This window comes from Bradyrhizobium sp. P5_C12, from assembly GCF_054049735.1.
In genome coordinates, this window is record NZ_JBFULU010000027.1 from 56,747 (window position 1) to 102,543 (window position 45,797).

The 45,797-nt window shown below is 66.0% G+C and carries 43 protein-coding genes; 24 read left to right on the forward strand and 19 right to left on the reverse strand.

What is annotated here, in order from left to right; all coding sequences use genetic code 11:
* Positions 1–86 precede the first annotated feature (86 nt).
* The 5 genes from ACXJMY_RS23235 (at position 87) to ACXJMY_RS23255 (ending at position 9,952) form a co-directional block, all read left to right on the forward strand.
* Positions 87–6,533: an amino acid adenylation domain-containing protein gene (locus tag ACXJMY_RS23235; RefSeq protein ID WP_456621677.1), complete on the forward strand. Its 6,447-nt coding sequence runs from the start codon at positions 87–89 to the stop codon at positions 6,531–6,533.
* Positions 6,534–6,679: 146 nt separating this feature from the next.
* Positions 6,680–6,847, forward strand: a complete 168-nt coding sequence (locus tag ACXJMY_RS23240) for a hypothetical protein (protein ID WP_208084878.1) — start codon at positions 6,680–6,682, stop codon at positions 6,845–6,847.
* Positions 6,848–7,066: 219 nt separating this feature from the next.
* Entirely contained in the window at positions 7,067–7,792 is a 726-nt protein-coding gene (locus ACXJMY_RS23245; protein ID WP_456621678.1) for a 4'-phosphopantetheinyl transferase family protein, read from the forward strand.
* Positions 7,789–8,769, forward strand: coding sequence for an LLM class flavin-dependent oxidoreductase (locus tag ACXJMY_RS23250; RefSeq protein WP_456621679.1), 981 nt, complete (start codon positions 7,789–7,791; stop codon positions 8,767–8,769). The genes ACXJMY_RS23245 and ACXJMY_RS23250 overlap by 4 nt, the downstream gene beginning before the upstream one ends.
* A gap of 343 nt (positions 8,770–9,112) precedes the next feature.
* Complete coding sequence (locus ACXJMY_RS23255; protein ID WP_456621680.1) at positions 9,113–9,952, forward strand: Crp/Fnr family transcriptional regulator; 840 nt, start codon at positions 9,113–9,115, stop codon at positions 9,950–9,952.
* Positions 9,953–10,161: 209 nt separating this feature from the next.
* Here ACXJMY_RS23255 and ACXJMY_RS23260 read toward each other — a convergent pair whose 3' ends face one another.
* From ACXJMY_RS23260 to ACXJMY_RS23270, 3 genes are all read right to left on the reverse strand, one after another.
* Complete coding sequence (locus tag ACXJMY_RS23260; RefSeq protein ID WP_456621681.1) at positions 10,162–11,187, reverse strand: histone deacetylase family protein; 1,026 nt, start codon at positions 11,185–11,187, stop codon at positions 10,162–10,164.
* Positions 11,188–11,322: 135 nt separating this feature from the next.
* Positions 11,323–12,264 carry an SMP-30/gluconolactonase/LRE family protein gene (locus ACXJMY_RS23265; RefSeq protein ID WP_456621682.1) on the reverse strand — a complete coding sequence of 314 codons (942 nt, stop codon included), beginning with the start codon at positions 12,262–12,264 and terminating at the stop codon, positions 11,323–11,325.
* On the reverse strand, positions 12,221–14,296 hold the full coding sequence (locus ACXJMY_RS23270; RefSeq protein ID WP_456621683.1) for a PQQ-dependent sugar dehydrogenase: 2,076 nt from the start codon (positions 14,294–14,296) through the stop codon (positions 12,221–12,223). Before ACXJMY_RS23270 ends, ACXJMY_RS23265 begins: the two co-directional genes overlap by 44 nt.
* 211 nt (positions 14,297–14,507) lie before the next feature.
* On the opposite strand from ACXJMY_RS23270, the gene ACXJMY_RS23275 reads away from it, so the two are divergent.
* A complete protein-coding gene (locus ACXJMY_RS23275; protein WP_456621684.1) occupies positions 14,508–14,741 on the forward strand; it encodes a DUF6894 family protein in 234 nt (77 codons plus the stop codon).
* Positions 14,742–14,751: 10 nt separating this feature from the next.
* Positions 14,752–14,928 (forward strand): hypothetical protein, encoded by a 177-nt coding sequence (locus ACXJMY_RS23280; RefSeq protein WP_456621685.1) that lies wholly within the window; start codon positions 14,752–14,754, stop codon positions 14,926–14,928.
* 185 nt (positions 14,929–15,113) lie between these two features.
* On the opposite strand, the gene ACXJMY_RS23285 is transcribed toward ACXJMY_RS23280, so the two are convergent.
* Positions 15,114–15,887: an enoyl-CoA hydratase-related protein gene (locus tag ACXJMY_RS23285; protein ID WP_456621686.1), complete on the reverse strand. Its 774-nt coding sequence runs from the start codon at positions 15,885–15,887 to the stop codon at positions 15,114–15,116.
* Positions 15,888–15,975: 88 nt separating this feature from the next.
* Here ACXJMY_RS23285 and ACXJMY_RS23290 point away from each other — a divergent pair, with 88 nt between their 5' ends.
* The 4 genes from ACXJMY_RS23290 (at position 15,976) to ACXJMY_RS23305 (ending at position 18,648) form a co-directional block, all read left to right on the forward strand.
* Positions 15,976–17,565: a gamma-glutamyltransferase family protein gene (locus ACXJMY_RS23290; protein ID WP_456621687.1), complete on the forward strand. Its 1,590-nt coding sequence runs from the start codon at positions 15,976–15,978 to the stop codon at positions 17,563–17,565.
* Positions 17,566–17,657: 92 nt separating this feature from the next.
* On the forward strand, positions 17,658–17,876 hold the full coding sequence (locus ACXJMY_RS23295; RefSeq protein ID WP_456621688.1) for a hypothetical protein: 219 nt from the start codon (positions 17,658–17,660) through the stop codon (positions 17,874–17,876).
* A gap of 287 nt (positions 17,877–18,163) precedes the next feature.
* A complete protein-coding gene (locus ACXJMY_RS23300; protein WP_456621689.1) occupies positions 18,164–18,361 on the forward strand; it encodes a hypothetical protein in 198 nt (65 codons plus the stop codon).
* Positions 18,362–18,396: 35 nt separating this feature from the next.
* Positions 18,397–18,648 (forward strand): hypothetical protein, encoded by a 252-nt coding sequence (locus ACXJMY_RS23305; protein ID WP_456621690.1) that lies wholly within the window; start codon positions 18,397–18,399, stop codon positions 18,646–18,648.
* Between the two features lie 29 nt (positions 18,649–18,677).
* Here ACXJMY_RS23305 and ACXJMY_RS23310 read toward each other — a convergent pair whose 3' ends face one another.
* Genes ACXJMY_RS23310 through ACXJMY_RS23325 form a run of 4 tightly spaced genes read right to left on the reverse strand, consistent with a single transcriptional unit; the run spans position 18,678 to position 22,156 of the window.
* The gene (locus tag ACXJMY_RS23310) at positions 18,678–19,970 is read right to left on the reverse strand and encodes an NAD(P)/FAD-dependent oxidoreductase (protein ID WP_456621691.1); all 1,293 of its coding nucleotides are present in this window, start codon (positions 19,968–19,970) and stop codon (positions 18,678–18,680) included.
* A gap of 11 nt (positions 19,971–19,981) precedes the next feature.
* Positions 19,982–20,713, reverse strand: a complete 732-nt coding sequence (locus ACXJMY_RS23315) for an amino acid ABC transporter ATP-binding protein (protein WP_456621692.1) — start codon at positions 20,711–20,713, stop codon at positions 19,982–19,984.
* On the reverse strand, positions 20,710–21,363 hold the full coding sequence (locus ACXJMY_RS23320; RefSeq protein ID WP_456621693.1) for an amino acid ABC transporter permease: 654 nt from the start codon (positions 21,361–21,363) through the stop codon (positions 20,710–20,712). Before ACXJMY_RS23320 ends, ACXJMY_RS23315 begins: the two co-directional genes overlap by 4 nt.
* A gap of 28 nt (positions 21,364–21,391) precedes the next feature.
* On the reverse strand, positions 21,392–22,156 hold the full coding sequence (locus ACXJMY_RS23325) for an ABC transporter substrate-binding protein (protein WP_456621694.1): 765 nt from the start codon (positions 22,154–22,156) through the stop codon (positions 21,392–21,394).
* 183 nt (positions 22,157–22,339) lie between these two features.
* On the opposite strand from ACXJMY_RS23325, the gene ACXJMY_RS23330 reads away from it, so the two are divergent.
* Positions 22,340–23,008, forward strand: coding sequence for a helix-turn-helix domain-containing protein (locus ACXJMY_RS23330; protein WP_456621695.1), 669 nt, complete (start codon positions 22,340–22,342; stop codon positions 23,006–23,008).
* A 153-nt stretch (positions 23,009–23,161) separates the two neighbouring features.
* Here the strand turns inward: ACXJMY_RS23330 and ACXJMY_RS23335 are convergent, their stop codons facing one another.
* Both ACXJMY_RS23335 and ACXJMY_RS23340 read right to left on the reverse strand, forming a co-directional pair.
* Complete coding sequence (locus ACXJMY_RS23335) at positions 23,162–24,427, reverse strand: D-amino acid dehydrogenase (RefSeq protein WP_456621696.1); 1,266 nt, start codon at positions 24,425–24,427, stop codon at positions 23,162–23,164.
* A 70-nt stretch (positions 24,428–24,497) separates the two neighbouring features.
* A complete protein-coding gene (locus tag ACXJMY_RS23340; protein WP_456621697.1) occupies positions 24,498–25,826 on the reverse strand; it encodes an aminotransferase class III-fold pyridoxal phosphate-dependent enzyme in 1,329 nt (442 codons plus the stop codon).
* 148 nt (positions 25,827–25,974) lie between these two features.
* On the opposite strand from ACXJMY_RS23340, the gene ACXJMY_RS23345 reads away from it, so the two are divergent.
* Positions 25,975–26,523 (forward strand): cupin domain-containing protein, encoded by a 549-nt coding sequence (locus ACXJMY_RS23345; RefSeq protein WP_456621698.1) that lies wholly within the window; start codon positions 25,975–25,977, stop codon positions 26,521–26,523.
* Positions 26,524–26,718: 195 nt separating this feature from the next.
* Complete coding sequence (locus tag ACXJMY_RS23350) at positions 26,719–26,871, forward strand: hypothetical protein (RefSeq protein ID WP_456621699.1); 153 nt, start codon at positions 26,719–26,721, stop codon at positions 26,869–26,871.
* A gap of 42 nt (positions 26,872–26,913) precedes the next feature.
* Here the strand turns inward: ACXJMY_RS23350 and ACXJMY_RS23355 are convergent, their stop codons facing one another.
* Genes ACXJMY_RS23355 through ACXJMY_RS23365 form a run of 3 tightly spaced genes read right to left on the reverse strand, consistent with a single transcriptional unit; the run spans position 26,914 to position 30,717 of the window.
* Complete coding sequence (locus tag ACXJMY_RS23355) at positions 26,914–29,175, reverse strand: xanthine dehydrogenase family protein molybdopterin-binding subunit (protein ID WP_456621700.1); 2,262 nt, start codon at positions 29,173–29,175, stop codon at positions 26,914–26,916.
* A complete protein-coding gene (locus tag ACXJMY_RS23360; protein ID WP_456621701.1) occupies positions 29,168–30,223 on the reverse strand; it encodes an FAD binding domain-containing protein in 1,056 nt (351 codons plus the stop codon). Before ACXJMY_RS23360 ends, ACXJMY_RS23355 begins: the two co-directional genes overlap by 8 nt.
* Complete coding sequence (locus ACXJMY_RS23365) at positions 30,220–30,717, reverse strand: (2Fe-2S)-binding protein (protein WP_456621702.1); 498 nt, start codon at positions 30,715–30,717, stop codon at positions 30,220–30,222. Before ACXJMY_RS23365 ends, ACXJMY_RS23360 begins: the two co-directional genes overlap by 4 nt.
* A gap of 241 nt (positions 30,718–30,958) precedes the next feature.
* Here ACXJMY_RS23365 and ACXJMY_RS23370 point away from each other — a divergent pair, with 241 nt between their 5' ends.
* Positions 30,959–31,597, forward strand: coding sequence for a TetR/AcrR family transcriptional regulator (locus ACXJMY_RS23370; RefSeq protein ID WP_456621719.1), 639 nt, complete (start codon positions 30,959–30,961; stop codon positions 31,595–31,597).
* A gap of 67 nt (positions 31,598–31,664) precedes the next feature.
* Positions 31,665–32,072: a DUF4864 domain-containing protein gene (locus ACXJMY_RS23375; RefSeq protein WP_456621703.1), complete on the forward strand. Its 408-nt coding sequence runs from the start codon at positions 31,665–31,667 to the stop codon at positions 32,070–32,072.
* On the opposite strand, the gene ACXJMY_RS23380 is transcribed toward ACXJMY_RS23375, so the two are convergent.
* On the reverse strand, positions 32,069–33,376 hold the full coding sequence (locus tag ACXJMY_RS23380; RefSeq protein WP_456621704.1) for an MFS transporter: 1,308 nt from the start codon (positions 33,374–33,376) through the stop codon (positions 32,069–32,071). The genes ACXJMY_RS23375 and ACXJMY_RS23380 overlap by 4 nt on opposite strands.
* A 145-nt stretch (positions 33,377–33,521) precedes the next feature.
* On the opposite strand from ACXJMY_RS23380, the gene ACXJMY_RS23385 reads away from it, so the two are divergent.
* The 8 genes from ACXJMY_RS23385 to ACXJMY_RS23420 all read left to right on the forward strand — a co-directional run bounded on the left by ACXJMY_RS23385 (position 33,522) and on the right by ACXJMY_RS23420 (position 40,848).
* Positions 33,522–33,944, forward strand: coding sequence for a hypothetical protein (locus ACXJMY_RS23385; protein ID WP_456621705.1), 423 nt, complete (start codon positions 33,522–33,524; stop codon positions 33,942–33,944).
* 75 nt (positions 33,945–34,019) lie between these two features.
* Positions 34,020–34,298 carry a hypothetical protein gene (locus ACXJMY_RS23390; RefSeq protein WP_456621706.1) on the forward strand — a complete coding sequence of 93 codons (279 nt, stop codon included), beginning with the start codon at positions 34,020–34,022 and terminating at the stop codon, positions 34,296–34,298.
* A gap of 9 nt (positions 34,299–34,307) precedes the next feature.
* Positions 34,308–35,729, forward strand: a complete 1,422-nt coding sequence (locus ACXJMY_RS23395) for a TolC family protein (protein ID WP_456621707.1) — start codon at positions 34,308–34,310, stop codon at positions 35,727–35,729.
* Positions 35,730–35,742: 13 nt separating this feature from the next.
* Positions 35,743–37,068, forward strand: a complete 1,326-nt coding sequence (locus ACXJMY_RS23400; RefSeq protein WP_456621708.1) for a copper oxidase — start codon at positions 35,743–35,745, stop codon at positions 37,066–37,068.
* Positions 37,069–37,100: 32 nt separating this feature from the next.
* The gene (locus ACXJMY_RS23405) at positions 37,101–37,556 is read left to right on the forward strand and encodes a cupredoxin domain-containing protein (protein WP_456621709.1); all 456 of its coding nucleotides are present in this window, start codon (positions 37,101–37,103) and stop codon (positions 37,554–37,556) included.
* 16 nt (positions 37,557–37,572) lie between these two features.
* Entirely contained in the window at positions 37,573–37,875 is a 303-nt protein-coding gene (locus tag ACXJMY_RS23410; protein ID WP_456621710.1) for a copper-binding protein, read from the forward strand.
* A gap of 336 nt (positions 37,876–38,211) precedes the next feature.
* The gene (gene flhA / locus ACXJMY_RS23415; protein WP_456621711.1) at positions 38,212–40,353 is read left to right on the forward strand and encodes a flagellar biosynthesis protein FlhA; all 2,142 of its coding nucleotides are present in this window, start codon (positions 38,212–38,214) and stop codon (positions 40,351–40,353) included.
* A gap of 294 nt (positions 40,354–40,647) precedes the next feature.
* The gene (locus tag ACXJMY_RS23420; RefSeq protein ID WP_456621712.1) at positions 40,648–40,848 is read left to right on the forward strand and encodes a hypothetical protein; all 201 of its coding nucleotides are present in this window, start codon (positions 40,648–40,650) and stop codon (positions 40,846–40,848) included.
* Positions 40,849–41,154: 306 nt separating this feature from the next.
* Here the strand turns inward: ACXJMY_RS23420 and ACXJMY_RS23425 are convergent, their stop codons facing one another.
* The 5 genes from ACXJMY_RS23425 to fliJ all read right to left on the reverse strand — a co-directional run.
* Positions 41,155–42,372 (reverse strand): NAD(P)/FAD-dependent oxidoreductase, encoded by a 1,218-nt coding sequence (locus ACXJMY_RS23425; protein WP_456621713.1) that lies wholly within the window; start codon positions 42,370–42,372, stop codon positions 41,155–41,157.
* Between the two features lie 128 nt (positions 42,373–42,500).
* Positions 42,501–43,460 carry an AraC family transcriptional regulator gene (locus tag ACXJMY_RS23430; protein WP_456621714.1) on the reverse strand — a complete coding sequence of 320 codons (960 nt, stop codon included), beginning with the start codon at positions 43,458–43,460 and terminating at the stop codon, positions 42,501–42,503.
* 258 nt (positions 43,461–43,718) lie between these two features.
* Entirely contained in the window at positions 43,719–44,756 is a 1,038-nt protein-coding gene (locus tag ACXJMY_RS23435) for an anti-sigma factor domain-containing protein (protein WP_456621715.1), read from the reverse strand.
* Between the two features lie 22 nt (positions 44,757–44,778).
* On the reverse strand, positions 44,779–45,324 hold the full coding sequence (locus ACXJMY_RS23440) for a sigma-70 family RNA polymerase sigma factor (protein WP_456621716.1): 546 nt from the start codon (positions 45,322–45,324) through the stop codon (positions 44,779–44,781).
* A gap of 178 nt (positions 45,325–45,502) precedes the next feature.
* The coding region (gene fliJ, locus ACXJMY_RS23445) for a flagellar export protein FliJ (protein WP_456621717.1) at positions 45,503–45,797 on the reverse strand (295 nt) is incomplete at its 5' end.

Genomic DNA, 45,797 nt, shown 5'->3' on the forward strand with positions numbered 1-45,797 from the left:
CCACAGATTTTGGGGCCCAAACTTCACCTCGGACTGGACGCGTTCCCTAAGTTCTTGGAAGAATAGCTTAATCAGATCAAAAGGGAATGGACTTGTCGGACGTTATACCCGGAGCGGCGGAGGGATCGGCCAGCACGGCGGCCGAAACCAAAGTCTTTGCCCATGTCGGCGGGCTTCTCGACTTCTACGCGCGAAAGACGCCGGCCGCGCCCGCCCTGCTCGCCCCTAGCCGACCGCCGCTGAACTACGGCGAGCTCGCTGCCAGGACCGGGCATCTGGTCGGCACGCTGCGCGGGCTCGGCATCGGTCCCGCGGATCGCCTCGCCGTCGCGCTGCCGCGCGGCGCCGACAGTGCGCTGGCGCTGATCGCAGTCGCGTCGGCCTGCGCCTGCATTCCCGTCAATCCCGATCTGACGGCGGACGAGTTGCAACGCTATTTCAGCGAATTGAAGCTGACGGCGCTGGTGACCCGGGCCGATACGAACTCAGCGAGCCGCGACGCCGCCAGGGCGCTCGATCTTGCGGTGATCGATTTCGTGCCGGGTCCGCAGAATGATCTCGGCGGCTGCGAATTCGTCGGCCCGACGATCGGTCCGGCGAATGCCAGCGGCGTCTCGCGCGGCGACGACGACGCGTTCATCCTGCTGACATCGGGCACCGCGGCGCGGCCGAAAATGGTCCCGCTGACGCATCGCAATGTGTGCCTGTCCGCCTGCAATGCCGGCCGCGTGCTGTCACTCACGTCCCGCGATCGCCTGCTCAATGTGCTGCCGCTGTTCCACGCCCATGGTCTGATCTCAGGCCTGCTGACCGCGCTCGCCGCGGGCTCGAGCGTGGTCTGCACCAACGGTTTTGACGCGGCGTCCTTCTTCGGCTGGATGCGGGATCTGCAGCCGACCTGGTACACGGCGGTGCCGACCATTCATCGCGCGCTGCTGACGGCGGCGGAAGCGGACCCGGACCGCGCCCGGTCGTCGTCGCTGCGCGTGATCCGCTCGGCCTCGGCCTCGCTCGCGCCTGCGATCCTCGCGGGGCTGGAGGCGACGTTCGGCGTTCCCGTGCTCGAGACCTACGGAATGACGGAGGCGGCCTCGCAGATCGCAGCCAATCCGTTCGAGCTGCGCAAGATCGGATCGGTCGGCCGCGCCGCGGGCCCCGAGATCGCGATCATGGACGAGGCCGGCCGCATGTGCGCGAGCGGTGCGCATGGCGAGATCATGCTGCGCGGGCCGAACATGAGCCGCGGCTACTACAATGACGAGGCGGCGACGCAGGCCGCATTCCGCAGCGGCTGGTTCCGGACCGGCGATCTCGGCTATCTCGACGCCGACGGCTATCTCTTCATCGTCGGCCGCATCAAGGACGTCATCAACCGCGGCGGACAGAAAATCTCGCCGCTGGAGGTGGAAGAGGTGCTGCTGAGCCATCCCGCGGTGCTGGAGGCCGGCGTATTCGCGATCCCGCACCAAAAGCTCGGCGAGAACGTCGCCGCCGTCGTGATGCTGCGGCCGAATTCCGCTGCGACCTCGGACCAGCTGCGCCAGTTCGCGCGAAAACGGCTCGCGGCCTACAAGGTGCCGAGCCTGATCCGCGGCGTGGCGGCGCTGCCGAAGGGCGCCAGCGGCAAGGTCAAGCGCAACGCGCTGGCCGAGCTGATCGCGACGGTCGATGACGGCGGCGAGACCCGATTGCCGCGCACCGCGCTGGAGACCCAGCTCGCGGGACTCTGGGCCAATCTGCTGGAGCTGCCGCAGGTCGGCGTCGACCAGGACGTCTTCGCGCTCGGCGCGGACTCGCTCGCGGTGACACAGATGCGCTCGCGGCTGCGCGAACGCTTCGATGTCGACTTCTCGTTCGAGGACATCTTCGATTGCGCCACGGTGGCGGTGCTTGCGGCCCGGCTCGAGACCGCCGCAACCCGTCGTGAAACGATGCTGCCGGCCTGGCGCCAGGTCGCAACCGCGGAAACAGACTCGCCGCTGTCGTTCCAGCAGCAGCGGATGTACGTGCTCTCGCGGCTCGATCCGACGCGCTACAATTATAATGTCGTCGAAGTCGCGATGCTGAAGGGCCAGCTCGACGCCGCCGCGCTTGAAGCAAGCCTCGCCGCAATCTGCGAACGTCACGACGTGCTGCGCTCGGCCTTCGTGGAGCGCCATGGCGAACCGGTGCAGCGGGTGCTTCGAATCGTAGCGCGATTCGAGCGGATCAAGCTCAAGCCATGCCCGGCGGACAAGCGGGCCGCGGCCGTCCGGCGCAAGGCGCTCGAGCTCGCGCAATATCCGTTCGATCTGGCGCGCGAGCCGCCGCTGAAGGTCACCCTGCTCTCGTTCGCGAGGGACAGCCACGCGCTGGTGGTCAACGTCCATCACCTCGTCACCGACGGCTGGTCGCAACGGCTGTTCTGGGAAGAGCTCGCCGCGCATTATTCCGCCGCGCGCAAGGGAAGCGCGGCGGCGCTGCCGCCACCCGCCTACCAGTATCGCGACTTTGCGCTCTGGCAGCAGAGCTGGGCGCAGACGCCGGCCGCGAAAGAGCAGCTCGATTACTGGCGCGCGCAGCTCGACGGCGTGACCACGCTGCCACTGCGGACCGACCGGGCAAGGCCGGAGATCTGGAGCGGCCGCGGCGCCCGTCACTATTTCGAGTTCTCCAAGGCCTTGTCGACCGACCTGCGATCGCTGAGCCAGGACCAGGGCGTGACGCCCTTCATGACGCTGCTCGCAGTGTTCCAGTGCCTCCTGTTCCGCCACACCGGACATGAGGACGTGGCGACGGGGTCGCTGATCGCGAACCGCAACCAGATCGAAAGCGAGCGCCTGATCGGGCTGTTCGCCAACACCCTGATCCTCCGCAACGATTTTGGCGGCGACCCGAGCTTCGGCGAGTTGTTGCGGCGGGTGCGCCAGGTCACGCTCGATGCCTACCGCAACCAGGACCTGCCAATCGAGGAGGTGCTGCGCGCGTTGCAGGTCGCGCGCAGGAGCGACGGCAATCCGCTGTTCCGGATCATGTTCATCCTCCAGAACGCATCGATCGAGGCCGCGCATTTCCCCGGCCTGTCGTCCCGCCGGTTAGAGGTCGACCCCAAGGTCGCACGCTTCGACATCACGCTCGAGCTGGTCGAGGCCGATGGCCGCTTCACCGGCTTCTTCGAATACGCCACCGATCTGTTCGACGCGGCGACGATCGAGGACATGGCTGCGCAGTTCAAGACCCTGCTCAAGGCCGTCATCGCCAATCCCGAGCAGCGCATCTCGCGCCTGCCGCTCCTGACAACGGCCGAGCGCCGGCAATTRCTGACTGCGGGCCGTGGCGTTCCGGCCGATTTCACCACACGCGGCAACTTGAGCGAACGCTTCGAGCGGCAGGCGAGGCGGACGCCGAACGCGATCGCGGTATCGGACGGACGCGCATCGCTGACCTATCGCGAACTGGCCCGCCGCAGCCAGGCGGCCGCGCGCTGGCTGGCCCGCGAGGGCGTCGGTGCCGAAACGGTGGTCGCCTTGCTTGCGGATCGCGGACCCGACCTGCTCGCCGCAATGATCGCGGTGCAGCGGGTGGGCGCGGCCTTCCTCAATCTCGATCTCGAGCAGCCAACGGCGCGGCTCGCAACCATCCTCGGATCGAGCTGCGCCCGCATGCTGCTGACCGGGCGCGCCCAGTCCGTCATGGTCGAGGCGCTGCTCGAACCGCTGGTCGAGCGCATCCAGGTGGCCGAACTCGAGGACACGATCACGCCAGCGGCGACCAAGCCGGCCCGCGCAGCACGGCGCGCAGCATCGAGTCTCGCTTATCTCATCTATACATCCGGCTCATCCGGCGCGCCGAAGGGCGTCATGATCGAACAGCGCGGGCTGTCGAACCATCTGGCGTCGCTCATTTCCGGGCTCGGCCTTTCGGCCAGGGACGTGATCGCGCAGACCGCGCCGCAGAGCTTCGTGATCTCGGTCTGGCAGTTCCTCGCTGGCCCGATGGTCGGCGCGCGCGTCCATGTCTGCGGCAACGCAATCGTGCAGGACCCGATCCTGCTCGCGCGGGAGATCAATCGCGAGGGCATCACGGTGCTCGAGATCGTCCCCTCGCTGTTGCGCGTGATCCTCGAACGCATGGACGAGGCGCCCATCCAACGCGCCTTTGCCGGGCTGCGCCTCCTGATCTCGACCGGCGAGCCGCTGCCCGTCGAGCTCTGCCGCGCCTGGTTCGCCCGCTGCCCGAAGGTGCCGCTGATCAACGCCTATGGCGCCTCGGAATGTTCCGACGACGTTTCCCTGCATCGGCTGACCAGGGCGCCGGCGGCGGCGACCACCAATGTTCCGGTCGGCGCGGCGCTGCCCAACACCCAGCTCCACGTGCTCGATTCGAGTCTGGAGCCGCAGCCGATCGGCGTGGTCGGCGAGCTCTGCATCGCCGGCGCCGGCGTCGGCCGCGGCTACATCAACGATCCCGCGCAAAGCCGGCAGCGCTTCATCCCCGATCCCTTCACGCGCCAGGCAGGTCACCGGCTGTACCGGACCGGCGATCTCGCCCGCCGCCGCGCCGACGGGACGATCGAATGCCTCGGCCGCGTCGACCACCAGGTCAAGGTCCGAGGCTACCGCATCGAGCTCAAGGAGATCGAGAACGCGCTCGCCGATCACGAGAGCGTGCGTGCCGGCATCGTCGAGCCGCGCCGCGACGCCAATGGCGATATCAGGCTGATCGCCCATATCGTCGCCCGGGCGAATGGCCGGATCAGCGCCAGCGAGCTGCGCGATTTCCTCAAGGGCCGGCTGCCGGCCCATGCCGTCCCGTCCGCGTTCCTGTTCCTGGAGCAGGTTCCGCTCAATGCCCATGGCAAGATCGACCGGTCCGCGCTGCTGGCGCCCCCGCAACAGGAAACCTCCGCGGCGGATGCCGCCGTGCCGGCACGCCGCTTCACTGAAAAGGTCCTGTCCGACATCTGGATCGACCTGCTGAAGGTCGACAGCCTCGGCGTCACCGACAATTTCTTCGATCTCGGCGGCCATTCGCTGCTGGCGGGACAGGCGATGGCGCGCGTCGCTCGCGCGCTCGGCGTATCGCTACCGATCAAGACCATCTTCGAGGCACCGACGATCGAGGAACTCGCCCGGCGGGTCGATGACGCCGTGGCGGCGAAGCCGCACAAGCGCCAGGCAAGCGCGCCCCGGCTCGCCGAAGGCGGTCCGCCCACGCTCTCGACCGCGCAGGACCAGATGCTGCGGATCGAGCAAAACCTGCCGGATCTGCCGCTGTTCAACCTGCCCTTTGCCTTCCGCCTCCAGGGCCCGATCGATGCGGCCGCGCTGGCGCAGGCCATCCAGGACGTCGTCGGCCGGCACGACTCACTGCGGACAGCCTTCGGCTGGAACGGCGAGGAGCCGATCAGCCGCATCGCCGCACCCCGCACGCTCGGCCCGGTGCTCGCCGTCGAGGCCCTCAATGGCCGGCGACCGAGCGACAAGCGCCTCAAGGCGCTCCAGCTCAGGAAGATCAGGCTCCTCGCCGAACAGGAGGCCGCCACCCCGATCGACATCACGCGCGCGCCGCTGCTGCGGGCGCGCCTGCTGCGGCTGGATCGCAGCGACCATGTGCTGCTGCTGACGCTGCATCACGCGATTGCCGACGGCTGGTCGATCGGCGTGATGTTCGAGGAGCTGTCCAACCGCTATGCGGCGCTGACCGGGCATCCGTCAGTGCCGCTGCCGAAACTGCCGCTGGCGTTTTCGGATGTCGCGCGCTGGCAGCGCTGGTGGTGCGGGACAGACGCGGCCCGCCGGCAGGCCGCCGAGTGGACGGAGACCCTGCGCGGCGCCGCCGCCGTCTTCGACGGCGAATCAAGCCCGGGCGCCTCCACCGGGCATCATCCGGTCAACCTGGAGCGCGATCTGATCGCGCGGCTGACGGCATTCGCCGGCCAGCACAACGGCACGCTGTTCATGTGCCTCCTCACCGGCCTGAAGGCGCTGCTGCTGGCGCGGACGGGGCGCACCGACATTTCGGTCGCCACCGCCATGGCCAATCGCAGCCAGCCGGACACCGACCAGATCGTCGGTCCATTCGAGAACACGGTGATCGTCCGTACCCGAATCACGCCGGACCTGTCGTTTGCTGCAGCCTTGGCCCTGGTGCGCCAAAGCGTGCTCGAGGCGCATGCGCGGCAGGAGCTGCCGTTCAACGTCCTCGCCGACCATCTGGAGCAGGCGGGAATCGATCCGGCTTCGCTGCTCCAGGTCTATTTCACGCTGCAAAATCCGCTGCGCCGGCCGCTCGACCTGCCTGACGTCGCGGTGCGATCCGTCGGAAATGTGGCGCGCGAGGGCCAGCCGGTGCTGCCGATCGACCAGACCTGGCTGTCGCTGATGCTCAAGGAGCGCCCGACCGGTATCACCGGTTCGTGCAACTACAAGGGCGAGCGGCTCGACGGCCGCATGGTCGGCGCATGGATGGAGGATCTCGTCGCACTGCTGGCAGCAGCCGTCGCGCAGCCTCATGCGCCGCTCGGCCGATTGCTCGATCGCAGGGCGGCTTGAACGGCCCGTGTTCGCACCGGGCGAATACGGGTTCACTCGCCAGAGCTGTGAATGATCAAGTTGCATCTTGATTATTTGGCGCTGCCGCGCAAGATTATTCCCCGCGTTTTGATTTGGACGATTATTTTCAACCGGGGGAGTTTGTTATGGGTTTCATCAAATTTACCAAGGGCACCTCGCTGAGCGACAAGGACCGCAAGGCGCTCCAGAAGCTGTTGGGCGCCGAGAAGAAAAAGCTGCAATCCGCGCTGAAAGACGTCGACGCCAGCCTTTCGATGCTGGGCGGGGCGAAAAAGGCCAAGAAGAAAAAGTAAGACTCGTCGGCCGGGACGCCGCTCGAATCTTCGGACAACGGTCGCACGCCAGCTCGAGCTGGGGGGCTCGCACAAGCTTGCGTCCGTAAACCGTCTAGCAATCGACAAGAATCGGCCTCGGTGGACGGCTAATAGCGGTCCGCTTGGTTGATTCTTGCTCAGTTGTTTCTTCTGTCAGAGCGGGGTTTTGGCCTCCGCCTGACGTCATGGGCCCAATTGATGGCAGACGACAGAATTGAACTTTTCGTCGGACTGATCGAGACCATCGACGCGCCGGGCGTGGTCGATGCGTGCCGGCGGTTGCTCTCGGTCGACGAACGGGTGCGCGCCGACCGTTTCATGTTCGAGCGGCATCGGCGGCAGTACATTTTCGCGCACGCCTTGTTGCGCCTCGCGCTGTCGCAAGCCGCACCGAATGTCGCACCCAGCGACTGGTCCTTTTCGGCCGGCCGCTACGGGCGGCCCTTTGTCGCAGCGCCTGCGAGCTCGACCCCGCTGCATTTCAGCCTGTCCCACGCCGACGGCTGCGTCGCCTGCGTCGTATCGAGACACGAAGCCGTCGGCGTCGATGTCGAAACCGTGTCGCGGCGGGTGGCCCCGCTGTCCACCGCGCTTCGCTTCTTTGCGCCGGAAGAGGTCGAAACGCTGCGCGGACTGCCCGAGCCGGCCGCGATCGAGCGATTCTTCGACTACTGGACGCTCAAGGAGGCCTATTTGAAGGCCAGGGGCTTTGGGCTCAACCTGCCGCTCGACGCGTTCGCGATGCAGGTGTCGCGTGAGGCGATCGAGATCAGCTTCAAGCCCGATATCGCCGACGATCCCCGGGGCTGGCGATTCCAGCTGTGCTCGCCGTCGCCCTCGCATCGCCTCGCGATCGCCGACGGCTCCCGCGCGGGCCTCCCCATCAGCCGTCATGCCTGGCCGCTCCAGGAAGCGGCTGAATGACGCCGTCGCGGCTTCGCGTCTTTCCCGCCATCTCGCGCAACCGCGATCCCCGGAAGTATGTCGGCGAATTGATGCGGGTCGCGCAATTTGCCGACCGCAACGGCTTTGAGGGCATCCTGCTGTTCGAAGGCAATGATGTCTTCGTCGAGCCCTGGGCCATGGCCCAGCACATCATGGCAGAGACGACGCGAAGCTCGCCCCTGATCGCCGTCAATCCCGTCTACATGCATCCGTTCACGGCGGCGAAGTTCGTCTCGTCTTTCGCGCAGCTCTACGGCCGCAAGGTCTATCTCAACATGATCACGGGGACCGCGGTCAGTGATCTGCAGGGGCTGGGCGACGACCAGTCGCATGCCGACCGCTATGTCCGGCTCGGCGAATTCGTCGCGCTGGTGCGTCAGCTGCTGGCCAGCCCGCGCCCGGTCGATTTCGAAGGCCGGTTCTATCGCGCGAACAATCTCCAACTCCGTCCCCGGCTGCCGGAGGAGCTGATGCCGGAATTCCTGATCGCGGGACAGTCGGAGGCAGCGCAGCGCGTGGCGAAGGACACCGGCTGCATCAAGATGCAGATGCTGCCGCCCGATCTCGACCGCGGCCTCGATGCGCCCGGTATGAATTTTGGCATCTTCGCCCGCGAGAGCCGCGACGCTGCACGGCAGGCGGCGAAGAGCCGCTTCCGCGACAATCCCGACGATCGCGAGCTGCTCGCGCTCACCATGGAGAACACCGACTCCGTCTGGAAGCGGCATCTCTATGACGGCCAGAGCGGCGAGCTCCAGGACAATGGCTACTGGCTGCTGCCGTTCCTGACCTTCCAGGCCGACTGCCCCTATCTCGTCGGCAGCTACGCCGAGATCGGCGCGAAGCTGAAGGACTTTGCCGGGAAGGGCCTGACCACGATCATGCTCGACATGGTCGCCGACGAGGCTGAGATGCAGCACGTCTGCAAGGCGCTGGCTGCGAGCGGGATGTTTTGAAGGTGCGAGAGGCGAAGGCCGCTCCTCTTCTCCCTCTCCCCGTTCTTAGAGGGTTGGGGTGAGGGGCTGCTTCAGCAGAGAAGGTGCCAGTCAGACTCGCGGAGACTCCCCCTCACCCGGAATTTGCTTCGCAAATTCTGACCTCTCCCCGCAAGCGGGGAGAGGCGAAGAAACGCCAAAGGATTTTCTCAGGATCAAGCGATCGAAAGAGAAATCGTTTCGACGCGGACCACACGGCACATGAAGTTTTGCTAAGTGCTTTGGAACGATCGTAAGGAGATGGACATCGGCCCTCCGCCGCTCTTACCTATCGGTGAAACATCGAAAGAGCCGACGAATTGCGATGACCATATTCAAGGAAGCTGCCGCGGTCGGGCCAGCCGCTTTCGCTGACCGGCGTCCCGCTGCCGTTCAATTCGACTGGACCGATCGCGAGAAGGCACGGCTGGCGCGCAACTCGCGTGCGAAGACCGGAAGCTCGGCGCTGTTCATGAGCGAGACGATCGACGGGCTGAATGCCGGGGCGCATTTCCTCGACCGCCTGTCGGCGTCGGAGCAGGCGCGTGTGCATGCGGCCGGCCGCACCATCACCGTGCCGCAAGGCGAGATGGTGTTCAGCCAGGGCGACGGCCACGACGGCATCTTCATCATCCGGCGCGGGCAGGTGCGCGTCTACTATACGGCGCCGTCGGGGCGCGAGATCACGCTCGCCTATTGGACGCCCGGGCATTTCATCGGAGGTCTGGAGATCTCGGGCGGCGGCATTCACATGTGGTCCGGGATCGCCATCGAGGCCTGCGAGATCTCGGCGCTCTCGGGCCCGGCACTCGAGAAGCTGCTGACCGGCATGCCGGCCTTCGCACTGGCGCTGATCGACGGCCTCATCGCCAAGGGCAAGTGCTACTCATCGATGGCACAGATCCTCGGGACCCGGTCGGTGATCGAACGGCTGGCGCAGTTCCTGCTCACTTTGTCGGAGCTTCATGGGACTGCCGACGGCGACACCATCATCATCAACCGCAAGATCACGCATGACCAGATCGCGGCCATGGTCGGCTCGACCCGCCAGTGGGTGACGATGATGCTGAAGCGCTTCCAGAACCGCCGCATCATCGCCATCGACGGCAGCAGCATCCGGATCAGGCGCATCGACCTGTTGGAACAGATCCTGTTCAAGGACTAGGGGCGGGGGAGCGGAGACGAGCGCGGTCCTTCTTCTCCCTCTCCCCGTTCTTACGGGGCCGCGACGAGCTTCGCTCGCGCTGAGAGGGTCGGGGAGAGGGGCCTCTCTCCACACGTGAGATTGCCGCGATACCTGTACCCCCTCACCCGGAATTTGCTCGCGCAAATTCCGACCTCTCCCCGCAAGCGGGGAGAGGTTAAGAACGCGCCTCACCGCGCCTCTTCGAATCCCGCCAGCACCGACGTCAAATTCGCGCCCAGGATATCCGAGAGATAGCCGCCCTCCTGCACGAACACGGTCGGCAGGCCCATCTTCGCGATGGCCTGGCCGATGCGGCGGAAGCCCGGCGTGGTGACGGCCAATCCCTTGAGCGGATCGTGTTCGGATGCATCGAGGCCGAGCGCGATGACGAGGGCACCGGGCGCAAAGGACTCGATCGCCTTGCGCGCGCGATCCAGCGCCTGGATGTAGCCGTCATCGCCGGTGCCGATGGCCAAGGGGATATTGAGATTGGTGCCGAGCCCCTCGCCTTCGCCGCGCTCATGGGCATAGCCCCACACGAAGGGGTAGTACGCAGTCGGATCGGCATGGATCGATATCGTGTAGACATCGGGGCGCGCGTAGAAAATGCCCTGCGTGCCGTTGCCGTGGTGGACATCGACATCGAGGATCACGACGCGCTCGTGCTTGAGCCGCAGATGCGCCGCGGCGATCGCGCTGTTGTTGAGGAAGCAGAAGCCGCCGGCCATGTCGCGATAGGCGTGATGACCGGGCGGGCGGCAGAGCGCGTAGGTCGCATCCTCGCCGTCCATCACCATCTGCGCCGCCGTGACCGCAACGTCGGTCGCAGCACAGGCCGCGGCCCAAGTGCCCGGGCCGATCGGCGCCGCGGTGTCGGCGGTGTGCCAGCCGAGCTTGCCGACGATATGGGTGGGATAGGTCGCGGCATGGCGCACCGGATGGATATTGCCGATCATCTCCGGACCGGAATCGCCGAGCGCGGTCCAGGCCTCCCAGGCTTCGCTGAGGAACGACAGATATTCCGGGCTGTGAATGCGCGCGCGAGGCCCCTGCCCGAACGCCGCCGGCTCGACCAGTTGATGCTTGCCGTCCTTCAACCCCTTGAGCAGGCGATCGGCGCGCTCGGGCTGCTCCGTGGTGCGCTTGACGACACCGCGAACCAGGAAGAATTGCGGATCATGGCTGCGGTGCAGTTCGGTATGGACGGCTTTCACTCAAACACTCCGTGGTCGCATGCTCTCTAACGGTGCCCACAGATGTCTAAATCCCTGCGGCGGCCCGATGCAAGCAAGAAGAGTGCCGCTCCTGTCGCACCGCTCTGCGCCGGGAGCAGACCGCCTTTGAAGCGTTCAGCAGCGGCCGCGCTGAAGGCAATGCTCGCGGCCCGGCTGGTCGGTGCGGAAGGACTCGATGAAGCCGCCCTGGCGCTGCGTGACGAAGACGGTCTTGCCATCGCTGCCGCCGAAGGCGAGGTTGGTCGGCTCCTTGCCCTTCAGCGCGATCTCGCGCTCGACCGCGCCGTTCGGCTTCATCATCGCGATCGTGCCCTTGAGGATGCGCGCGACATAGAGACGACCGCCGACATCGGTGCGCAGCCCGTCGATGGTGTCGGGCTGGAATGCCTTGACGAGTCTGGCATTGGTGAGTTCGTTGCCGCTGACAGCGTAGGCCCAGATCTGCCCGCTGCTGGATTCGCCGACATAGAGCGTCTTTCCGTCGGGGCTGAGATCGATGCCGTTGGTGGTGCCCATCGCGCGCGGCGCGGCCATGACCTGCCCCTGCACCGAGCCGTCGGCGGCTTTGGCGATGCGCCAGATGTGGCCTTCCCGGCCCTTCCAGTTCGGATCGCTCGCATAGATCGTGCCGTCGCCGGCGACCGTGATGTCGTTGGGCTGCTTCATCTCGTCGGAGTGAAACCAGATGGCCGGCTCGGTCGCGCCCTTCGGGATCGCGAAGATGTTGTGCTTCTTGTAGTCGGCGATGAACATCGTGCCGTCGCGCGCGAACCGGATGGCATTGCCGACGCTGCCTTCGGGAAGCGCCGTGAATGGCTCCGAGGCCGCGCCGCCTGCGGGCAGCTTGCCGATGGTGCCGGACTTGCCGAAATTCACGACGAAGAGATTGCCGTCGGGATCGGCAGCCGGCCCCTCGATGCCGAAGGTGTATTCGCCGGGGGGCGTCACCTGCACGCTCTCGAACAGCTTGGTCTCGGCCCGGGCCGACGATGCCGCGATGACGAGAACGACGCTACTGCACAGGCACCAGAAATTCCTGCCGGATGTAATAGCCATCGTCGTCGGTGCACTCGCCATTCAGATAGGGATCGGCCGGCCGGAAGAACCGGCTGAAGCCGGGTTTGTCTACAGCGTTCCTTTGTGTCACGACGACGACCTTGGCGGCCGGTATTTCGCCGCATTCCTTGTTCGCCCTGCTGAAGAACTTGCGCTGCGGCGGGCCGAGCCTGATGCGCATCCGCGTTCCCGGAGCCATGTTCGCAACGAGCAGATCCGCGGTATCGAGCAGGCGGGTATAGCCTGCTTCCGTCTTCGGCAGGCCTTCGCCGCCGGGCGGCATCAGCTTCTCCGCGCCGAGACCGCGCAGCCGCGTGCGCAGCTTGCCGGAGGCGGGATCGCCCGGATAGATCCAGCCGTCCTGCGACAGCATGAAGCGCAGTATCGTCGCATCCTTGTCCGCATCCGATTGTCCGGGCTTTAGGCCGAAATCGGAATGGCAGCCGAGGCAGTGCTTTTCGACGAGGCCCTTGCGCAGCGTGGTGAGCCGGATCCGGTTCTGGGCGACTTTTGCAACGAAGGCCGCGAGCTGGTCGATCTGCGCCTGGCTGCGCATGTCGCAGGGGAGCGGCTCCGGCGGATCGCCCGCGGCGCGATCGATCCGGATCACCGTCTGGTTCTTGTCCTCGACCAGCCAGATCGCGCCGTCTTCCGCGACCGTCATGCCGACCGGCGCCCCTTGCGGCCGCGCACCGTTGACGCGGTGCCAGCCGGCGATCAGTTCGTCGAACGGTGCGGCGGCCACTTGACCGGCGTCGGTCTGAAAGCTGCGGGTCGGCTCGGCCGCGCAACTGACGTGGTAGCGCACCGGCGCCGGGCCCGGCTTGGGGAAGCCGTGATCGTCGACGTCGTAGACGAGGACGCGGCTGCCGGTCGGGCGATAGCCGTGCAGGCCGACCAGGAGCTTGCCCTCCAGCTCCGGGAATTTTGCGCCGTGATAGTACAGCATCGCGAGCGGCGCACCGTGCGGCGGCATCAGCGAGAACGGCGGCTTGTAGAGCGCATTGGCCGTGCAGAGTGTCTTGTAGACGCCGGATTGCAGCACGCTCCTGAATTCAGGACTCGGCGTCGATAGGTCGTAGCAATAGGGCCAGCCGTAGTGCCTGCCCTGCTCGATCGCGTTGATCTCCTCGTTCGGCTTGAAGATATCGGGCAGGTCGCGGCCGTTCTCGCCTTGCAGGAAGGCGTAGCCGGCATCGGGGAAATTCGGGTGCAGTGCCAGCGCCATCGAATTGCGCAGGCCCCGCGCGTAGACCACATGCGGCGGATCGGGATCGTTGGGCTTCAAGGCAGGAAAGACGCCGCCGGGAGGCGGCGTGAACAGCCAGATCGCGGCCATCGCGGAAGCCCCTTCGGCCGCCGCGCATGGCCGCGTGATCGGCGCGGGCGTGATGCAATCGTCGCTGTGCGAACCGACATTGACGAACAGCCGCCCGTGCCTGTCGAACACGAACTGCTTGAGCGGATGCGCACTCTCGTCGAGCTTCGCGCCGTTAGGCAAAGTGATGCGCCGGCCCGGCATGTGACGGACGATGGTCTCGACCGTGCTTCGCGGATTGTCGGCGAGCGGATCGAACCGGAAGATCGCCTCCGCCGTCGAGGCATAGAGCTTCCTGTCGGGGCCGATCACGAGGCCGAACGGATATTCGATCCCGGTCAACAGCTCCCTGAACCGCCGGCCTTGGGGCGCATGCGGATCGAGCAGAAGCAGCCGTCCATCGGCATGGCCCCAGCCCCCCATGTCGGCGACGACGAAGAGATCATGGCCGGGCACCTGGATGATCGAGCGCGGAAACTTGAGGCCGTCATCCTCGCTGGCGACGAGGCCGGCGCAAAATCCGGCCTTCATGTCGATCTGGATCCTGGGAAAGCCGAGATCGCCGCTGCCGCAGCTTTCCGTGCCGATCGCATAGCCGCTCTTGCGGACCTGTTCCGAAGACGCAACCGAGGCGAGGCTGAGCAGGGCTCCAGCGAAGGCAGCGACACAAGCGCGCAGACTTGGGCGCTCGCACCAGAATATGAGCCGATTCACGGCGGTCTCCCGGACTTTCCCGTCGAAAGTCGAGAGTTCCATGCTGCAAGGACGCCGTCCAGTTGATCATCACCCCCCTGTGATCAACCTCCGCGGGTCTTCGCGGCGACCAATCTCCGTAGTTTCCCTTACCGGGCTCGCCCCGAATGTCTTTCGGTAGTTTCGGATGGTATCCATTTGCCATCAAAATCGCTCTCTACAGGAGGCGTGTATGGTTCAGATGTACTTCCACTGCTCCAATACCGAGGGCACGCTGATCGATCGCTACGGCACCGCCGTCGCCAATCTGACCGAGGCGCGCGACCGCGCCGCCCAGATCATGCGCTCGATGATCCTGACGCCGAGCAACGAGGACTGGCGCGACTGGGTCATCCATGTCAGCGACGACGATGGCGAAGAAATTTTCGATCTTCCCTTCGCCGCCATGCTCGGCAAGCCGCATTGAGGGCTACGCCATGCTGCTCGCTTCACTGAGCCTGCTCTGCCAGCCCGTGAACTTCGTCGCCACCAAGTGGCTGACGCTGGTGCGGATCGCAGGCAACCCCTACCGCCCCGAGCTTCACTACATGCGCGGGCCCGGCCCGAAATGGCGCGCCAAGTATCAGGCCAGCCGGCTGGACCGCGCGCGCTGAGCCCTGCTGCTCAACGCTTACGCTGACCGCTCCCCCAACTCGTCATGCCCGGGCTCGTCCCGGGCATTCCTGTTTTGGCATCCGCGTCAAAGATCGTGGATGGCCGGGACATAGGCGAGCGGAAGCGACGCCGTCCTTCGGACGGCTATGCCCGGCCATGACGAAATCGGGGACGCAGCACCACCTCACCTCCCAGCAAACTTCGCCTCGCGTTTCTCGACGAAGGCGTTGCGGCCTTCGATGGCGTCCGCGCTCTTGCGGATCGTGGCCTGAAGCTCGATCTCGCGGCGGAACTGGGCCTCGTAGCTCGCGTGCTCGCTCTCCTCGACCAGGGCGCGCGTCGCGACCAGCGCGCGGGTCGGGCCGTCGGCGAGGCGGCGGGCCAGGATCAACGCCTCCTCCACCAGCTTCGCATCGTCGACGACCTGCCGCACCAGGCCGATCTCCTGGGCGCGTTCGGCCGTGAGCGGCTCGTTCAGGAGCATCAGCTCGAGCGCGCGCTGCCGGCCGATCAGCCGCGGCAACAGCCAGGTCGAGCCGAGATCGGGCACGAGCGCGATGCGGCTGAACACCTGGATGAAGCTCGCCGAGCGCGCCGCGACAATGATGTCGCCGGCCATCGCCAGGCTGAAGCCTCCGCCGGCCGCGACGCCATTGACGGCAACGACGACGGGCACGCGGCATTCTCGCAGTGCCTTGAACGCAGGCCAGTAGAAGCGCATGACGCCGGCCGCGATGTCCTCGCCGAGCGCGCCCGACGCTTTCAGGTTCTGACCCGAGCAGAAGCCGCGCCCCGCGCCGGTCAGGATCAGGGCGCGAACGCCCTCATCCTGCGTCATCCCGGCGACGGCGGCAGCGAGCGCGCCGAGCAGGTCCGGCGTCATCGCGTTCAGGCTTGCCGGCTCGTCGAGCGTCAAGATCCCGACCGCGCCATCCCGCGCCTGTTTCACACCTGCCATGTCGCTCCTCCCTGCGGATGTTCTCGTTGGTGGCAATGTGCCATTGTCCCTGCGCTTCGCCAACCAAGACAAGACACAAGACGACATCATGCCTCATCAGTTCAGCCTCGCCCAAACCATCCGCAAACCCGCCGTCAAGGCCAAGGGCGGCATCGTCGCCGCGCAATCGCGGCGGGCGGCCGAGGTCGGCGCGCAGGTGCTGGCGGCGGGCGGCGATTGCGTCGACGCGATCGTCGCGACCACCTTCGCGCTGAACGTGCTGGAGCCCTGGAACAGCGGCATCGGCGGCGGCGGCGCCATGGTGCTCTACCGCGCCAAGGAAAATCGCTACGAGGTGATCGACTACGGCATGTGCGCACCGCAGAGCCTGCGCGTCGCCGACTATCCGCTCAGCGGCGAAGGGGCAGCCTCCGATCTGTTTCCCTGGCAGCGGGTGAAGGACGACCGCAACATCCACGGCCCCGGCTCGATCGCCGTGCCCGGCGTCGTCGCCGGCATGGAGGAGGCGCATCGCCGCCACGCCAGGCTGCCGTGGAAGGATCTGGTCGCGCCGGCAGCCGCGCTCGCCGGCGAAGGCCTGCTGGCCGATTGGTGGACCACGCTGACGATCACGAACTCGGCGGCCGATCTTCGCCGCTATCCCGCCAGCGCGGCAGCATTCCTGAAGGACGGCCTGCCGCCGAGCGCGCCGTGGGGCATCAAGTCCGAGACCCGGCTGCCGCAGGACACATTGAAGGCGACGCTGTCGCACCTCGCCGAAGCCGGACCGCGCGACTTCTACCAGGGCGATCTCGCCAAAAGCATCGCCTCCGACATCAAGGCCGACGGCGGCGCGCTATCGGTGGAGGATCTCGCCGCGTTCCGCGCCCATCTGCGCGAGCCGCTCGCGATCCCCTATCGCGGCGGCAAGGTGTTTGCCACACCCGAGCTCACGGCCGGGCCGACGATGGCGCACGCGCTGCGCCTGTTGCAGCAGAATTTGAACCCCGCGAGCGCGCCGGACGCGACCGCCTATGCCGAATACGCCGCTGCCCTGCAATCGGCCTATCGCGAGCGGCTCAAGGACATGGGCGATGCCGACGGCAAGCGCTCGCTCGGCGCGGAATATCTGGCGCCGGCCTGCACCACGCATTTCTCCGTGGTCGACCGCCACGGCAACGTCGCCGCGGTGACGCAGACGCTGCTCTCGTCTTTCGGCTCGAAATACGTGACGCCGCACACCGGGATTGCCATGAACAACGGCATCATGTGGTTCGATCCGACGCCCGGCACCACCAATTCGCTGGCGCCCGGCAAGCGCTGCCTCACCAACTACACGCCCGTGATCGCCGAAACCAGCGACGGCAAGCGCCTCGCGGTCGGCGCCTCCGGCGGCCGACGCATCCTGCCGGCGGTGACGCAGCTGGTGTCCTTTGTCTTGGACTTTGGCATGGACCTCGATGCTGCGATCCACCAGCCGCGCATCGACGCCAGCGAAGGCGCGGTCGTGATCGGCGATGCCCGTCTGCCGGCGGAGGTGCGCAAGACGCTGGCGGCGCGCTTCGACTATGAGGAAGCGCGGGTACAGTCCTTGCCGCAGAAGTTCGCCTGCCCGAGCGTGGTAATGCGCGAGGGCGACGTCAACTCCGGCGCGGTCGAGATTTTCCAGCCCTGGGCCGATGCGGTGGCGGAAGGCTGAGCGTCACGACTCCTCCACATTCGCAGGGAACTTGCCTGCGCACGGTCCGTTCATTTGAACGGACAAGTGCGCTCGCCCCACTGGAGGACATCATGAAGAAACTTGCGCTCGCCGCGCCGCTGATCATTGCGGCCGGTTTCACGCTGACCAACCCTGCGCTTGCAAAGGGTGGTCATGGACATGGACACGGTTATGGCCACGCGATGGGACATCATCATCACGGCACGCCGCCCGGATGGCATCACGGACGCAAGGTCGGCTGGCGCGGCATGGGCTGCCCGCCCGGCCTGTGGAAGCAGGGTCGCTGCTGATACCCCGGATCAACTGAATATGCGCGTCGCCCCCAAACGGGGCGGCGCCGTCCAGATCTCCGACCGGTTCGCACGCGATCCTTTAACGCTGGCTATCCTGGCAACGCGGGCGTAGGGTTGCCGATCACCGTCCTTTTTCTGGCATCTACCGGTGACTGAGGGTCACGAACGCTCCCGCCGAAGATGGAGAGCGTTCATGTGCCGGTTCCACCTCGCCGACTGGAATGTGTCGCCGGCGATCATGCCCTTCGTTCCAGCGCCCGTTATCCCGGCCGTAGGCCTTCTGCATGGATAGGACGACACAGCTGCAATTCCTGATCAGCGGCAGAGACCTGTCCGGCAACGTCAAACTGAGCCGCGACACGGCGGTAGCGGCGCTGAAGAAGGCGAGAGAGCTCCTGCAGGAGGGATATCTGGACGTGAGAATATGCACGCCGCGCGGCCGCGTGCTGTCGCCGGACGAGTTTGAGGAGCTCGACGGATAGAGAGCGGCTTGCTGCAGCGACAGACGGGATCAGCCATGCGCCGCAAGACCTTCAAGACGGCCTACGAGCTTCAGGACCTGATCGTCGAACAGGCGAGCGCGCTGCACGGTCCCTGGCCTCCGGGGATGACGCTGTTCGTTTTCGACGACGCCTATGGCTGGACCGGGACCATCAGTCGATCGGCCTCAGTGGACGATTGTTTCTATCGCGCCCATGCGCTCAACGTCATCGACGATCTCAAGCAGCGATTCGATCTCGCGGTTCCGCGCCTGCTGAGGCCGGACTAGAACGACGTTCGTTCCCGCCCCTGGATTCGCTAGATCCCCAGCCGGTCGCGCACCCGGCCCGCGATCACCGCACTCATCACTCCCACCGGCCAGAACGCGTGCATCGGGATCGGCTTGATGCCGGTGATCGGCATGTCGATCTCGGCCTTGGCGCCACCGATCAGGCGGCGCGCGAGCTGGGCGCCCATCGCGGTCGCAAGCGCGACGCCGCGGCCGTTGCAGCCGAGCGAGACCAAAATGCTTTCGGCCGGCTCGTGCACATGCGGATAATGATCCTTGGTGATCGCGAGYCGGCTGTTCCAGCCGTGGGTCCAGGCAACGCCCGCAAGCTGCGGCCACAGCCGCTCGGCATAGCGCATGAGATAGGCGACGTCGGACGGCGAGCTGATCCAGCGCATCGGGCCGCGCCCGCCCATCAGCAGACGATTGTGCTGGTCGATCCGGTAATAGACCGTGATGTGGCCGCTCTCGTAGAGGACGGGGCGCGTCGGCATGATCGAACGGGCGACCGCGTCGGAGAGCGGCGCGGTGGCGGCGATCGAGGAGAACACCGGCACGATGGTGCGGCGGAGTGCGGGCCAGAGATCATCGGTGAAACCGTTGGTCGCGAGCAGCACCTTCTCGGCGTGCACGACCGCACGCGGCGTCTCGATGCGCCAGCGGCCGCCCTCGCGGCGCAGCGACAGCGCCGGCGTCTCGCCGTGCACCATGGCGCCGGCGGAGATCGCGGCGCGCGCGAGGCCACGGACGTAGCTCAGCGGATGCAGATCGCCGCCGCGGGCGTCCAGCATGGCGCAGAGATAGCGATCGGTCCCGGTCATCTCGCGCAATTGGTCGCGGTTCAGCAGCTTCACCGGCATGCCGCGGCGGATGCATTGCTGCGCGGTCTTGTCGATTGCGGCGGCGCTCGCCTCATTATAGGCCGCGCGCAGCGTGCCGTTCTGCCGCGCCTCGCAGGGAATCTGGTAGCGGCGGATCAGATCGTGGGTGAAGTTCGTGGTGCCGTAGGAGAACTCGATCATGCGGCGGCCGAGATCGGTGCCGAAATCGGCTTCGATCTGATCGGGATCGTGCTTCAGCCCGGGATTGGTGTGGCCGCCATTGTTGCCCGACGCGCCCCAGCCGGGCTCCTGCGCCTCGAGCACCAGCGCCTCGACACCCTGCTCCGCCAGATGCAGCGCGGTGGAGAGGCCGGTGAAGCCGCCGCCGATGATCGCGACCGAGACGTTCCTGTCCGCATCGAGCGGCGGCGTCGCGGTCGCCGCGACCGCGGTGTCGGCATAGAGCGAGGGTGGCAGCGGAAGGCGGGCAGGCGCGTTCATATCAAGACCGATCAGAGCGGATGCAGCACGCGGTGCAAGAAGTCCTGCGTGCGCGGATGCTGGGGTTGATTGAGGACGGCCTTGGCCTGTCCCTGCTCGACGATGACGCCACCGTCGATGAACAGCACGCGGTCGGCGACGTCGCGGGCAAAGCCCATCTCATGGGTGACGACGACCATGGTCATGCCGTCGTCGGCGAGCTTGCGCATCACGCCGAGAACGTCGCCGACGAGCTCCGGGTCGAGCGCCGAGGTCGGCTCGTCGAACAGGATCGCCTTGGGCTGCATCGCGAGCGCGCGCGCGATCGCGACGCGCTGCTGCTGGCCGCCGGAGAGCTGCGGCGGATGCGCGTCGGCCTTCTCGGCGAGGCCCACTTGCGCGAGCAGCGCGCGGCCACGCTCGAGCACTGGCGCACGCGCCTCCTTCTTCACATAGAGCGGCCCCTCGACGACGTTTTCCAGCACCGTGCGATGCGGAAACAGGTTGAAGCGCTGAAACACCATCGAGACCTGTGTGCGGACTTTCACGATCGACGGTGCATCGCGGTCGACCTTCAATCCTTCGACATTGATCTCGCCGCGGTCGTAGCTTTCCAGCCCGTTGATGCAACGCAGGATGGTCGACTTGCCGGAGCCGGAGGGACCGATGATGCAGACCACCTCGCCCTTCTCGACCTTCGCCGTGATGCCCTTGAGCACCTCGTTCTCGCCAAAGCTCTTGTGAACGTCGGTGAGCTCGATCATTTCTTGCCCGCCCGCTTCTCGAAGTGACGGACCAGCAGGATCAGCGGAATGCTCATGGTGAGATACATCAGCGCCACCAGCGTGAACACGTTGGTGTTCTTGAAGGTCGAGGACGCGATCAGCTTGCCTTGCAGCGCGAGCTCGGCGACCGTGATCGTGGAGGCTTGCGAGGAATCCTTCAGCATCATGATCATGACGTTGCCGTAAGGCGGCAGCACGATGCGCACCGCCTGCGGCAGCACCACGCGGCGCATCGTCAGCCACCAGCCCATGCCGATCGACTGCGCCGCCTCGATCTGGCCCTTGTCGATCGCCTCGATGCCGGCGCGAAAGTTTTCCGCCTGATAGGCCGAATAGGCGATGCCGAGTCCGAGGATTGCGGCCTGCAACGCGGAGAGCGTCACGCCGAGATCGGGCATCACGAAATAGAGGTAGAACAGCAGCACGATGATCGGGATACCCCGGATCACGTTGATCAGGCTGGCGCTGAGCATCGACAGGGCCTTGATGCCGGAGACCCGCATCATTGCCCAGACGAGGCCAAGCACGGTCGAGAGCAGCAGCGAGCCGATGGTGACGACGATCGTCAACGCGACGCCGCTCATCAGGATCGGGAAGAACTCGACGGCGTCGTGCCAAAAGCCTTTCATCGGGCAGCCTTCGATCGGCCTCTAGCCATCAGCCCTGTGCCTTCTGGCCCCATTTTTCGAGAATCTTGTCGATGGTGCCGTTGGCCTTCAGCTTGGCGAGCGAGGCGTTGATCTTGCCGAGCAGCGCGCTCTCGCCCTTGCGGACGCCGATGCCGACCGAGCCGACCGTGACCGGCTTGTAGCTGTCGACGAGCCGCACCTCGGGGAAGCCGCCCTGCTTCAGATTGTAGGCGAGGATCGGGTAGTCGGCGTAGCCGGCCTTGAGGCGGCCGGTGTTCACGTCGCGCAGGATGTCGGGAATGGTGTCGTAGGCCTTGACGTCGGCGAACAGGCCGGACTTCTTCAGCGCGTCGACGAAGGCGGTGCCGACCTGCGCGCCGACCGTCTCGCCCTTCAGGTCGTCCTGCGTGGCGTAAGCCTTCGTGTCACCCTTCGGCACGACGAGGCCTTCACCATAGGTGTAGATCGGGTCGGAGAAGTCGACGACCTCCTTGCGCGGCGCCGTGATGAACATCGCAGCCGCGATGATGTCGATCTTGCTCGAGGTCAGCGACGGAATCAGCGCCGAGAACGCCATCGGCTCGATCTGCACGTTGAGGCCGGCGTCCTTGCCGATCTCGGTGATGAGATCGACCATGATGCCCTGGATGGTGTTGGTCTTGGTGTCGAGGAAGGTGAAGGGAATGCCTGTCGGCGTCGAGCCGACCTTCAGCACCTGCTGCGCCGAAGCCGGCACGACCGCGGCCATCGCGAGCGCCGCGACTGCGGCCTGGACAAAACGCTTCAACGCCATCGCAATCCCCTTTGGATTCGGCCGGTGGCGGCGAGGCGCGCGGTGTCGGAACGAGAGACGTTGCGGGCCAAGCCGTTTCAGCCTATTTTCACCAATATGAAAATTTGGTCACACTTCCGCGGACGATGCAAGCGGTTTTCATGCACATGAAGGAAGCGGTTTGACGTGAGCGGTGGCAAAAGAATGCGCAAACCGGCCGCGGCAAAGCCGGCCGGGAAGGTGAAGGCCGAGGCGAGGGCCAAGGTGAAGGTCAAGGCCGTCACCAAGCCGGCGGAGCCTGCGATGGACGTCGCGGTCGGCCGCCGCATCCGCGATCTCAGGCGCGTCAGGCAACTCTCGCTTGAAACGGTGGCGGAGCGCACCTCGCTTTCGATCGGCTTCCTCAGCCAGATCGAGCGCGGCCTGTCGTCGCCGTCGCTGCGCGTGCTGGCGACGCTCTCCGACGTGCTGGGTGTCGGCATGGCCGCTTTGTTCGGTGCGAGCCCAAGTGCCGACGGTGCCTCCGACCAGGTGGTGACGCGCGGGCTTCAGCGGCCGGAACTAAAACTCTGGCGCAGCGGAATTTCGAAACAATTGCTGAGCGCTGCGGGCAGCGACAACCGGCTCAACCTGTTCCTGGTACATATCGATCCCGGCGGCTCCGCGGGCGACGAGCTCTACACCCATGACGGCGAAGAGGCCGGCCTCGTGCTCGAAGGCGAGATGATGCTGACGGTGGACAGCGAGACATGGTCGCTGAAGACGGGCGATAGTTTTCGGTTTGCAAGCCGGCGGCCGCACCGGTTTTCAAATCCGGCCGATGACGTGAAAGCAGTGGTGCTGTGGGTAAACTGCGTGACCGCGGCGGGGTAGGCTCTTCTCCCTCTCCCCGTTCTTACGGGGAGAGGGCTGGGGTGAGGGGCCCTCTCCACGCAAACGGTGCGAGCGAGACTCGCGAAGACTCCCCCTCACCCGGAATTTGCTACGCAAATTCCGGCCTCTCCCCGCAAGCGGGGAGAGGCGAAGTCAGCCGAACCGGTGATTATACCGGTCCACCGTCAGCGCGCTGACGTCGACCTCCGGCTTCTTGCCTGACAGCATGTCCGCGAGCACGCGGCCGGAGCCGCAGGACATGGTCCAGCCGAGCGTGCCGTGGCCGGTGTTGAGGTGGAGATTGGCGTATTGCGTCGGACCGATTACGGGCGGGCCGTCCGGCGTCATCGGACGCAGGCCGCTCCAGAAGGTCGCCTTGGCGAGATCGCCGCCGCGCGGGAACAGATCGGTCAAGGAGTGATCGAGCGTGGCGCGGCGCGCGTCGTAGAGCTTGGTCGAGAAGCCGGAGATTTCGGCGGTGCCGCCGACGCGGATGCGATTGCCCAATCGCGTGATCGCGACCTTGTAGCTCTCGTCCATCACGGTCGATTCCGGCGCGCCGGAGGCGTCCTTGATCGGCACCGTGATCGAATAACCCTTCACCGGATAGACCGGCAGTGAGATTCCGAGCGGCGCGACGAGCCGCGACGACCAGCTTCCGAGCGCGAGCACGTAGCTGTCTGCCTGCAACATTCCGGCGCTGGTCGCGACACCGCTGACGCGTGCGCCCTCCGTGATGATGCGGTCGATGCCGGTGTTGAACATGAATCGGACGCCGAGCGCTTCGGCGTGCTTGGCCAGCGCCTGCGTGAACATGTGGCAGTCGCCGGTCTCGTCCTGCGGCAGCCGAAGCCCGCCGGCGAACTTTTCCTTCACGCCGGCGAGCGCCGGCTCGACCGCGATGCAGCCCTCGCGGCTCAGCACCTCGAAAGGCACGCCATACTGCTTGAGCACGGCGATGTCCTCAGCCGTGCCGTCGAGCTGCGACTGGTAGCGGAACAGCTGGAGCGTGCCTTGCGCGCGCTCGTCATACTGAATGCCGATGTCGCGGCGCAGGTCGCGCAGGCAGTCGCGGCTGTATTCCGCGATCGGGATCATCCGGCTCTTGTTGACCGCGTAGCGCTCGCTCGTGCAGTTGCGCAGCATCTTGAGCAGCCAGACCCACATCGCGGGATCGAGCTTCGGCCGGACCACCAGCGGGCCGTGCTTCATCAAGAGCCATTTGATCGCCTTGACCGGCACGCCGGGGCCGGCCCAGGGCGAGGAATAGCCGGGCGAGACCTCGCCGGCATTGGCGAAAGAGGTCTCCAGCGCCGGCTCGGGTTGACGGTCGACGACCGTCACCTCATGACCGGCACGCGCGAGGTAGTAGGCAGAGGTGACACCGATGACACCGCTGCCGAGGATCAGAACTTTCACGCTTCGTCAAACTCCCGCGGCCTCACGCTCGCCGCTGCCAGGAAACAACTCGCAACGGCGAGAGCAATTATCAGGCCACCCGCTTGATGGCGTCGCCCAGGATCGACACGATGTCGTCGATGTGGCTCTTCTCGACGATGAGGGGCGGCGACAGTGCGAAGGAGTCGCCGCTCATGCGGAAGTACAGCCCGCGATTGAAGCAGTCGACCATGACGTCGTAGCCACGCGCACCGACCGTGCCGTCGCGCGACGACAGCTCGACCGCGCCCATCAGGCCGCAATTGCGGATGTCGACGACGTTGGGCAGGCCCTTCAGCGAATGCAGCGCATCGCGCCAGTAGTCCGCGATCGACGCACCGCGCGTGAGCAGGCCTTCGTCCTTGTAGATGTCGAGCGTCGCGATGCCGGCGGCGCAGGCGATCGGATGGGCCGAATAGGTGTAGCCGTGGAACAGCTCCATCTGGTTCTCCGGGCCGACCATCAGGCCGTCGTGCACCTTGCGGCTCGCGAACACCGCGCCGCAGGGCACGGTGCCGTTGGTGATGCCCTTCGCCGTCGTCATCAGGTCCGGCGTGACGCCGAAGAAGTTGGCGGCGAACGGCGTGCCGAGGCGGCCGAAACCGGTGATGACCTCGTCGAAGATCAAGAGGATGCCGTGCTTGTCGCAGATCTCGCGCAGGCGCTGGAGATAGCCCTTCGGCGGCGGCAGCACCGCGGTCGAGCCCGGCACCGGCTCGACGATGACGGCGGCGATCGTCTCAGCGCCGTGCAAGGCCACGAGGCGCTCGAGATCGTCGGCGAGCTCGGCGCCGTGATCGGGCTGGTCCTTGGCGAAGGCGTTGCGGGTGAGATCATGGGTGTGGCGGATGTGGTCGACGCCCGGCAGCAGGGTCGCGAAGGCGCGGCGGTTGGCGACCATGCCGCCGACCGAGGTGCCGCCGAAGCCGACGCCGTGATAGCCGCGCTCGCGGCCGATCAGGCGGGTGCGGCTCGACTGGCCGTTGGCGCGATGATAGGCGAGCGCGATCTTCAGCGCGGTGTCGACCGACTCGGAGCCGGAGTTGGTAAAGAAGATGCGATCGAGGCCCTTCGGCGCGATCTCGGCGAGCCGCTCGGCGAAGTCGAAGGCCAGCGGATGGCCCATCTGGAACGACGGTGCGAAGTCCAGCGTCATCAGCTGGCGCTCGACCGCTGCCGCAATCTGCTTGCGGCCGTGGCCGGCATTGACGCACCAGAGGCCGGCGGAGCCGTCGATCACCTTGCGGCCATCGACGGTGGTGTAGTGCATGCCCTCGGCCGAGGAGAACAGCCGCGGCGCCTTCTTGAACTGCCGGTTGGCCGTGAACGGCATCCAGAACGAATCGGTCTTGATGGTGTTCGGAATCTGATGAAGGGTCACGGGCCACGCTCCTTTGCTGACGGGATAGCAGAGCCACGTCTATAGAAGCGCAACAAGTCCTTTTCTGTATGCCGGCAACCCATTGATTTGATAGGGGCTGCCGGTCCATATTTGCGCGATCCGCAACACTTGCAACAGGGACCTGGGCATGAGCGTCGACATCGGTGGGCGGCTGCGATTCATCCGGACGCGCCAGAAGCTGTCGCAGCGGGAGCTCGCCAAGCGCGCTGGCGTCACCAATTCGACGATTTCGCTGATCGAATCCAACCAGATGAACCCCAGCGTCGGCGCGCTCAAGCGCATCCTCGACGGCATCCCGATGGGGCTCGCCGAGTTCTTCGCGCTGGAGCCGGAGACGCGGCGCAAGATCTTCTACCGCGCCGAAGAGCTGACCGAGGTCGGCAAGAAGCCGATCTCCTACCGCCAGATCGGCGACAATCTGTTCGGCCGCAGCTTGCAGATCCTGAAGGAGCGTTACGAGCCCGGCAGCGACACCGGACGCGTTCACCTGGTGCATGATGGCGAGGAAGGCGGCATCGTGATCTCCGGCAAGCTCGAGGTCACTGTCGAGGACGAGCGACGCATCCTCAATCCCGGCGATGCCTATTATTTCGAGAGCCGCCGCCCGCATCGCTTCCGCTGCGTCGGCGGCAAGCCGTGCGAGGTGATCTCGGCCTGCACGCCGCCGACGTTTTGAGCCGCGACAGCGTCGTGAACGCCATCCGGAATCTTACGGAGCCCCCGGAATCGTACGGTGCTTGAGGCACCTCAATTTCCGCACGGCGATCCTCTATATGTTGCGAACCGTAGCCGAGCAGCCTGGCGTAGAGGTGCTGAGGTTATGGCCCCGGACTCCTAGGCAATCCGGGGCCGCTTCGTAACAGGGCTCGCAATGAAGACCGCTCTCGCTGATGCAGAGGCCGCGCTCAACGAAGTTCAGCGCGACACCGACAAGCTCCGCTCGCGGGAGGTCCGCGAGGCCATCCAGAAATACATCGAGGCGCAGAGAGAGCAGATCAAGGCTCTCCGCAGGATGATGAATTGAAGGACCGCGACGGGACGAGAGAGCCCCGCCCCGCCTGAGGCCTCAGAGCTGCGTCAACAACTCCTCGATCCGGATCGGAAAGCGGCGAACGCGTACGCCGGTCGCGTGCCAGACGGCATTGGCGACCGCGCCGGCGCTGCCGGTGATGCCGATCTCGCCGACGCCCTTGATGCCGAGCGCATTGACGTGCGGATCGTGCTCCTCGACCGTGATCACGTCGAGCGGCGGCACGTCGGCATTCACGGGGATGTGGTACTCGCCGAGATTGGCGTTCATGATCCGGCCGCTGCGGCGGTCGGTGATCGCCTCCTCGTGCAGCGCGAACGACATGCCCCAGATCATGCCGCCGAACAGCTGGCTCCTGACCAGATGCGGATTGACGATGCGCCCGGCCGCGAAGGCGCCGACCATGCGCGTGACGCGGATCTGGCCGAGTTCGGGATCGACCTTCACCTCCGCGAACACCGCGCCGTGGGCGTGCATCGCATATTCTTCCATCGCCGCAGGGTTCGGCGCGCCCGTGCCGCGCGCCTCGACCTCGGCGAGGCCCGCGCGCGCGAGAATCTCGGCGTAGCTCTCGCCGCGGCTCTCGTCGTCGCGCCGGAACAGTTTTCCGTCACGCGCGGTGACGCCGGCGTTGCCGGCACCGAACAGCGGCGAACGCTCATCGTTCGTGGCGAGGTCGGCGAGTTTTGCAATCACGGCCGCGCCGGCGCTGTGGATCGCGGCACCCGCGGTCGCCGTGTGCGCCGAGCCGCCGGCGATGCCGGCGTCGGGCAAGTCGGAGGTACCCGCCTTGAACTCGACACGGTCGATATCGAGGCCGACGGCATCGGCCGCGATCTGGGCCAGCGCCGTCCAGGCGCCCTGCCCCATGTCATGCGCGCCGATCTCCATGGCGCCGCTACCGTCGCGGCGGATCGCCGCGCGGGCTTCCGCCTGGAACATCAGCGCCGGGAAGGTCGCGGTGCCCATGCCCCAGCCGACCAGAAGGCCGGCATCGTCGCGCATCTGCCGCGGCTGAAGCGAACGCTTGGCCCAGCCGAAGCGCGCCGCACCCTGCTCGTAGCAGGCACGCAGCGCCTTCGAGGAAAACGGTTTTCCCGTGATCGGCTCGACCTCGGCGTAGTTCTTCAAGCGGAAGGCGAGCGGATCGACGCCGCAGGCCCAGGCCATCTCGTCGATCGCACTTTCCAGCGCAATCGAGCCAGTCGCCTCGCCCGGTGCGCGCATGAACAGCGGCGTGCCGGTGTTGACGCGCACCGCATCGTGCGCGGTGCGGATCGCAGGCGCCGCATAGAGCGTGTGCGATGCATCGGCCGCGGGCTCGTAGAAATCGTCGAACGTGCTCGACACGGTCCTTGCGTGGTGATCGAGCGCGGTCAGGCGTCCGTCACCATCGGTGCCGATGCGCAGCCGCTGACGTGTCGGCGCGCGATGACCGACCGGGCCGTACATCTGCTCCCGGCGCAGCACGAGCTTGACCGGCTTGCCGACCAGCTTGGCAGCCATGATGCCGAGGGTCTGCGGCCCTGCCATCAGCCCCTTGGAGCCGAAGCCACCACCGAGGAACGGGCTGCGGATGTGAATCTTGTCGTGCCCGATGCCGAACAATTCGGCGATGCGCGCGAGCGACAGCATCAGGCCCTGGGTCGGCATATCGATCGAGAGATTGTCGCCGTCCCACGACGCGACGATCGCATGCGGCTCCATCGCGTTGTGATATTGCGGCGGCGTCTCGTAGACGGCTTCGATCCGCTTCTCCGCCGAAGCAAGGCCGGCCTCGACATCGCCGCGGTGAATTTCCGTCGGGTTGCCGACGCCGACGACGGGCGGCACGAAGCTTTCGCCGGCGTCGAGCCCGACGCGCGCGGGCAGCGTCTCGTAGCGCGGCGCCAGCAGCACCGCGCCTTCCGTCGCCGCCTCCAGCGTCTCGGCGATCACGACGGCGATCGGCTGGTTGGCGTAGCGGACCTCGTCACTCTGCAACACCTCCATCCGGAATACGAACGGATTGGTCTTGAGCTCGGGGTCGATCGCAAGCTGCGGCTTGTGGCTCGACGTCATGACATCGACCACGCCGGGATGGCGCTTGGCAGCAGTGACATCGAGCGAGGTCACACGGCCGCGTGCGATGCTGGAAACCGCCATCACGGCAAACAGCATGCCGGGCGGATGATTGTCGGCGGCGTAGGTCGCCTGCCCCTTGACCTTGAGGATGCCGTCGCGGCGGGTCAGCGGCTGGCCGATACTCGAGCCGTGCCGCAGATGGGCGGGCGCGCTGGTCAGGTTGAGCTCAGACATGGAGGGCTCCAGACGTCGAGGCAAAGGGAGAGGCCGGCAGCGCGGGGATACGCGCAGGCGTGCCGGTGGCGGCAAGGGTCAGCGCGCGCACGACGATGCGGCGCGCGAGCTCGATCTTGAAGGCATTGTCGCCGGACGGCTTTGCGTCGGTGAGCGCGCGCCAGGCGGCCTCCTGGAAGGCGTCCGCCGTCGGCGCGACGTCCTTGAGCACGTCTTCCGCCGCGCGGGCGCGCCACGGCTTTGCGGCGACGCCGCCGAGTGCAAGCCGCGCCTGCTTGATCTTGCCGTTCTCGATCCGCAACGCAGCGGCGGTCGAGACGACGGCGAAGGCGTAGGACGTGCGCTCGCGAACCTTGAGGTAGCGCGCATGCGCGGCGAAGCCGCGTGCCGCAGGCGGCAGACGCACCGCGACGATGAGGTCAGCGGGCTCGAGCGTGGCGTCGCGCTCCGGCGCATCGCCGGGCAAGCGATGCAATTCGTCGAGTGCGATTTCGCGCCGGCCGTTCCTGCCCTCGATCTCGACGACCGCATCGAGCGCGACCAGTGGAACACAGAAATCGGAAGGATGCGTGGCGATGCAGCTTTCGCTCCAGCCGAGAACGGCGTGGCTGCGATTCTCGCCCTGCCGCGCATCGCAGCCGCTGCCGGCCTCGCGCTTGTTGCAACGGCTGGCGGTGTCGTAGAAATACGCGCAGCGGGTCCGTTGCAGCAGATTGCCGCCGACGGTGGCAGCATTGCGCAGTTGCGCGGACGCGCCGGAGAGCAGCGCTTCCGCCACGGCCGGATAGGACCTTGCGAATTCGGCATCATGCGCAAGATCGGCATTGCTCACGAGCGCACCGATGCGCATTCCGCCGTCGGCAAGATGCTCGATCCGGTCGAGCCCTTCGAGATGAGTGACATCGACCAGGCGATCAGGCCGGCTGATATTCCCCTTCATCAGATCGAGCAGGTTGGTGCCGGCGGCGAGATAGACGGCGCCCGGCTGGGCGGCGGCGGCAACGGCTTCGGTGACCGTGGCCGGCCTGACATAATCGAACGGTTTCATGCGGAGCGCCTCTGATTGGATTCGTCCATGCCGGCCTGCGCCTCGAGCACGGCATCGACGATGCCGGCATAGGCGCCGCAGCGGCAGAGATTGCCGCTCATGCATTCGCGGATGCGCTCGGGATCGTTGCCGGCCTGCGCCTCTTGCATCATGCCGATCGCGCTCATGATCTGGCCGGGCGTGCAGAAGCCGCACTGGAATCCGTCATGGGCGATGAAGGCGGCCTGCACCGGGTGAAGCTGGTCGCCGCGCGCGACGCCTTCGATGGTGAGGATGTCGGCGCCGTCATGGCTGATGGCGAGCGCGAGGCAGGAATTGATCCGCCTGCCGTCGACGAGAATGGTGCAGGCGCCGCACTGGCCGCGGTCGCATCCTTTCTTGGTTCCGGTCAGGTCGAGGCGCTCACGCAGGAGATCGAGCAGCGTGACGCGCGGATCGTCGAGGACGAAGTCGCGCCGCGCACCGTTCACGGTGAGGCTGATGGAGTGGTTCATACAAGGCTCCGATCAGATATGGGCATGAGTGATCGCGTGGCGCGCCACCGCCGTGGCCGCCGTCGCGTCTGCGCCGCCCGAACGGGGATCCGGGCCAACGTCTCAGCGAAGATACGGAGGCACCCTCCGCTTAACAAGGGCCGCCGAAAAATATTTGGAATTCGTCAAAGCCCGTGCGCATACAACGCGATGCAGCCCTGCAGGGGTTCAATCTAACCAATTCGTGATCTACATTGCCGGCATGGACGACCACGCCGACCAGATCCGCAAACCCCGCGCCGACGCCGTGCGCAATCGCGAGCGCGTGCTCGAGGCTGCCAAGGTCGTGTTCAACGCAGGCGGTCCCGAGGCAAGCCTCGAAGCCGTCGCCAAACGCGCCGGCGTCGGCATCGGCACGCTCTACCGGCATTTTCCGACTCGCGAGGATTTGTTCGAGGCGGTGTACCGGCGCGAGGTCGAGCAGCTCGGCGAGCTCGCCGAGCAATTGAAGAACGCCAAGGACCCGGTCGGCGCCTTGCGGCGCTGGCTGCGCTCCAACGTCGAATTCGTTGCCACAAAAAAGGGCATGTCCGCGGCGCTGGCGCTGACGTTCCAGAGCTCGTCGGAACTCGCGGCGTTCTCGATGGACCGTCTGACCAAGGCGATCGGCTCGCTGCTCGACCGCGCGGTCGCCGCCGGCGAGATGCGCGGCGATATCAGCCCGGAGGATTTGCTCAGGGCGCTCGTCGGCATGTGCTACATGCACGACCAGCCCGGCTGGCAATCCTCGGTGCTGCGGATGCTCGACGTGTTCGTCGACGGGTTGCGGGTGCAGCCCGCAGGCAAGGCAAAGCCGCGCGCCGCCAAGCCGGCGAAACCGGCCGCGAAGCGGAAGCGATAGCGCGTCCCGCATGTCCCCAAAGTCGTGCTAAGGTCGGGACCGCCTGGATTTCAACGCGGAGCCTGTCATGCGCATCGCAGCCTTGCTCGTCGGTCTCAGTGTCGCCTTCAGCCCCATGTCGGCACGGGCCGACGATGTCGCGGCGGCGCAAGGCGTCATTCGTGCCCAGGAGCAGGCCTTCATCCGCGACGATTCGGCCGCCGCCTATTCCTACGCCGCGCCRACGATCAGGGAGATCTTCCCTGCGCCCGACATCTTCATGTCCATGGTGCAGAACGGCTACGCGCCGGTCTACCGGCACAAGAGCTTCGAGTTCGGCGACAGCAAGAGCGAAGGCAATTGGATCGCCCAGCGCGTCCACATCGTCGATGCCAATGGCGAGGCCTGGGAGGCGCTCTACACGCTCGAGCAGCAGAGCGACGGCAGCTACAAGATCACCGGCTGCTCGCTGTTGAAGGCGGGACAGGGGGTCTAGGTGGCGAAGCGCGGGACTGTCTTGACAGCATTCATCCGCGAACGGATCAGCAGCAATACGACGATAGCGATATTGAGCGCGTTCCACGCCACGCCGTTGGTGAATGCCGCGGCATAGGAGCCGGTGGCATCGAAGATGACGCCCGACACCCAGCCGCCAAAGGACATGCCGAACACGGAGGCGAAGATCACGATGCCGACGCGCGTTGCCGCTTGGCTCGCCGGCATCGCCTCGCGCACGATGATGGCGTAGCTCGGCACGATGCCGCCCTGGAACAGCCCGAACATCGCGGAGATCAGATAGAGCGAGGCGAGGCTGTCGAAGAACAGGTAGAACGCCAGTGCAAAGCCCTGCGCCAGCGAGCCGACCAGCAGCGTAGGGATGCCGCCGATCTTGTCGGCCAGATAGCCCGAACCGATGCGGCTGACGATGCCGCACGCCATCATCAGGGACAGCATCTCGGCGCCTCGCGCCACGCCATAGCCGAGATCGCCGCAATAGGCGACGATATGCACCTGCGGCATCGCCATCGCCACACAGCAGGCAATAGAGGCGATCGAGAGCAGTACCGTCAGCGTGTTGGTCGAGAGCTTGAGATCGACCCGGGGTGGCGCCGCGTTGGCGTGATTGCGGACCTTGTCGTTACCCATCTGCGCGCGCAGGACCAGCACCAGAATCGTCATGAGACCGACGCAGACGAGGCCGATGCCGATATGGGTGTAGCGCCAGCCGATGGTCTGCATGCCAAAACTCACCAGCGGCGGCCACATCGTGCCGGCGACGTAATTGCCGCTGGCGACGATGGTCACGGCAAGCCCGCGATAGCGCTCGAACCAGTGCGAGGCCTCCGCCATCAGCGGCGCAAAGGTCGCCGAGGTGCCGAGCCCGATCAGGAAATAGGCCGCAATGAACTGCCAAAGCTCAGTCGACAGCCCCGCCAGCACATTGGCGACACCGATAAAGCCGATGCTGATGGCCATCGCCGGCACGATGCCGAACCGGTCGGTGATCTTGCCGGCGATCACACCGCCAAGCCCGAAGCCGAACATCATCAGCGTGAAGGCCAGCGATACCGCGCCCCGCGTGGCGGCGAATTCGGCCTGAACCGCGGGAATCATGACCACGATCGCCCACATGCCGACGCCCCCGATCGAGCCGATCAGAAGCGCAATCACGAGCCGTACCCAAGCCTGACGGGAATCAGGGCTGGACGAGTCTGGTCTTTGTTCTGGATGATTTGATTCTGGATGATTTGGTGCGTGCACGGCCGGACCATGTTCGCTGATCGCCGCACGGTCAAGCATCGTGCCGCGATATTGGGCATGCGCGGTGCGCTGCGGTAAGAAAAGCTTGGCGGATGGGCGGTTTGCCATTAGTTTGCAATCTGCGTGTGCAACATTGCCGCGCGAACAGCATGTCGAGGCTACGTTGTTGCAATTGACGCGATCGATGCGGATCAGGGTGGGGCGGCTCATTGCCCTCGCCTATCTGTTCTGCGTCCTCGCGCCGGCTGCAGCCCTGGCCTGGGGCAGCGGTCCAGCGCCGTGCCTTGACGACGACGCGCTGCTCGCCGACCTCGTGCCGGCGCATCACCAGATGGCGGCGAGCCATATGCATGGCGATTCGTCGCATGACCACGCCGGCACGCACCCGCACCACCAGACCGCTGCGCAGGACGCACCCGCCCAGCATCATCATGACGGCAAGGGCAAGCCGGGCCCGTGCTGCGCGATGATGTGCGCGGTCGCGCTCCCTGCCGATCTGCCAAGCGTCGCCAAGCCGCTCCAGCCCATCTCCGCCTGCGCGCCCGAGATCGTGGCCAGCCTGCACAGCGAGGCGCCGCCCCTGCTCTACCGCCCCCCCATCGCCTGAGCTGATTCGACGATTTGAGGCCGCGCGCGTCTGCGCGCGTGCGCCTTTGGTCATCCGACAGATCAGGGATACATCATGCTTACGCTTCTCGGGGCGAGATCCGCCGCCGCATCTGCGGTGCGTGGACGACACTTTCGATTCAATTGGCCGCTGCTGGCCGCACTGGCGCTGTCCGGCTGCATGCCGGCAACCGCGCCGCAGGCCGGCGCCGATCCCGCCGATCCGGCAGCCAGAGTCGCACCCGTCGGCTATCGCTCGGTAATCGCGCCCTACACGAGCCTGCGGCCTGCAACGCCGGCACCATGGCGCGAGCGCAACGACACCGTGGCGCCGCAGCCCAAGCAAGACCGGTAGGAGCGCGCCATGGCACACCATCTCGCGCGAAGCCTGCTGCTCGTGGCTGCGCTCAACCTCTCCGGCTGCGCCGCTTTCTCGCCCGACAGCGGCATGACCGCGGTCTCGGACGTGACGCGCCAGGCCATCAACAAGGACGTCGCCTTTGTCCGGTCGGCCGAGGGTGCAGGGGCGGTCGACGGAGCCGTCCGCCGGCTGCTGTCGCGCACGCTGAACGCGGAGGCAGCCGTGCAGATCGCGCTGCTCGGCAACAAGGGACTTCAGGCGGCCTATAACGAGCTGGCGCTGGCCGAGACTGATCTCGTCGAACAAAGTCTGCCGCCCAATCCGGTCTTCTCGGTCTCGCGCATCAGCGGCAATGGCGCGAGCGAGATCGAACGCCAGGTGGTCGGCGACATCCTGGCGCTGGCCACCTTGCCGTTCCGCTCCGACATCGCGCGCGACCGTTTCCGGCAGGCGCAATTGCGGGCGGCGCTGGCGACATTGCGGCTCGCCGCCGACGTGCGCCGCGCCTATGTCCGCTGCGTCGCCGCCAACGAGATGGTGGTGCTGCTGACGGACGCGAAGTCGACGGCGGAATCGACGGCGCAGCTTGCGGTCAAGCTCGGCGAAACCGGCTCGATCAACAAGCTCGACCAGGCCCGCGAGCAGGTATTTTACGCGGAAACCACCGCCGATCTCGCCACCGCGCGGCAGACCGCGACGAGTGCGCGGGAAAAACTCGCGCGCCTGATGGGGCTGTGGGACGACGGTCTCGACTTCCGTCTGCCCAACCAGCTCCCGCCATTGCCGCGCCGGCCGCTGGCGCTGCCTTCGATCGAAGCCGACGCCATCGGCCACCGCATCGATTTGCAGATCGCGCGGCTCGAGCTGACGGCACTGGCCAAATCGCTCAACCTGACCGAGGCGACGCGCTTCGTGACGCTGCTCGATCTCGCCGGCATCTCCCGCCGCACCCAGGATCCGGAAGGCCCGCCGTTCCGCGAACGCGGTTTTGACGTGCAGTTCCAGATTCCGATCTTCGATGGCGGCGAGGTTCGCGTCCGGCAGGCGGCGGAGACCTACCAGCTTGCCTTCAATCGCCTGACGGAGCGCGCCGTCAACGTGCGCTCCGAAGCGCGCGATGCTTACCGCAGCTACCGATCGACCTACGACATCGCCAGCCACTACCAGCGCGAAATCCTGCCGCTGCGCAAGATCATCACCGAGGAGATGCAGCTCCGCTTCTCCAGCATGCAGGTCGACATTTTTGCGCTGCTGACCGAAGCGCGCCAACGCCTGGCGTCGCTACGGGGCGCGATCGACGCGAAGCAAAACTTCTTCCTCACGCAATCCGAGTTGCAGACCGTCGTCAATGGCGGCGGCTCGCCCACGGGCGGCGACAATACGACCACCATCGCCGCGGCAGCCCCTGCCGACGGCGGCCACTGACATGGAGGCCAACATGTTTTCCCGCCGAGGATTTCTGGGCACCGCCGCGCTCGTGAGCGCAAGTGCCATTCAAGGCCGCGTCCAGGCCGCGAGCATTCCGGAAGCCGCGCACATGGACAAGGCGACGATGCAGCCGCCGTTGCACCCGAGCAGCGGGCCGGACTATCGCCCCGTCGTCACGCTCAATGGCTGGACCCTGCCGTTCCGCATGAACGGCGACTGGAAGGAATTCCATCTCGTCGCCGAGCCGGTGGTGCGCGAGTTCGCCGAAGGCATGAAGGTGAATCTGTGGGGCTATAACGGCCAGTCGCCGGGCCCGACCATCGAGGCGGTCGAGGGCGACAAGGTCCGCATCTTCGTCACCAACAAGCTACCCGAATACACCACCGTGCACTGGCACGGCATGATCATTCCGAGCGGCATGGACGGCGTCGGCGGACTCAATCAGCCGCACATCGAGCCGGGCAAGACCTTCGTCTACGAGTTCGAGATGAAGAAGAGCGGGACCTTCATGTACCACCCGCATTCCGACGAGATGGTGCAGATGGCGATGGGCATGATGGGCATGGTCGTCGTGCATCCGCGCGACGCGAATTTCCGTCCCGTCGACCGCGACTTCGTCTTCGTGATGAGCACCTATCGCGTCGATCCCGGCACCTATCTGCCGCAGGTCAACGAGATGACCGACTTCAACATGTGGACCTGGAATTCGCGGGTGTTTCCCGGCATCGATCCCTTGCCGGTGCGGCTCGGCGACAAGGTGCGCGTGCGCATCGGCAATCTCAGCATGACCAACCATCCGATCCATCTGCACGGCCACAGCTTTGCGGTGACCTGCACCGACGGCGGCTGGATTCCCGAGAGCGCGCAATATCCGGAGACGACGACCGACGTGCCGGTCGGCGCTGTGCGCGTGTTCGACGTCGTCGCCGACAATCCCGGCGACTGGGCGTTCCACTGCCACAAGTCCCATCACACCATGAACGCGATGGGCCACGACATGCGCAACCTGATCGGCGTGTCGCGCAAGGATCTCGCGAAGGCCGTCGGCAAGCTTGCTCCCGATTCCATGGCGATGGGATCGACCGGCATGGCGATGGGCAACATGGAGATGCCCGCGCCCGACAACACGCTGCCGATGATGACCGGCACCGGCCAGTTCGGACCGATCGAGATGGGCGGCATGTTCACGGTGATGAAGATCCGCGAGGGGATGGCGCGTGACGATTATCGCGATCCCGGGCCGTACCAGTTCCCGCAAGGCACCGTCGCCTACGAGGTCGCCTCACCGGCGGCGGAGCCGGCGCGGCAGCCGGCGATGCAGAAGATGAAGATGTGAGCATTTCGATGAACCACCAACTGGAGACTACAATGAAGAAGACTGTCAAATTCGTCCTCGCGCTGGCCGTGCTCTCGATCGCGCCCGCCCTCGCGCACGAAAATCACGGCCACGAATCCTTCTCGGCCGGCGAGCCCGGCGATCCCAGGAAGCCGGCCCGCACCATCGAGATCGCGATGAGCGAGATGTCCTATGAGCCGTCCAGCATCACCGTCAAACGCGGCGAGCAGGTCCGCTTCGTGCTGCGCAATGTCGGCAAGGAGGACCACGAATTCCTGCTCGCCACCACGAAGGAGAATCTCGCGCATGCCGAGGTGATGAAGAAGCACCCGCACATGGAGCACGACGACCCGAACGGGGTCCGGCTCGCCCCGAGCAAGACGGCCGAGATCCTCTGGAAGTTCACGAAGGCCGGCACGTTCGAATTTTCCTGCCTGATCCCGGACCATCGCGACTACGGCATGGTCGGCCGCGTCACGGTGAAGTGAAGCAATGGAGAGAGCCATGAAATCGATCACCCGCATCGCCGCCGCGCTCGCGCTGACGCTCGGCCTGATCTTCGGTGCCGCCGCGGCGCAGGGCGCCTCGATCAGCGGCGAGGTCAAGAAGATCGACGAGAGCGCCGGCAAGATCACGCTCAAGCACGGGCCGGCCAAGAGCCTCGGCATGGATGAACCCATGACCATGGTCTACCGCGTCAAGGATCCCGCTTTGCTCAAACAGGTGAAGGTCGGCGACAAGGTCACCTTCGAAGCCGAAGAGGCGGCTTCGGGCTACACGGTGACGAAGATGGAGAAGGCGAAGTAGGGGCGCTTTGCCACCTACCCCGTCATTCCGGGATGGTCGGCAGGACCAAACCCGGAATCTCGAGATTCCGGGTTCGGTGCTTCGCACCGCCCCGGAATGACGACCCGGGAGGGCCGAAACACCCCGGTCTGACCTCCCGCCGCACCCTCCGTTAACCCTTTGCTAACCATACACCCGGCAAGAATTGCCGGGTGAAGTCGAGTGTCGTCAGCCGCGTAGAACGGGAGGTCCCCCGTGGACGCCAGTGCGGTGCCTCACTTTCGGAACGGCGGCCCCTCGGCCGCCGCGCAGACATTTGGGGCGCGCGGCCGGCAGTCGCGCGGGGAGGCAGCTACCATGGTCGACGTCACCGCGGGACAGGGCGTAGGCGGCACAAATGCCGGCTTCCCCACCCTCACCGAGATCGGCAACATCCTCAGGCGCGGCGACATCGCGCTGGCGCTCGGCGTCCTCACCATCCTGGTGGTGCTGATCCTGCCGCTGCCCGCGATCGTGCTGGACCTGTTCCTGGCGATCTCGATCACGCTCTCGATCCTGATCCTGATGACGTCGTTGTTCATCCAGGCGCCGCTGGAATTCTCGGCCTTCCCGACCATCCTGCTGATCTCGACCATGCTGCGCCTGTCGCTCAACATGGCCTCGACCCGCCTGATCCTGTCGCACGGGCACGAGGGCACGGATGCCGCCGGTCACGTCATCGAGGCCTTCGGCAGCTTCGTGATGGGCGGCAATTTCGTCATCGGCATCATCGTCTTCGCCATCCTGATCATCGTCAACTTCGTGGTCATCACCAAGGGTTCGGGCCGCATCGCCGAAGTCGCCGCGCGTTTCCACCTCGATGCCATGCCCGGCAAGCAGATGGCGATCGACGCCGATCTCTCCGCCGGCCTGATCGACGAGAAGGTCGCCAAGGAACGGCGCAAGGAGCTGGAGGACGAGAGCGGCTTCTTCGGCGCCATGGACGGTGCCTCCAAGTTCGTCCGCGGCGACGCCATCGCCGGCCTCCTGATCGTCTTCATCAACGTCGTGGGCGGCATGATCATCGGCGTCGCACAGCAGGGCCTGTCCTTTGCCGATGCCGGTCGCAGCTACACGCTGCTGACCGTCGGTGACGGCCTCGTCACCCAGGTACCGGCGCTGATCGTCTCGACCGCGGCCGGCCTGCTCGTCTCCAAGGCGGGCGTTTCGGGTGCGGCCGACAAGGCGCTGATGAAGCAGTTCTCCGGCTATCCGCAGGCGCTGGCGATGTCCTCAGCGGTCATGCTGGTGCTGGCGGCGCTGCCGGGCATTCCGACCCTCCCCTTCCTCGCGCTCGGCGCCGGCGCCGGCGCGCTGGCCTGGTCGGCGCGCAACCGCAACCGTGCGACCGCCAAGGCCGACGAAGTCGCCAAGGCCGCGCCCGCACCGGGAACGCCCGGCGCGGCGGGAGCCGCCGCATCCGAGGAGCCGATCTCGGCGGCGCTCAAGATCGACGACCTCAAGATCGAGCTCGGCTACGCGCTGCTGCCGCTCGTCAACGGCCCCGACGGCACCGACCGCCTCACCGAGCAGATCAAGGCGCTGCGCCGCTCGCTGGCGATCGAGATGGGCTTTGTGATGCCGTCGGTGCGCATCCTCGACAACGTCCAGCTCGAGGCCAACACCTACATCATCAAGATCAAGGAGGTCGACGCCGGCACCGGCAAGATCTGGCCAAACCAGTTCATGGTCATGGACCCCGGCGGCAGCCAAGTGCAGGTGCCCGGCATCCACACCACCGAGCCGACCTTCGGCCTGCCCGCGACCTGGGTTGACGCCAGCCTCAAGGAGGAGGCCTCGCTCAAGGGCTACACCGTCGTCGACGCCGCGACCGTGCTCTCCACCCACCTCACCGAGCTGCTCAAGGCCAACATGTCGGACCTGTTGTCCTATGGTGAAGTGCAGAAGCTGCTCAAGGAGCTGCCGAAGGAGCAGGGCGAGCTGGTCAAGGACATCGTGCCGGCGCAGGTCACCGTCTCCGGCATCCAGCGCGTGCTGCAGCATTTGCTCGCCGAACGCATCTCGATCCGCGACCTCTCGACCATTCTCGAAGGCATCGCGGATTCGCTGGCCTTCTCGCGCAATCCCGCGACGATGGTCGAGCACGTCCGGGCCCGGCTGGCGCGGCAGATCTGCGCGCAAAACACCTCGTACAACGGCTATCTGCCGCTGATCGCGCTGTCGGCGCGGTGGGAGCAGGCCTTTGCCGAATCCATCGTCGGCCAGGGCGAGGAGCGCAGCCTCGCCATGCAGCCCTCGAAACTGTCGGAGTTCATGACCGCGGTGCGCGAGGCGTTCGAGCGCGCCGCCCGCGAAGGCGAGGCGCCGGTGCTGGTCACGTCTGCGGCAATTCGTCCGTTCGTGCGCTCGCTGGTCGAGCGGTTCCGCGCCCAGACCACGGTGCTGTCGCAGGCTGAAATCCACCCTAGAGCGAGGTTGAAAACGGTCGGAAGCGTCTGATTTGCCTTAAGAAGCCGTGTGTTTTTCGGCCACAGGCAAATGGTTTTTGAGTTCCTGGCGCCTTGTCGACCAAATCCGGATGAGGCGCCTTACAAGCACATTACATCTTTGAAATAATTATAAAATCACACGATCAAGGGTCGCTTTTGATCGCGACTCTTCACGTCCTTTCACGCTCTTGTGATCGCCCCTTGGGAACRAATCCCCCCAATACTAGGTTGTTGGGCACCGGAAGCATGAACCTGCCTGAACAGGGCGGCGACTACTTCGGGTAGATGGCGGCAGGAGCCTTCCATGAACCACTCGATTTACAGCGCGGATCGCTCGACCCACCTGAAGATTGTGGTCGTTGCGCTCGTGGCCGGGATCGCGGTGGCGGGCTTCGGAATCAGCGCGCGCTCGGGTTCGGATGAAGGCTTGACCCAGACCGCACGCGTCATCAAAGCCGGCAAGCCGGTCGCTATCACCAGCTCGAACGCGTCCCTCGTTCGCTAAGGAGATCTGACGAGTTTTTTGAATTCACGCGGCTCTTTACCAGCCCCCCAAAGTCGCCACGTGGATATGTAGACGACCCCAACCCCAAGTCGACTACAGAAAGCGCCCGCCCCCCACGGGCGCTTTCTCATGTCTGGGGTTGGGTAGATGGTGGGACCGCATTCTCGGTGTCGTCCTGGCGAAAGCCAGGACCCATACCGCGAGGTCTCTCGAGAGGGCGAGGTTGCAATTCTGCACAACGAGTCTTCGCCAAACTACTTCCAGGGGTAATGGGTCCTGGCTTTCGCCAGGACGACGGCAGGGCATTCACCGCGCCCCATAGGTCGGCGGCGGCGCCTGCACCGTCGGCGCGGCCGCGGCGAACAACTCGGCCTTGCTGCCGGTCAGCGGCGGATAGATCCGCTTGCGGTTGATGGTCTGCTTGGTCGCCTTCGCGGCTGCCCCAGTGGTCCGCACCTCCCGATCCCATCCTTCCGTGTAGAGCGCGCCCCAATCGCCGAGATCGAGCACGGTCACATACCAGTCGATCCGCAGCGGCAGCATCGGCAGGCCGGCGAGATCGGCCACCACATTGTGGCCGGCGAAGCGGCCCATCGGGCGGGCGAACTGGCACGACATCACGGTGGGATGCAGTCCGTCGACCACGCTGGACGCAACGTCGCCGGCCGCGAACACGCCGGGCAGATCCGCAACACGCATGAACGGATCGACCAGCAGGCGCCCGAAGCGATCGCGCTCGCCCGGAAAACTCGCCGCGAGCGGGCTCGCGCGCATGCCGGCGCACCAGATCACTGTCTGCGTGTGGATGAACTCGCCCGAACTCAGGCGAATGCCGGCAGCCTCGACCGACACCACGCGGACGCCGAGCCGCGTCTCGACGTCGAGCGAGGACAGCGCCGTCTCGATCACCGGGCGCGCGTGCGCGCCGATGGTCGCGCCGACCGCGGGATTGGGATCGACCAGGATGATGCGGCGGCTGCCGGTGATGCCCGCACGCGCCAGCCTGTCGGGCATCTCGGCCGCGACCTCGATGCCGGTAAAGCCGGCGCCGACCACCACGACCGTCGAACGTCCGGGCGACGGCGCGCTGCGTCCGAGCGAGGCGAGATGGTCCTCAAGGCGGAGCGCCGCGACATAGGTGTCGACATCGAAGGCATGGTCGGCGAGGCCCGGAATGGCGGGACGCATCACCTCGCTGCCGAGCGCAAGCACGAGCCGGTCATAAGCCATCATCTCGTCGCCGGCACTCGTGACCAGCGATATTTCGCGCCGGACCGGATCGATCGCCTCGACCTCACCGAGGCCATGGCTCACTCCGATCGGATCGAGCAATTGCGGAAGCGGAAGCGCGACCTCGCCGAGATCGACCTCGTAATTGCGCACGCGGATGTTGTGATAGGGATTGCGGTCGACGAGGTGAATGTCGATGTCACCGGCTGCGCCGATCTCGTCGCGCTTGCGCGCGGCGCCGATGGCCGCCCACAGGCCTGCAAATCCGGCGCCGAGCACGACGATACGCGCCATGTCCGTTGACTGCGTTGTCTCGAGGGATCGATAAGCGATCGAGCTGTCTGCCCGCGGACAGGTATAGCTCATTTGGCCGGACGGACCAACTGCGGCAGCACCGATCGCAAGACGAAATCGCGAGCGGCTCAGGCCTCGCGCTGCTCCGACGGCGTCGCGCCAAAGCGCTTGCGGAAGGCGCGGTTGAAATAGGACAGGTCGGAGAAGCCCGACGAATGCGCGATGTCGCTGATCTTGCGCGCCCTGGCGCGGGGATCGCCAAGCAGCTTCCGCGCCAGCAGCAACCGCTGCTCCAGCACGAATTCGGTGAAGGTCGTGCCGGCCTGCTCGAACAGGCGCTGCGCCTGGCGCGGGCTCAGGCCGGAACGCGTGGCAACTTCGGACAGGCAGAGATCGTTGCGGCCGAGCGCGGCCATCACGTCGGCGCGCATGAGATCGAGACGCGCTGCCGCATGTCCGCGCCCGCGCGCCAGGCTTGCATGCTCGGCATCGGTGCCGAGCAGGAGGCCGACGAGATCGACCATGTGCTGCGCGGTCAGGCGCTGACCGACAGCGTCGAGATGTGGCGCGTGATTGGCGGCGAGCGCGTGATAGCGAAAAATGGTCTCGGCCACCGCACCGTCGGAGAGAACCTGCGCCAGCTTGTCCTCAGCGCGCGGATTGATGTCGAGCAGCGCGCGGCGCGGCATGCGGATGGTGGTGAAGCGATCCGCGTCGGTGTGTCCGACGGTGCCGGTGATGCTCATGTCGACGAGCACCATCTGCGCGGGTGCGAGCTCGACGGTATGGCCGTTCTGTCCGACGCGGACAATGCCCGCATGTGCAGCGAGCAGGACGAGATCGTCGCTGCCATCGGCAAGGTGGCTCTGCGTGCGCGAATATTGCGCGGAAGCGCCTTCGGGAATGGCGAGCGCGATATTGTCGACCACGCTGATCTGGAGCCGGCAGTCGATGCTGTCGCCATGGCTCGGCCCGATATCGAGGCCGCAGGAACCGAAGGCCCTGTCGCGCCAATGTTCGAAAGCCGGACCATGCGGCAGCCCCGCATATTGGTGAATGAAGATGCCCGGCGTCTTCGCTGCATCCATCTGACTTCTCGCCCCTCTCCGGCACCATGATCGGCGGTGTCGATTGCAAATTCCGGGCATTTGACGCCGCGAATTGCGGAGAGGTTCAAATCGGGGGCAGATTTGGCGAGACTTGTCGGGATGCGACGGCGGACTGGACCGTGGCGACAGGAGTGTGCGCCCTTGTAGCCCGGATGGAGCGAAGCGCAATCCGGGGTTCTCACCAAGTGGCACGAAGGTCCCGGATTGCGCTGCGCTCCATCCGGGCTACGACGCAGCCTACTTCTTCGGCGGCGCCTGCGGCTGCGACGGCGGCACGGTCTCGATCAGCTTGCCGGAAAACACCGGTGCCGAGGTCGGCTGGCCGCTCGGCGAACCGCCGGCCTGCTCGACGGTGACGGCGTAGGTCGCGCCGTTGACGACGTCGGCATCGTAGGCGCCGAGCACCGGACGCGCGGTGAAATCGCCGGCGCCGATCACGCCGAGCGAGCGCGGACGCGGCAGCTTGTCGGAGATCAGCCAGAGCTCGAAACTCTTGCCGGGCTCCGGCGTCGCGCCGACCTTGCGCACCGTGAAATTCCGCGTGGCACCGTCGATGGTGAGGATGAAGGCGGGGCCGCCGCCCTGCCCCTGCAACAGCGCGACATATTGCGCGGAGGCAGCAAGCGGCGTGGACGGAGCCTTCACCTCGACCGTCTGGATCCGCGGTGCCGGTCGCAGCGCACCCGGAAGCGCATCGGGCTGCAGGATCTGAAGCGACAGCGTCACCAGCAGCGCGGCCGCAAGCGCGCCGACGGCAGATGCGATCGAGCGCCAGCGCTTCACGCGGCCCTCGAGCCGGATCACATTGGTGTTGTCCACGACCGGCGCCGGCGGCGCGCGCGCGACGTCCGGATCGGGCGCATGGACCTGCGGCATGAAGATCGGCACGACGTCCGGAATGGCATCCGGTTCGGGCCGCTGCGGCTCCGCCGGCGACACCGCTTCCGATGAAGCGTCCTGCGAGGGGACCTCCGGCGAGGATGCTTCCGTGACAGGCGGAGGTAGCGGCGGCGAGGCTTCGGACAGCGCGGGCGGCTCCTGCGCGAAGGCCGTCCGCGCGAGCTCGGACCTGATGTTCTCCCACACGATCGGCCGCGGCTCGACCGAGCCCACCATCTGGTTGAGGACGCCGAGCCGGAATGCCCAGGCCTGCACGATGGCGGCGAACTCCTTGTCCACCGCCATCATGGTCTCGACCTGCGCGCGCTCACCGGCATCGAGTGTGCCGAGCGCATATTCCGCGGCGAGCGCGATATGGTCCTCCGTGTAGGCCATCAATTGCAGTCCAAAACCACCTTCATAGTCCGAGGCACTCCCGGATATCCAACATGCTGCGCCGAAGCCACGTCTTCACCGTATTGACGGGCGCGGCGAATTTCTCGGCCAGCTGGTCGCGGCTCCAGCCGTTGTAATAGGCGAGAAGCACGAGCCTCTGACGGTCCGGCTCGAGCCGGCCGATGCATTCCAGGAGCCGCTTCAACTCCTCGGACATTTCCCGGCGCGCCAGCGGATCGGGACTGTCGGCGGCGACTTCCATCGCCTGGGGCTCTTCCTCGATGGAGACTTCCGTCTTCTTGCGCACGATGTCGATGGCGCGGTTGCGCGCGATGGATGCCATCCACGTGATCGGAGATGACAGCGCCGGATTGAACTGGCCGGCGCTGTTCCAGATCTTGACATAGGTCTCCTGAATGACCTCCTCCGCGAGATCCTGTCGGCGCAAGATACGGAGCACGACGCCATAGAGTTTCGCGCGCGTGGCGATGTAAAGCCGCTCGAAGGCGGCCTGATCGCCCCTCGCCACCGCCTCGATCAGCCCGACCAGCTCTGCTGGCGTCAGCATTCAGCCCCCCAACGCGCGGCCCCGTCGCATCCGGCGCGGACCCTGGCACTCCGCTACCATAGCGCGTGGCAAAGCCCGCCTCCAAGGGGCGGGGCGCCACGCTGTGGACAGCAAAGACGAAAACCCGGACCTTGCGGGTCCGGGTTCGCAAATTCTCGGCGGTTTGGCCGTGGCTGCCTTAGGCGATGGCACCCATGCGGGCACGCATCAGGCCGATGCTGTCGAGATCGGCCTGCTCGCGGGCGCTTTCCTCGGCGCGTTCACGGGCCTGGTCGCGCTCGTCCAGGAGCTCGACCTTCTTGAGCTCCTCGAAGGCTTCGCCGAGCGCAGCCTTGGCTTCCTCGAGCTGGCCCTTCAGTTCGTCGGCCGAGCGGGTCAGGTTCTCGCGGCGCTGGATGGCGGCCTTGGCGTAGGTCGGATAGGCAAAATGCGAGGGATCGTTGATCCCGGCGCGGTCCTGCTCGGTCTGGATC

Excerpts from the sequence above, each read along its gene's own strand:
- ACXJMY_RS23240 (WP_208084878.1), top strand. The coding sequence starts at position 6,680 with ATGGGTTTCATCAAATTTACCAAGGGCACCTCGCTGAGCGACAAGGAC.
- ACXJMY_RS23245 (WP_456621678.1), top strand. The coding sequence starts at position 7,067 with ATGGCAGACGACAGAATTGAACTTTTCGTCGGACTGATCGAGACCATC.
- ACXJMY_RS23250 (WP_456621679.1), top strand. The coding sequence starts at position 7,789 with ATGACGCCGTCGCGGCTTCGCGTCTTTCCCGCCATCTCGCGCAACCGC.
- ACXJMY_RS23255 (WP_456621680.1), top strand. The coding sequence starts at position 9,113 with ATGACCATATTCAAGGAAGCTGCCGCGGTCGGGCCAGCCGCTTTCGCT.
- ACXJMY_RS23265 (WP_456621682.1), bottom strand. The coding sequence starts at position 12,264 with ATGGCTATTACATCCGGCAGGAATTTCTGGTGCCTGTGCAGTAGCGTC.
- ACXJMY_RS23275 (WP_456621684.1), top strand. The coding sequence starts at position 14,508 with ATGGTTCAGATGTACTTCCACTGCTCCAATACCGAGGGCACGCTGATC.
- ACXJMY_RS23280 (WP_456621685.1), top strand. The coding sequence starts at position 14,752 with ATGCTGCTCGCTTCACTGAGCCTGCTCTGCCAGCCCGTGAACTTCGTC.
- ACXJMY_RS23285 (WP_456621686.1), bottom strand. The coding sequence starts at position 15,887 with ATGGCAGGTGTGAAACAGGCGCGGGATGGCGCGGTCGGGATCTTGACG.
- ACXJMY_RS23290 (WP_456621687.1), top strand. The coding sequence starts at position 15,976 with ATGCCTCATCAGTTCAGCCTCGCCCAAACCATCCGCAAACCCGCCGTC.
- ACXJMY_RS23295 (WP_456621688.1), top strand. The coding sequence starts at position 17,658 with ATGAAGAAACTTGCGCTCGCCGCGCCGCTGATCATTGCGGCCGGTTTC.
- ACXJMY_RS23300 (WP_456621689.1), top strand. The coding sequence starts at position 18,164 with ATGGATAGGACGACACAGCTGCAATTCCTGATCAGCGGCAGAGACCTG.
- ACXJMY_RS23305 (WP_456621690.1), top strand. The coding sequence starts at position 18,397 with ATGCGCCGCAAGACCTTCAAGACGGCCTACGAGCTTCAGGACCTGATC.
- ACXJMY_RS23315 (WP_456621692.1), bottom strand. The coding sequence starts at position 20,713 with ATGATCGAGCTCACCGACGTTCACAAGAGCTTTGGCGAGAACGAGGTG.
- ACXJMY_RS23320 (WP_456621693.1), bottom strand. The coding sequence starts at position 21,363 with ATGAAAGGCTTTTGGCACGACGCCGTCGAGTTCTTCCCGATCCTGATG.
- ACXJMY_RS23325 (WP_456621694.1), bottom strand. The coding sequence starts at position 22,156 with ATGGCGTTGAAGCGTTTTGTCCAGGCCGCAGTCGCGGCGCTCGCGATG.
- ACXJMY_RS23330 (WP_456621695.1), top strand. The coding sequence starts at position 22,340 with ATGCGCAAACCGGCCGCGGCAAAGCCGGCCGGGAAGGTGAAGGCCGAG.
- ACXJMY_RS23345 (WP_456621698.1), top strand. The coding sequence starts at position 25,975 with ATGAGCGTCGACATCGGTGGGCGGCTGCGATTCATCCGGACGCGCCAG.
- ACXJMY_RS23350 (WP_456621699.1), top strand. The coding sequence starts at position 26,719 with ATGAAGACCGCTCTCGCTGATGCAGAGGCCGCGCTCAACGAAGTTCAG.
- ACXJMY_RS23355 (WP_456621700.1), bottom strand. The coding sequence starts at position 29,175 with ATGTCTGAGCTCAACCTGACCAGCGCGCCCGCCCATCTGCGGCACGGC.
- ACXJMY_RS23360 (WP_456621701.1), bottom strand. The coding sequence starts at position 30,223 with ATGAAACCGTTCGATTATGTCAGGCCGGCCACGGTCACCGAAGCCGTT.
- ACXJMY_RS23365 (WP_456621702.1), bottom strand. The coding sequence starts at position 30,717 with ATGAACCACTCCATCAGCCTCACCGTGAACGGTGCGCGGCGCGACTTC.
- ACXJMY_RS23370 (WP_456621719.1), top strand. The coding sequence starts at position 30,959 with ATGGACGACCACGCCGACCAGATCCGCAAACCCCGCGCCGACGCCGTG.
- ACXJMY_RS23380 (WP_456621704.1), bottom strand. The coding sequence starts at position 33,376 with ATGCTTGACCGTGCGGCGATCAGCGAACATGGTCCGGCCGTGCACGCA.
- ACXJMY_RS23385 (WP_456621705.1), top strand. The coding sequence starts at position 33,522 with ATGCGGATCAGGGTGGGGCGGCTCATTGCCCTCGCCTATCTGTTCTGC.
- ACXJMY_RS23390 (WP_456621706.1), top strand. The coding sequence starts at position 34,020 with ATGCTTACGCTTCTCGGGGCGAGATCCGCCGCCGCATCTGCGGTGCGT.
- ACXJMY_RS23395 (WP_456621707.1), top strand. The coding sequence starts at position 34,308 with ATGGCACACCATCTCGCGCGAAGCCTGCTGCTCGTGGCTGCGCTCAAC.
- ACXJMY_RS23400 (WP_456621708.1), top strand. The coding sequence starts at position 35,743 with ATGTTTTCCCGCCGAGGATTTCTGGGCACCGCCGCGCTCGTGAGCGCA.
- ACXJMY_RS23405 (WP_456621709.1), top strand. The coding sequence starts at position 37,101 with ATGAAGAAGACTGTCAAATTCGTCCTCGCGCTGGCCGTGCTCTCGATC.
- ACXJMY_RS23410 (WP_456621710.1), top strand. The coding sequence starts at position 37,573 with ATGAAATCGATCACCCGCATCGCCGCCGCGCTCGCGCTGACGCTCGGC.
- flhA (WP_456621711.1), top strand. The coding sequence starts at position 38,212 with ATGGTCGACGTCACCGCGGGACAGGGCGTAGGCGGCACAAATGCCGGC.
- ACXJMY_RS23420 (WP_456621712.1), top strand. The coding sequence starts at position 40,648 with ATGAACCACTCGATTTACAGCGCGGATCGCTCGACCCACCTGAAGATT.
- ACXJMY_RS23425 (WP_456621713.1), bottom strand. The coding sequence starts at position 42,372 with ATGGCGCGTATCGTCGTGCTCGGCGCCGGATTTGCAGGCCTGTGGGCG.
- ACXJMY_RS23430 (WP_456621714.1), bottom strand. The coding sequence starts at position 43,460 with ATGGATGCAGCGAAGACGCCGGGCATCTTCATTCACCAATATGCGGGG.
- ACXJMY_RS23435 (WP_456621715.1), bottom strand. The coding sequence starts at position 44,756 with ATGGCCTACACGGAGGACCATATCGCGCTCGCCGCGGAATATGCGCTC.
- ACXJMY_RS23440 (WP_456621716.1), bottom strand. The coding sequence starts at position 45,324 with ATGCTGACGCCAGCAGAGCTGGTCGGGCTGATCGAGGCGGTGGCGAGG.